At 36.6% G+C, this 57,671-nt stretch carries 63 protein-coding genes and 2 pseudogenes (2 of these 65 only partly in view); 47 read left to right on the plus strand and 18 right to left on the minus strand.

The window, feature by feature from the left end:
* On the plus strand, window positions 1-711 hold the 3' portion of the coding sequence (locus QUF91_RS12380; protein WP_289420066.1) for a helix-turn-helix domain-containing protein. The gene continues 165 nt to the left of window position 1, outside the view; the window shows 711 of its 876 coding nt (coding positions 166-876); its start codon lies beyond the left edge, outside the window; the stop codon is at window positions 709-711.
* A gap of 207 nt (window positions 712-918) precedes the next feature.
* The gene (locus QUF91_RS12385; RefSeq protein ID WP_289417971.1) at window positions 919-1,227 is read left to right on the plus strand and encodes a hypothetical protein; all 309 of its coding nucleotides are present in this window, start codon (window positions 919-921) and stop codon (window positions 1,225-1,227) included.
* Between the two features lie 76 nt (window positions 1,228-1,303).
* On the opposite strand, the gene QUF91_RS12390 is transcribed toward QUF91_RS12385, so the two are convergent.
* Window positions 1,304-2,209, minus strand: a complete 906-nt coding sequence (locus QUF91_RS12390; protein WP_289417972.1) for a LysR family transcriptional regulator — start codon at window positions 2,207-2,209, stop codon at window positions 1,304-1,306.
* A gap of 471 nt (window positions 2,210-2,680) precedes the next feature.
* On the opposite strand from QUF91_RS12390, the gene QUF91_RS12395 reads away from it, so the two are divergent.
* From QUF91_RS12395 to QUF91_RS12415, 5 genes are all read left to right on the plus strand, one after another.
* On the plus strand, window positions 2,681-3,892 hold the full coding sequence (locus QUF91_RS12395) for an ABC transporter substrate-binding protein (RefSeq protein WP_285397972.1): 1,212 nt from the start codon (window positions 2,681-2,683) through the stop codon (window positions 3,890-3,892).
* Window positions 3,893-4,158: 266 nt separating this feature from the next.
* Window positions 4,159-5,040, plus strand: coding sequence for a branched-chain amino acid ABC transporter permease (locus QUF91_RS12400; protein WP_285397971.1), 882 nt, complete (start codon window positions 4,159-4,161; stop codon window positions 5,038-5,040).
* A gap of 68 nt (window positions 5,041-5,108) precedes the next feature.
* Window positions 5,109-6,107, plus strand: a complete 999-nt coding sequence (locus QUF91_RS12405) for a branched-chain amino acid ABC transporter permease (RefSeq protein WP_289420068.1) — start codon at window positions 5,109-5,111, stop codon at window positions 6,105-6,107.
* The gene (locus tag QUF91_RS12410) at window positions 6,100-6,897 is read left to right on the plus strand and encodes an ABC transporter ATP-binding protein (protein WP_289417973.1); all 798 of its coding nucleotides are present in this window, start codon (window positions 6,100-6,102) and stop codon (window positions 6,895-6,897) included. Before QUF91_RS12405 ends, QUF91_RS12410 begins: the two co-directional genes overlap by 8 nt.
* Window positions 6,890-7,636: an ABC transporter ATP-binding protein gene (locus tag QUF91_RS12415; protein ID WP_289417974.1), complete on the plus strand. Its 747-nt coding sequence runs from the start codon at window positions 6,890-6,892 to the stop codon at window positions 7,634-7,636. The genes QUF91_RS12410 and QUF91_RS12415 overlap by 8 nt, the downstream gene beginning before the upstream one ends.
* Window positions 7,637-7,756: 120 nt before the next feature.
* Here QUF91_RS12415 and QUF91_RS12420 read toward each other — a convergent pair whose 3' ends face one another.
* Entirely contained in the window at window positions 7,757-8,191 is a 435-nt protein-coding gene (locus tag QUF91_RS12420; RefSeq protein ID WP_289417975.1) for a PaaI family thioesterase, read from the minus strand.
* 445 nt (window positions 8,192-8,636) lie between these two features.
* Between QUF91_RS12420 and QUF91_RS12425 the strand changes: the two genes are divergently transcribed.
* The 15 genes from QUF91_RS12425 to paaX all read left to right on the plus strand — a co-directional run bounded on the left by QUF91_RS12425 (window position 8,637) and on the right by paaX (window position 21,458).
* Complete coding sequence (locus QUF91_RS12425; RefSeq protein ID WP_289417976.1) at window positions 8,637-9,968, plus strand: phenylacetate--CoA ligase family protein; 1,332 nt, start codon at window positions 8,637-8,639, stop codon at window positions 9,966-9,968.
* The gene (locus tag QUF91_RS12430; RefSeq protein WP_289417977.1) at window positions 9,965-10,981 is read left to right on the plus strand and encodes an NAD(P)/FAD-dependent oxidoreductase; all 1,017 of its coding nucleotides are present in this window, start codon (window positions 9,965-9,967) and stop codon (window positions 10,979-10,981) included. The genes QUF91_RS12425 and QUF91_RS12430 overlap by 4 nt, the downstream gene beginning before the upstream one ends.
* Before the next feature lie 29 nt (window positions 10,982-11,010).
* Entirely contained in the window at window positions 11,011-11,250 is a 240-nt protein-coding gene (locus tag QUF91_RS12435; RefSeq protein WP_285397964.1) for a ferredoxin, read from the plus strand.
* Between the two features lie 71 nt (window positions 11,251-11,321).
* The gene (gene paaA / locus QUF91_RS12440) at window positions 11,322-12,275 is read left to right on the plus strand and encodes a 1,2-phenylacetyl-CoA epoxidase subunit PaaA (protein WP_289417978.1); all 954 of its coding nucleotides are present in this window, start codon (window positions 11,322-11,324) and stop codon (window positions 12,273-12,275) included.
* Between the two features lie 25 nt (window positions 12,276-12,300).
* On the plus strand, window positions 12,301-12,654 hold the full coding sequence (gene paaB, locus QUF91_RS12445) for a 1,2-phenylacetyl-CoA epoxidase subunit PaaB (RefSeq protein ID WP_289417979.1): 354 nt from the start codon (window positions 12,301-12,303) through the stop codon (window positions 12,652-12,654).
* Window positions 12,647-13,447, plus strand: coding sequence for a 1,2-phenylacetyl-CoA epoxidase subunit PaaC (paaC, locus tag QUF91_RS12450; protein WP_289417980.1), 801 nt, complete (start codon window positions 12,647-12,649; stop codon window positions 13,445-13,447). The genes paaB and paaC overlap by 8 nt, the downstream gene beginning before the upstream one ends.
* A gap of 11 nt (window positions 13,448-13,458) precedes the next feature.
* On the plus strand, window positions 13,459-13,956 hold the full coding sequence (paaD, locus tag QUF91_RS12455) for a 1,2-phenylacetyl-CoA epoxidase subunit PaaD (protein ID WP_285397960.1): 498 nt from the start codon (window positions 13,459-13,461) through the stop codon (window positions 13,954-13,956).
* Window positions 13,957-13,976: 20 nt separating this feature from the next.
* Window positions 13,977-14,279 carry an EthD family reductase gene (locus tag QUF91_RS12460; protein ID WP_285397959.1) on the plus strand — a complete coding sequence of 101 codons (303 nt, stop codon included), beginning with the start codon at window positions 13,977-13,979 and terminating at the stop codon, window positions 14,277-14,279.
* The gene (locus QUF91_RS12465; protein WP_289417981.1) at window positions 14,279-15,055 is read left to right on the plus strand and encodes an enoyl-CoA hydratase/isomerase family protein; all 777 of its coding nucleotides are present in this window, start codon (window positions 14,279-14,281) and stop codon (window positions 15,053-15,055) included. Before QUF91_RS12460 ends, QUF91_RS12465 begins: the two co-directional genes overlap by 1 nt.
* Before the next feature lie 2 nt (window positions 15,056-15,057).
* Window positions 15,058-15,831 (plus strand): enoyl-CoA hydratase-related protein, encoded by a 774-nt coding sequence (locus QUF91_RS12470; RefSeq protein ID WP_289417982.1) that lies wholly within the window; start codon window positions 15,058-15,060, stop codon window positions 15,829-15,831.
* Window positions 15,832-15,848: 17 nt separating this feature from the next.
* Window positions 15,849-17,357: an aldehyde dehydrogenase family protein gene (locus tag QUF91_RS12475; RefSeq protein ID WP_289417983.1), complete on the plus strand. Its 1,509-nt coding sequence runs from the start codon at window positions 15,849-15,851 to the stop codon at window positions 17,355-17,357.
* 73 nt (window positions 17,358-17,430) lie between these two features.
* Window positions 17,431-18,303: a 3-hydroxyacyl-CoA dehydrogenase gene (locus QUF91_RS12480; protein WP_289417984.1), complete on the plus strand. Its 873-nt coding sequence runs from the start codon at window positions 17,431-17,433 to the stop codon at window positions 18,301-18,303.
* Window positions 18,296-19,498: a thiolase family protein gene (locus QUF91_RS12485; RefSeq protein ID WP_285397954.1), complete on the plus strand. Its 1,203-nt coding sequence runs from the start codon at window positions 18,296-18,298 to the stop codon at window positions 19,496-19,498. Before QUF91_RS12480 ends, QUF91_RS12485 begins: the two co-directional genes overlap by 8 nt.
* A gap of 337 nt (window positions 19,499-19,835) precedes the next feature.
* Window positions 19,836-20,612, plus strand: a complete 777-nt coding sequence (locus QUF91_RS12490) for an enoyl-CoA hydratase-related protein (protein WP_289417985.1) — start codon at window positions 19,836-19,838, stop codon at window positions 20,610-20,612.
* A gap of 21 nt (window positions 20,613-20,633) precedes the next feature.
* On the plus strand, window positions 20,634-21,458 hold the full coding sequence (gene paaX, locus QUF91_RS12495; protein ID WP_285397951.1) for a phenylacetic acid degradation operon negative regulatory protein PaaX: 825 nt from the start codon (window positions 20,634-20,636) through the stop codon (window positions 21,456-21,458).
* 88 nt (window positions 21,459-21,546) lie between these two features.
* Here the strand turns inward: paaX and QUF91_RS12500 are convergent, their stop codons facing one another.
* The 4 genes from QUF91_RS12500 to QUF91_RS12515 all read right to left on the minus strand — a co-directional run bounded on the left by QUF91_RS12500 (window position 21,547) and on the right by QUF91_RS12515 (window position 23,822).
* Complete coding sequence (locus QUF91_RS12500) at window positions 21,547-21,759, minus strand: hypothetical protein (protein ID WP_289417986.1); 213 nt, start codon at window positions 21,757-21,759, stop codon at window positions 21,547-21,549.
* A 203-nt stretch (window positions 21,760-21,962) separates the two neighbouring features.
* A complete protein-coding gene (locus QUF91_RS12505; protein ID WP_289417987.1) occupies window positions 21,963-22,127 on the minus strand; it encodes a hypothetical protein in 165 nt (54 codons plus the stop codon).
* A gap of 316 nt (window positions 22,128-22,443) precedes the next feature.
* Window positions 22,444-22,848 carry a PaaI family thioesterase gene (locus tag QUF91_RS12510; protein WP_289417988.1) on the minus strand — a complete coding sequence of 135 codons (405 nt, stop codon included), beginning with the start codon at window positions 22,846-22,848 and terminating at the stop codon, window positions 22,444-22,446.
* Window positions 22,845-23,822 carry an NAD(P)H-dependent flavin oxidoreductase gene (locus QUF91_RS12515; protein ID WP_285398592.1) on the minus strand — a complete coding sequence of 326 codons (978 nt, stop codon included), beginning with the start codon at window positions 23,820-23,822 and terminating at the stop codon, window positions 22,845-22,847. Before QUF91_RS12515 ends, QUF91_RS12510 begins: the two co-directional genes overlap by 4 nt.
* 74 nt (window positions 23,823-23,896) lie before the next feature.
* Here QUF91_RS12515 and QUF91_RS12520 point away from each other — a divergent pair, with 74 nt between their 5' ends.
* From QUF91_RS12520 to ltrA, 6 genes are all read left to right on the plus strand, one after another.
* Window positions 23,897-24,418, plus strand: coding sequence for a gamma carbonic anhydrase family protein (locus tag QUF91_RS12520; protein WP_285398594.1), 522 nt, complete (start codon window positions 23,897-23,899; stop codon window positions 24,416-24,418).
* A 218-nt stretch (window positions 24,419-24,636) separates the two neighbouring features.
* Window positions 24,637-25,056, plus strand: a complete 420-nt coding sequence (locus QUF91_RS12525) for a hypothetical protein (protein ID WP_285398595.1) — start codon at window positions 24,637-24,639, stop codon at window positions 25,054-25,056.
* Window positions 25,057-25,309: 253 nt separating this feature from the next.
* Complete coding sequence (locus tag QUF91_RS12530; RefSeq protein ID WP_289417989.1) at window positions 25,310-26,470, plus strand: DnaD domain protein; 1,161 nt, start codon at window positions 25,310-25,312, stop codon at window positions 26,468-26,470.
* Between the two features lie 417 nt (window positions 26,471-26,887).
* Window positions 26,888-27,607, plus strand: coding sequence for an MBL fold metallo-hydrolase (locus tag QUF91_RS12535; RefSeq protein ID WP_289417990.1), 720 nt, complete (start codon window positions 26,888-26,890; stop codon window positions 27,605-27,607).
* Between the two features lie 361 nt (window positions 27,608-27,968).
* Complete coding sequence (locus tag QUF91_RS12540) at window positions 27,969-28,265, plus strand: YfzA family protein (RefSeq protein ID WP_285398599.1); 297 nt, start codon at window positions 27,969-27,971, stop codon at window positions 28,263-28,265.
* Window positions 28,266-28,856: 591 nt separating this feature from the next.
* Window positions 28,857-30,119: a group II intron reverse transcriptase/maturase gene (gene ltrA / locus QUF91_RS12545; RefSeq protein ID WP_289416808.1), complete on the plus strand. Its 1,263-nt coding sequence runs from the start codon at window positions 28,857-28,859 to the stop codon at window positions 30,117-30,119.
* Between the two features lie 77 nt (window positions 30,120-30,196).
* On the opposite strand, the gene QUF91_RS12550 is transcribed toward ltrA, so the two are convergent.
* The 3 genes from QUF91_RS12550 to QUF91_RS12560 form a co-directional block, all read right to left on the minus strand.
* Window positions 30,197-31,354, minus strand: a complete 1,158-nt coding sequence (locus QUF91_RS12550) for a Ger(x)C family spore germination protein (protein WP_285398600.1) — start codon at window positions 31,352-31,354, stop codon at window positions 30,197-30,199.
* A gap of 257 nt (window positions 31,355-31,611) precedes the next feature.
* The gene (locus tag QUF91_RS12555; RefSeq protein WP_289417991.1) at window positions 31,612-32,016 is read right to left on the minus strand and encodes a VOC family protein; all 405 of its coding nucleotides are present in this window, start codon (window positions 32,014-32,016) and stop codon (window positions 31,612-31,614) included.
* A 50-nt stretch (window positions 32,017-32,066) separates the two neighbouring features.
* On the minus strand, window positions 32,067-33,272 hold the full coding sequence (locus tag QUF91_RS12560; RefSeq protein WP_289417992.1) for a serine hydrolase domain-containing protein: 1,206 nt from the start codon (window positions 33,270-33,272) through the stop codon (window positions 32,067-32,069).
* Between the two features lie 130 nt (window positions 33,273-33,402).
* Here QUF91_RS12560 and QUF91_RS12565 point away from each other — a divergent pair, with 130 nt between their 5' ends.
* The 4 genes from QUF91_RS12565 (at window position 33,403) to QUF91_RS12580 (ending at window position 35,569) form a co-directional block, all read left to right on the plus strand.
* Window positions 33,403-34,002 (plus strand): TetR/AcrR family transcriptional regulator, encoded by a 600-nt coding sequence (locus QUF91_RS12565; protein WP_289417993.1) that lies wholly within the window; start codon window positions 33,403-33,405, stop codon window positions 34,000-34,002.
* Window positions 34,003-34,172: 170 nt separating this feature from the next.
* A complete protein-coding gene (locus QUF91_RS12570; protein ID WP_285398606.1) occupies window positions 34,173-34,355 on the plus strand; it encodes a hypothetical protein in 183 nt (60 codons plus the stop codon).
* 172 nt (window positions 34,356-34,527) lie between these two features.
* On the plus strand, window positions 34,528-35,064 hold the full coding sequence (locus QUF91_RS12575; protein ID WP_289417994.1) for a nucleoside/nucleotide kinase family protein: 537 nt from the start codon (window positions 34,528-34,530) through the stop codon (window positions 35,062-35,064).
* 67 nt (window positions 35,065-35,131) lie between these two features.
* Window positions 35,132-35,569: a YhfM domain-containing protein gene (locus tag QUF91_RS12580; protein ID WP_285398627.1), complete on the plus strand. Its 438-nt coding sequence runs from the start codon at window positions 35,132-35,134 to the stop codon at window positions 35,567-35,569.
* Between the two features lie 96 nt (window positions 35,570-35,665).
* On the opposite strand, the gene QUF91_RS12585 is transcribed toward QUF91_RS12580, so the two are convergent.
* Entirely contained in the window at window positions 35,666-35,806 is a 141-nt protein-coding gene (locus QUF91_RS12585) for a hypothetical protein (protein ID WP_285398610.1), read from the minus strand.
* Between the two features lie 140 nt (window positions 35,807-35,946).
* Here QUF91_RS12585 and QUF91_RS12590 point away from each other — a divergent pair, with 140 nt between their 5' ends.
* Window positions 35,947-36,360: a hypothetical protein gene (locus QUF91_RS12590; RefSeq protein WP_285398612.1), complete on the plus strand. Its 414-nt coding sequence runs from the start codon at window positions 35,947-35,949 to the stop codon at window positions 36,358-36,360.
* A 232-nt stretch (window positions 36,361-36,592) separates the two neighbouring features.
* On the opposite strand, the gene QUF91_RS12595 is transcribed toward QUF91_RS12590, so the two are convergent.
* Complete coding sequence (locus QUF91_RS12595) at window positions 36,593-37,807, minus strand: helix-turn-helix domain-containing protein (RefSeq protein WP_289417995.1); 1,215 nt, start codon at window positions 37,805-37,807, stop codon at window positions 36,593-36,595.
* A 159-nt stretch (window positions 37,808-37,966) separates the two neighbouring features.
* On the opposite strand from QUF91_RS12595, the gene QUF91_RS12600 reads away from it, so the two are divergent.
* Window positions 37,967-38,746: an alpha/beta fold hydrolase gene (locus QUF91_RS12600; protein WP_289417996.1), complete on the plus strand. Its 780-nt coding sequence runs from the start codon at window positions 37,967-37,969 to the stop codon at window positions 38,744-38,746.
* A 548-nt stretch (window positions 38,747-39,294) separates the two neighbouring features.
* On the opposite strand, the gene QUF91_RS12605 is transcribed toward QUF91_RS12600, so the two are convergent.
* From QUF91_RS12605 to QUF91_RS12615, 3 genes are all read right to left on the minus strand, one after another.
* Window positions 39,295-39,738 carry a hypothetical protein gene (locus tag QUF91_RS12605; protein ID WP_285398616.1) on the minus strand — a complete coding sequence of 148 codons (444 nt, stop codon included), beginning with the start codon at window positions 39,736-39,738 and terminating at the stop codon, window positions 39,295-39,297.
* Window positions 39,735-40,040: a PadR family transcriptional regulator gene (locus QUF91_RS12610; RefSeq protein WP_285398617.1), complete on the minus strand. Its 306-nt coding sequence runs from the start codon at window positions 40,038-40,040 to the stop codon at window positions 39,735-39,737. Before QUF91_RS12610 ends, QUF91_RS12605 begins: the two co-directional genes overlap by 4 nt.
* A gap of 406 nt (window positions 40,041-40,446) precedes the next feature.
* Window positions 40,447-40,881, minus strand: a complete 435-nt coding sequence (locus tag QUF91_RS12615) for a hypothetical protein (RefSeq protein ID WP_289417997.1) — start codon at window positions 40,879-40,881, stop codon at window positions 40,447-40,449.
* A 585-nt stretch (window positions 40,882-41,466) separates the two neighbouring features.
* Here QUF91_RS12615 and QUF91_RS12620 point away from each other — a divergent pair.
* Together QUF91_RS12620 and QUF91_RS12625 are read left to right on the plus strand one after the other, a co-directional pair.
* The gene (locus tag QUF91_RS12620) at window positions 41,467-42,195 is read left to right on the plus strand and encodes a CPBP family intramembrane glutamic endopeptidase (RefSeq protein WP_289417998.1); all 729 of its coding nucleotides are present in this window, start codon (window positions 41,467-41,469) and stop codon (window positions 42,193-42,195) included.
* Between the two features lie 124 nt (window positions 42,196-42,319).
* Window positions 42,320-42,739 carry an ester cyclase gene (locus QUF91_RS12625; RefSeq protein ID WP_289417999.1) on the plus strand — a complete coding sequence of 140 codons (420 nt, stop codon included), beginning with the start codon at window positions 42,320-42,322 and terminating at the stop codon, window positions 42,737-42,739.
* Window positions 42,740-43,039: 300 nt separating this feature from the next.
* Here the strand turns inward: QUF91_RS12625 and QUF91_RS12630 are convergent, their stop codons facing one another.
* Window positions 43,040-44,272 (minus strand): MerR family transcriptional regulator, encoded by a 1,233-nt coding sequence (locus QUF91_RS12630; protein WP_285398622.1) that lies wholly within the window; start codon window positions 44,270-44,272, stop codon window positions 43,040-43,042.
* A gap of 183 nt (window positions 44,273-44,455) precedes the next feature.
* On the opposite strand from QUF91_RS12630, the gene QUF91_RS12635 reads away from it, so the two are divergent.
* From QUF91_RS12635 to QUF91_RS12685, 11 genes and pseudogenes are all read left to right on the plus strand, one after another.
* Window positions 44,456-45,742, plus strand: a complete 1,287-nt coding sequence (locus QUF91_RS12635) for an NAD(P)/FAD-dependent oxidoreductase (RefSeq protein ID WP_285398623.1) — start codon at window positions 44,456-44,458, stop codon at window positions 45,740-45,742.
* Between the two features lie 13 nt (window positions 45,743-45,755).
* Window positions 45,756-47,228, plus strand: coding sequence for an aldehyde dehydrogenase family protein (locus QUF91_RS12640; RefSeq protein ID WP_289418000.1), 1,473 nt, complete (start codon window positions 45,756-45,758; stop codon window positions 47,226-47,228).
* Window positions 47,229-47,271: 43 nt separating this feature from the next.
* Window positions 47,272-48,726, plus strand: a complete 1,455-nt coding sequence (locus tag QUF91_RS12645) for an MATE family efflux transporter (protein WP_289418001.1) — start codon at window positions 47,272-47,274, stop codon at window positions 48,724-48,726.
* Between the two features lie 39 nt (window positions 48,727-48,765).
* Window positions 48,766-49,047 carry a cupin domain-containing protein gene (locus QUF91_RS12650; RefSeq protein ID WP_285398626.1) on the plus strand — a complete coding sequence of 94 codons (282 nt, stop codon included), beginning with the start codon at window positions 48,766-48,768 and terminating at the stop codon, window positions 49,045-49,047.
* Window positions 49,048-49,078: 31 nt separating this feature from the next.
* Window positions 49,079-50,707 carry an amidohydrolase gene (locus QUF91_RS12655; RefSeq protein WP_289420069.1) on the plus strand — a complete coding sequence of 543 codons (1,629 nt, stop codon included), beginning with the start codon at window positions 49,079-49,081 and terminating at the stop codon, window positions 50,705-50,707.
* Window positions 50,708-51,273: 566 nt separating this feature from the next.
* Window positions 51,274-51,414: pseudogene (locus QUF91_RS12660) on the plus strand (SMI1/KNR4 family protein); the annotation flags it as partial.
* Window positions 51,415-51,599: 185 nt separating this feature from the next.
* On the plus strand, window positions 51,600-52,313 hold the full coding sequence (locus QUF91_RS12665) for an MraY family glycosyltransferase (RefSeq protein ID WP_289418002.1): 714 nt from the start codon (window positions 51,600-51,602) through the stop codon (window positions 52,311-52,313).
* A gap of 656 nt (window positions 52,314-52,969) precedes the next feature.
* The gene (locus QUF91_RS12670) at window positions 52,970-53,689 is read left to right on the plus strand and encodes a metallophosphoesterase family protein (protein ID WP_289418003.1); all 720 of its coding nucleotides are present in this window, start codon (window positions 52,970-52,972) and stop codon (window positions 53,687-53,689) included.
* 207 nt (window positions 53,690-53,896) lie between these two features.
* Window positions 53,897-55,024, plus strand: a complete 1,128-nt coding sequence (locus QUF91_RS12675; RefSeq protein WP_289417678.1) for an IS4 family transposase — start codon at window positions 53,897-53,899, stop codon at window positions 55,022-55,024.
* 56 nt (window positions 55,025-55,080) lie between these two features.
* Window positions 55,081-55,660 (plus strand): annotated as a pseudogene (locus tag QUF91_RS12680) (SMI1/KNR4 family protein).
* A gap of 151 nt (window positions 55,661-55,811) precedes the next feature.
* Window positions 55,812-56,687, plus strand: a complete 876-nt coding sequence (locus QUF91_RS12685) for a phosphotransferase family protein (RefSeq protein WP_289418004.1) — start codon at window positions 55,812-55,814, stop codon at window positions 56,685-56,687.
* A 102-nt stretch (window positions 56,688-56,789) separates the two neighbouring features.
* Here QUF91_RS12685 and QUF91_RS12690 read toward each other — a convergent pair whose 3' ends face one another.
* The 3 genes from QUF91_RS12690 to QUF91_RS12700 all read right to left on the minus strand — a co-directional run.
* Window positions 56,790-57,107: a hypothetical protein gene (locus QUF91_RS12690; RefSeq protein WP_289418005.1), complete on the minus strand. Its 318-nt coding sequence runs from the start codon at window positions 57,105-57,107 to the stop codon at window positions 56,790-56,792.
* 157 nt (window positions 57,108-57,264) lie between these two features.
* Complete coding sequence (locus tag QUF91_RS12695; protein WP_289418006.1) at window positions 57,265-57,519, minus strand: hypothetical protein; 255 nt, start codon at window positions 57,517-57,519, stop codon at window positions 57,265-57,267.
* A gap of 89 nt (window positions 57,520-57,608) precedes the next feature.
* Window positions 57,609-57,671 carry the final stretch of a hypothetical protein gene (locus tag QUF91_RS12700; protein WP_285400046.1) on the minus strand. It continues 555 nt past the right edge of the window, so the window shows 63 of its 618 coding nt (coding positions 556-618); its start codon lies beyond the right edge, outside the window; its stop codon occupies window positions 57,609-57,611.

The following is a 57,671-nucleotide window of genomic DNA, read 5'->3' on the forward strand; positions in this document are numbered from 1 at the left end:
ATGAGGAGACTTGCAAATGCGGCAAGTACACTTCTACATACTGAGGAAAGAATTATTGATATCGCATTCTATTATCAATTTGAGTCACAAGAAACCTTTACACGTGCATTCAAAAAATTGTACTGTTTGCCACCAGGGCAATACAGAAAAGTAATGAAAACTATGAGAAGAAATAAGGAGGAATTAATAATGGAAGAGAAAATTAAAGGCTGGTTTATTAGTGGTAGTCATCCTTATAATTACGAAATAGGAATAGATCAGAAAAATGTACATCAAGGAAAAGCATCGGGATATTTAAAATCAAAAACTGTTCACGCTCCAGATGAATTTGCAACAATGATGCAACAATTCAAGGCTGATGAATTTAGAGGTATGAGAATTAAACTCTCTGGGTTTATAAAAACTAATAATGTAAAACAATTCACAGGACTATGGATGCGAGTTGATAGTGCATCAGAGGATATGCTGCAATTCGATAATATGAGTGATAGGCCAATCTTAGGTACAAATAGTTGGAATCAATATTCTATCGTTCTTGATGTACCAGCAAACAGTGCAATAATATCGTTCGGTATTTTACTAACAGGAAAAGGGGAAGTTTGGCTGGATGGACTTAGTATTGAAGTAGTTGATAACGATACCCCTACAACCCATATTACTTTTGAGAACCATCTTTTAGAAGGTCCGACAAATTTATCTTTTGAAGAATAAAATTTTGAGCATCATTCTTGTTAACCTAAAAACAATCAATGAGTCTTGCTATTGATTGTTTTATGGTTAATCGGAATACGCATGAAAAATACAAAATGAGTCACATCTAACTAGGTGTGGCTTTTTCTTTTGCATTTAATAGCTAAGAGTGGATGCAACGGAGAGATTCAATTGTCATCAACTTTACATAACTAAAGAGGTGGTACTATGCAAATAACAGATGGTTCATGGACATTTGATACAGAAGTGATCGATGAGGTCGCAAAAAAAATAAAAAGAGATGAGCAGGAGCGAGAAATGTTAAATGCTTTTGCTCGCTATGTTTATCGTCGCTACAAACAGATTAGAAATACGGTAAACCCTCGGAAGTGTAAATATATGTTGGTCGATCAAGTACGTGAACAATTAAAATCACCAGCAAAATTACAAAAAGTTAGTAAATTATTCAATATGACAGATGAAGAAGTGCAGTACATTGTAGAGTTTGTGAAAAAGTATTTGAAGTATGTAAAATAAACAAAAAGCTCCCGGTCAAATTCAACCGGGAGTACCATTTTAGATTTTCGAAGCCAATGCATCATCATTCTGGATGTTAAACTTTTTGGCTCTGGCGGATTGTTTTATGAGTTTCTTCCTTAAATAACTTTAAAAAATTCATTGCGTGCTTTGCTAAATAGCGATCCTTTGGCCAAATAATGTTCGCTTTGGATTGGATATTACAATTAGCAAATTTAATGATTTTAATACCTTTAATTGAAAATTTATCGAGACTCGTTTTCGGTAAAATAGTTATACCCAATCCTTCACTTATTAAGGAAATAACCATCGCTATATCAATGCACTCACAAATAATATTAGGCTCAAAACCGTGACTTTTAAATTCATCGATTATAATGCGAAACGTACTACAACTACGATGACGATAAAAAGAAAGAAACGGTAAATCTTTTAAGTCTTCCATTTGAATGGGGTTCGGTAAATTCCATTGTGCGGGTGTGGCAAGTACAAACTCCTTTAATTCTAGCCCGATCGAAGAGAAATTTTCATCTTCAATTGGTTGTTGCAGAATAGCTAAATCAATTTCTTTACTTAAAAGACTTTTCGTTAAGAAAAATGTATCTCCTTCAATAATTTTGAAGTTTAATTTAGGGTATCTCTCGCGCATCAACCTAATTTTTTCAGGTAAGTAAGCTAAGCAAGTTTGATCTGCACCAATCGATAATACCCCCTGTAGTCCTTCTCCAACTTCTTTTATTTCCGATATCGTGTCTTCGAAATTAGCTAATAATGTTTTGCCTTTTTCATATAAAATCTTTCCTGGTTCAGTAAGCTCTAATGTTCTACCATTCCGATCTAATAGTTTGCAGTTTAATTCTTCCTCCATAACTTTCAATTGATTGCTAAGTGGTGGTTGTGCCATATGGAGCTTTTTTGCAGCTTTCGTAATTTGTTTTTCTTCTACAATCGTAATGAAGTAATTTAATTGTCTTAAATCCATCCTTTTTCACCCCTATACTTAAAATCCGCTTGTTTATGCAATTAGTATACTTATTCTGTATAGTAACACTTTTTCGAGTACTTTCGTTAAATTTGTAAGATATTTCTGATTTTTTAAATAAATAATTTTAAGAAACCTAGTAATAGCAAAGGTTTTGTAGATTATTAAATTACATATTTTTCATGTAATATATATAACAATTAAAATACGGATATACCAAAAATGTATATATAACAATTTATAATATATATTTTTAGTATTTATCATTTTTTAATATACATGCTATTCTTTTGATTAACTAAAATCGCGAATATCTACTTTAGGTATCGTTTAGTCTGTAATTATCTGTTTTTATCTTAATTTATTGGTTGTTTTTGAAACGTTTTTAATCCAAGGGGCTATACATACCGTCATTTTAAAAGGGGATGCGGTTTTTATAGGTATAAAATTAATGAAGGGGTGTAGTGTTTAATGAAAAAGACTGTATTATCTCTTTTCCTATTAATGGGTGCGTTATTGATGGTGGCCTGTAGTTCATCATCTGATTCGGGGAAAGGTGATGCATCATCCGCAAGTTCAGGTACAGAAACATCATCTGATTCAATCAAAATGGCTGGAATCTTTTCAGCGTCTGGTGGGGCGGCCGCATTAGGTGAATCTGAGATGCAAACGCTTAAAATGTTAGTCGATCAAAAAAATGCGGATGGAGGCATTAACGGTCGGAAAATCGACTTAGTAACATACGATGATAAATCTGACCAAAATGAAGCAATTCTTGCGATGAAAAAAGCGTTAACACAAGACAAGGTTTCGATCGTTATCGGAGGGACAACAAGTGGAAACTCATTAGCGATGTTACCTTTGGCAGAGCAAAATCAGGTGCCTTACATTTCGGTTGCTGCCAGTAAACAAATTTACATGACTGAAGATGGACAAGCGCGAAAATGGGTATTCAAAATGCCGCAAGACGATCAACAAGCGGTGGAGCGGATTTTACAATATTTAAAAGATAATAACTTAACGAAAGTTGCCTGGTTAAACGTTGCGAATTCTTATGGAACTGGTGGTCATGAAGAATTTGTTAAACATGCGGCAGATTACGGTGTGGAATCAGTTATTGAAGATGAATTCGAAGCGACAGTTAAAGATGCAAAACCACTGTTAACTCGTGTGAAAAAAGAAAATCCAGATGCCATTATTGTTTGGGGAACAGTGCAAGAGTCAGCGGTAGTGATTAAAAATATTCGTGAACTAGCGCTAGATATACCAGTTCTTGCAAGTCACGGAGTTGCAACGGACCAATTTATCGAAGTAGCGGGTGATGCTGCGAACGATGTGGTTTTGCCAACGGGGAAATTATTAGTGGCTGATAAATTAGAAGATTCAAATCCACAAAAAGAATTATTAAAAGCGTATAACGAAGCTTTCACAGCAAAATACAATAAACCAGCGAGTACATTCGGTGCATATGCAGCAGATGCTTTCGCGATTGCGACAAAAGCCATTGAAGCAAAAGGTAGTGATAGCGCTGCACTCCGTGATTACATTGAACAAGAGCTAGGTGAATATGTAGGTCTTACAGGTGTATTTAACATTACTGCAGATAATCATATGGGACTGAGCCCAGATAGTTTTGCGATGGTACGAATTGTTGACGGTAAGTGGACTTTAGAAGACAAGTAAGAATAACAGATCAGGCGTGTTTATTAGGGAAAATAGGTTTATTTTTTAGAGACAAAAGGATTTTTCTTGTTTTTATTTTTCTAATATATCCCTATTTTTACTGATTGTAGAGGAAATCAGAGTCTTCAAATTAATTAGAAGAGATAAAAATGGTTAATCAACACACCTATAAAAAAATACAAATCCAATGAACAGTGGTGTCTTTCCATCACTGTTCATTCATTATCAGCTTAGTAACCTCGAAATGAAATGGAGTGAATGACATTATGGAAACATTTTCTCAAATATTGCAATTATTATTTTCAGGTTTAACAATAGGAGCCATTTACGCATTGATTGCGGTTGGATTCGTCATTATTTATAACGTGACAGGCATACTTAACTTTGCACAAGGTGAATTTGCTATGTTTGGTGCTTTAATTAGTATTTCACTTGTAAAGGCAAATCTTCCATTATGGTTAGCTGTTATATTAAGTATCGTCATTGTGGCGGCAATTGGTGCTGTATTTGAACGAACAGCCATTCATACAGCTCGTAAATCATCCATGACAACACTAATCATCATAACAATTGGCGTATCGATTGCCTTTCGGGGGATTGCCATTTTAATTTGGGGAACACAAGCCCAAACATTACCACCGTTTACGGATAATACACCGATTGAATTTTTAGAAGCCGTATTACTTCCGCAAAATTTATGGGCGATTGGCCTTTCGATCGTTATTTTAATCGTTATGCTGTACTTCTTTAACTATACGTTTACAGGAAAATCATTAACGGCTTGTGTTGTAAATCCATTTGCTGCACGTTTAATGGGAATCAATCCAAATAAAATGTCCTTGCTTGCTGTTGTTGTAAGTGCTGGGTTAGGGGCTCTAGCAGGTACCGTTATCGCACCTATTTCCGGCGCATCCTACGATATGGGGATGATGCTTGGTATAAAAGCGTTTGTAGCAGCAGTTGTTGGTGGTTTAACAAATGCCCCAGCGGCCATTGCCGGTGCTTTTCTAATTGGAATTATCGAAGCATTTACAGAGGGATTATGGTCTTCAGGTTTAAAAGATGTAGTGAGCTTCTCTTTATTGCTATTAATTTTATTTATAAAACCAGAAGGCCTATTTGCTAAAGCTTCTGGGAAACGTGTGTAAGGAGGTTGCAACGATGACTAAAAAAAAGCTTAAAGCTGATCTACAATAACAGCTTAGTTGGACCAGGTATTTTTTTCGCACTACTATTTTGTCTTCCGCTAGTTAGATCTAATTATACACTCGCTATTTTTACGATGATTGGGTTTTATGCATTAGTATGTATAGGTTTAACGATGCTAACAGGCTACGCTGGACAAATTTCATTAGGACATGCAGCTTTTTATGGAATTGGTGCCTACACATCTGCTTATATGACAGCTACATTAGGTGTATCTCCATGGTTAGCGATAGTAGTAGGGGCACTTATTTCTGCACTTGTTGCTTTATTAATCGGCATTCCTACATTTAAGTTAAAAGGTTATTATTTAGCGTTAGCAACATTAGGGTTTGGCATTATTGTGTATACAGCATTTAAAGAATTATCATCGATTACAGGAGGCTCGAATGGCTTCTTCGGTATACCGAGTATCAGTTTATTTGGCTTTGAATTCATGACAGATCAAAGCTACTTCTATCTTATTTGGTTTTTTGTTTTTATGGCTCTTATTTTCTCGCGGAATATTATTCACTCAAGAATTGGGCGTGGCTTACGTTCGATTGAGGGTAGTGAGATTGCAGCGGATGCTGTTGGTGTAAATTTAATGAAATATAAACTACAAATCTTTGTTACAAGTGCTATTTTCACATCCATTTCCGGCTCGCTATTAGCACACTATGTAACATTTATTAATCCGGATTTATTTACAGCGAATACGTCCATTTATTTTTTAATAATGGTTATTATCGGTGGCTCCAATAGTATTTGGGGTGCCATCGTCGGTTCAGCTACGTATGTTCTGCTTGGTGAACTATTAAAACATTATGTGCCAATCATCTTACCTAACGTTGGAGGGGAATTTGAAATTGTCTTCTTCGGTGTATTGCTAGTGCTAACATTAATTTATATGCCGAATGGATTAGTCCCTCAATTTATAAAAATCGCTGGAAAACGTCACAAGAAAGAACGCTCTGCACCAATCGCGTTCTCCATCGATACACGAGCTACTGGAGGTAAAACAAATGACTAACAAAGAGCTGATCTTAAGTGTAGAAAACTTAACGAAAGTGTTCGGCGGGGTAGTTGCTGTAGACAATGTTTCCTTCGCAATTAATAAAGGTGAAATATTCGCTGTGATCGGTCCTAACGGTGCAGGTAAAACAACACTTTTCAATATGATAACGGGGGTATTGCCAAGTTCATCAGGGAATGTCTACTTCCAAGGCAAGCGGCTAACACGAAAAAAGCCTTATCAAATTGCACAGGCAGGTATAACAAGAACATTTCAGAACTTAGAAGTATTCGATAATATGACGGTTGTCGAGAATGTAATGACCGGTGCACATATTACGATGAAAACAAATATTTTAACGGCTGGACTACGTTTACCGACTGTCGTTAAAGAAGAGGTACGGACAATGGAAAGAGCGCTGCAATGTTTAAAGGATGTAGGAATTGCCGATTTTGCCTATGAAATGTCCGATAAATTACCTTATGGCAGTCAGCGACTTCTGGAAATTGCGCGTGCAGCCATTTCCAAACCTCAACTCATTTTACTAGATGAACCAATGGCGGGTTTAAACGCTGAGGAATCAAGACAATTAGTCGAAGTCATTTTAAAAATGCGCGCAGAGGGAATGACTTTTTTATTCGTCGAACATGATATGGAAACGGTTATGTCTATTTCAGATCGTTTAGTTGTTGTTGATAACGGGGTCAAGATTGGAGAAGGTACACCGGAAGAGATTTACAAAAATCCAAAGGTTGTGGCGGCATACTTGGGCGATGATGAAGCGGAGGAAGGTGTGTCATATGCTTAAAATCGAAAATTTACATACCTATCATGGGCATTTACACGTTCTTGAAGGTATTGATTTCGAACTATTAGAAGGGGAGTTACTATCAATTGTCGGATCAAATGGTGCTGGGAAAAGCACGCTCCTCGGTACATTAGCAGGTGTCTATTCAGCGAGTGAAGGAAAAATTGAATACAAAGGATTAGATATTACGAAAGATGGTGTACAAAAGACAGTTGCCAATGGGATTTGTTTAGTGCCGGAGCGAAGACAAATTTTTTCTTCATTATCGGTTAAGGACAATCTGATGCTTGGTGCTTATCATCGCTATAGTAGAGATAAGAAAACGGTGCACCGAGACTATGAGGACATTGTGGAATTATTTCCGCGCTTAAAGCAAATGCTTAGTCGTCCAGGTGGTTTACTTTCAGGGGGCGAACAGCAAATGGTGGCGATAGGACGAGGTTTAATGGCCAATCCGAAAGTTTTGATGCTTGATGAACCATCATTAGGACTTGCTCCTTTAATTGTCAAAGACATTATGACTATTTTACGTAGATTATGCGATGAACGAGGTGCCACGATCATTTTGGTCGAGCAGAACGTCAAAGCTGCATTGAAGGTGGCTGACCGTGCCTTCGTTTTAGCCCATGGTAAGATGGCCATTTCAGGTACTGCACAAGAGTTGTTGAATGATCCGAAAATCCAAGAAGCATACTTCGGTAAAGCGCAGACAAAATCGAAAGATGGAATACAGGTATAAAATAGCTTCGTCAAAGATTCCTCCTAGTTACAAGTGTGTCCTGTAACTAGTGAGGGATTTTCGTATGACAAAAAGATGTGAGAAACCTATTTAAAGCTTAAAAGGCCTCTCACATCTTTGTTATAGGATGAAATTATCATTTTTACGATAAACCATTGCTTCCATTGTTGCACATAATTCATCATTGCTCCAAACATGAATGCGATACCAGGCTAAACGACGAGTTTTTTTAACTTCTTCTGCGACAGCTGTTAGTGGGTGTTCTGCCAAGCCTGCGCTCATGTAATGTATGGTATTCGTTACACCGACAGCGGTTTTACCGTAAGAATTACTAGCTGCTGCAAAAGCGTAGTCAGCTAATGAAAAAATGATCCCTCCATGTACAGTACCGTGTGTGTTTAACATATGGGATGTTGGAGAAAGTATGACTTTTGCAAAGCCTGCTTTTAATTCAACTAATTCCATTCCTAAGTAATTTGCGTATGGCTCCTTTTTTAAAGCTTCAAAAATATCGTCATAATATTTTTCGTGTTGTTGAGCTTCTGTTAACGTCATCGTAAACTCCCCTTTGCTTTTTAAAAAATTTAGTTTTCCATTCGTCTGTTTGTAATTTACGTTATAAAATGTTCATACAAAATAAAAACGAATGAAATAAAAGTGAAATATAAAACAAATTTAACATTGATCATTTGGAAAGTAAATGTAATAACGTAGTTTTGTTGAATTATTTTGAATTTTCGATTGTTTTTTGTGATTATAGTTGATTTAACAGGGTTTTTATAAAATACCATTTGTAATTCGATGTAAATGTTAACTAAGATAAAACATTCGAAAGCGATTTAATTAACAACTATAAATAGAAAAAATAAAATATATTGACAATTCGGATAAATAAGTTTATCGTAAAATTAATTACGGAATACAAACTCTCGTAATTTATTTGTTACATCGTTTGATTTCGTTGTGACGAATTGTAATAGCAAAAGGGGGGGCTAGGAAAATGTATCATCTAGAAATAGAAACAGCTTCAAGGGGAGAAATGGAAAGGATTCAACTAGAGCGTTTAAAAGCAACAGTTGAAAATGTCTATCACAACACACCATTCTATAAGGAGCAATTTGATCAGCTTGGGGTTAAGCCAGCTGATATTCAACGTTTAGAAGATATTCGCAAATTGCCATTTACGAAAAAAATAAATTTACGTGAGCAATATCCATTTAAGCTTTTTGCCGTACCGATGGATGATGTAGTGCGCATTCATGGTTCTTCGGGAACTAGTGGAAAACCAACAATTGTCGGTTATACAAAAAATGATATCGATATGTGGTCGGGACTTTTAGCTCGCGCTATTGTTACCGCAGGGGGACGCAAATCAGATATTTTTCATAATGCATATGGATACGGTCTATTTACTGGAGGGATAGGTTTACACTACGGAGCTGAAACATTAGGAGCGGCCGTTGTGCCAGTCTCGGGAGGAAATACAGAACGTCAAATTACATTAATTGAAGATTTTAAACCGCGAGGCATCGCAGGGACACCTTCTTACATTCTAAACATCGCTGAAAAGATGGAGGAAATGGGCATTGATCCAGCGACGAACGGGATTGAATATGGAATTTTTGGTGCAGAGCCTTGGTCCGAGGAAATGCGTAGTGCCATTGAGGATAAATTGAAAATTCGTGCAATGGATATTTACGGTTTAAGTGAAGTGATGGGTCCTGGTGTTTCGATTGAATGCTATGAGGCACAAGATGGTTTACATATTGCAGAAGACCATTTCTTCGTTGAAATTATCGATCCGGATACGTTAGAACCTGTAGCTGATGGAGAAGATGGTGAATTGGTTATCACAAGTTTAACGAAGGAAGCGCTACCAATTATTCGTTATCGTACGGGTGATATTACATCCGTTACACGTGAAAAATGTAAATGTGGACGCACAACAATGCGAATGGCGCGTGTGAAGGGGCGAACAGATGACATGTTAATTATTCGTGGCGTTAATGTCTTCCCATCTGAAATCGAGCGTGAGTTGTTACAAATTGAAGGTTTGGCACCACATTATCAAATTCATTTGTTGAAAAAGGGCAATATGGATGCGATTGAACTACATGTTGAGTTAACGCCAAGATTATATGAAAAAGTAGGAGGCGACCTAAGTCATCCGCTTATTCAATTACTGACAAAGGAAATCAAGCACGATTTGAAAAATGCCTGCTTAATTTCCGTTAGTCTGGTCATTGAAAATATTGGTGCAATTCCTCGCTCTGAAGGAAAAGCCATTCGTGTCATTGATAGAAGAAAGGAACAAAAGGAGGTTCTGCAATGATTGATGCTGAGCAAATAAAAGATGTGACAATTATTGGCGGGGGGCCAGTTGGTATGTTTGCCGCCTTCTATGGTGGTATGCGAGGCATGAGCGTCAAAATTATCGAAAGCCTTCCTCAATTGGGTGGCCAACTTGCTGCGCTTTATCCGGAAAAATATATTTATGACATTGCAGGTTTTCCGAAAATTCGCGCACAAGATCTCATCTTTAATTTAAAAGAACAAATGAATACGTTTCCACTGGATGTTTGTACGAATGAATCTGTACAAACAATCGAAAAAGATGAAAACGGTATTTTCAAGCTTGAAACGACTACGGGTACTCATTATTCACGTACAATACTGATCACTGCTGGAAACGGTGCGTTTAAAGTTCGTACGCTTGACTTAGATGGAGAAGAAAAGTATGCACAACGTAATTTACATTACTTCATTAATGACCTTAATGCTTTTAAAGATCGGAACGTGATGGTTTTTGGTGGCGGTGATTCAGCAGTCGATTGGGCGATGATGCTAGAACCAATTGCGAAAAAGGTCTCTATTGTCCATAGACGTGATAAATTCCGTGCACATGAACATAGTGTAGAAAACTTAATGCAATCGTCTGTTGAGGTGATTACACCTTATGTTCCTGAAGAACTTATAGGGGAAGAGCGTATTACACATGTTAAATTAAAGCATGCAAAAGACGACACGCAGCAACCAATCTATGGAGTCGATGATATTATTGTAAACTTTGGTTTTGTTTCTTCTTTAGGTGCCATTAAAGATTGGGGCTTAGACATTAACAAAAACTCCATCGTCGTTAATTCACGTATGGAAACGAACATTCCAGGTATTTATGCGGCTGGAGACATTTGCACATATGATGGGAAAGTAAAGTTAATTGTTAGTGGTTTCGGAGAAGCACCTACTGCTATTAGTAACGCGAAAGTATATATTGACCCAACATCTAAAGTGCAACCGTTGCATAGTACGAGTGTAATGGAGGAAAAAAAGAAACAACTTACTTAATGCTATAGGTTTGGGAAAGGAATGAGTATATGGTGAAATTCACTAGAGTAGATCAAGATACATGTATTGCTTGTGGCGCATGTGGCGCATCGGCTCCGGATATTTTTGACTATAATGACGAAGGAATCGCGTATGTTATTTTAGACAATAACCAAGGTTGTAAAGAAGTTCCGATAGATTTATATGATGATTTAGAGGATGCGATGGAGGGCTGTCCAACAGAATCAATTAAAGTAGCAATCAATACTAAGGTCTTGTTGGAAGTGTGATTTTTTTTGCCCTCCAACATAACATAAAAGTAACGATTATCGAAATTTAGTTATATGAGGAGGTTTTTACTATGAGTATCGTATCACAAATATCTGAACAAGAATTACAGGAGCAATTTGAGGCGCGTATTGCTGCTGGAGAGAAGATTGAAGTAGATGATTGGATGCCGGAAGAATACCGCTTGGCACTAATCAAATTAATTTCAATGCATGGTATTAGTGAAATAATGGGGGCTCTTCCTGAGAAAGAATGGGTTCCGAAAGCACCGACTTTATATCGAAAGCTAGGGATTATGGCGAAGGTTCAAGATGAGATGGGACATGGTCAATTGTTATTACGCGTAGCAGAGGATTTGCTTAAACCATATGGGAAAGATCGCGGCGAGATAATGATTGATTTATTCGAAGGACGTCTTAAGTTCCACAACGTATTCCATATGGAAACAAAATCATGGGGGGATGCAGGTTTAATTGGCTGGCTTGTAGATGGTTCAGCCATTATTTCACAAACTAACATGTTAGGTTCCTCATACGGACCTTATGCGCGTGCCCTTCAACGTATTTGTGCAGAAGAAGTATTCCATGCACAACACGGTGAAGCCATTATTATGGCATTGGCAGAAGGTACACCAGCACAGCGTGCACTTGTACAAGATGCGGTAAATCGTTGGTGGGAATCACTATTATTTTTCTTTGGCCCAGCATCAAAAGACACAACAGGTACTAGTAAACAAGATCTCACTATTAAATATAAAATTCGTGTCTTAACGAATGAGGAGCTACGCCAAAGTTTCTTAACAAAATATGTTCCTCGTATTCAATCGATCGGTTTAACTGTGCCAGACCCAACTTTGCACTTTGATGAAGCGCAAAATAAATGGATTTACCAAGAACCTAACTGGGAATATTTCAAAAAAATCCAGCGCAACGAAGGTCCATGTTCACAAGAACGCTTAGCGCTTCGTCGTTCATCTTACGAAAACAACGCTTGGGTACGGGAAGCATTAACGGCTCTAGTAAATTAACTCTTTAGAGAGAGGAGGATCACCCTTGGAAAAGCAATCTTTCTATCAAGAATTTGAAGTATTTAGTAAACGAACAGCAACAGCAAATTTTCAACATCAGTTTAGCCTTTTAGCACCGAATGGAGAAATGGCGATAGTTATGGCACAGGAAAACTTTATGCGTCGGGAGCCTGTAGTAGACATTTGGGTCGTCAATCGCAAACATTTACATGGTCTAACTCAAGACAGTAAACAAGCGCTGCAACGCCTAGACAATAAAGATTACCGTACAACAAAAGGCTATGGCTATTTAAAGAAAAAATGGCGCCACTATGAACAAGTTATGTTGGATGAAAAAGAAATCCTATCTTGGGCAGGAGGAGGGGAGAAAAATGAATAACGAAGGAACACCTGACTATAAAAAAGCGGTCATTACACTTCTTTATCAATTAGCGGATGATGATTACTTATTTTCATATCGTGGCTCCGAGTGGCTTGGGCTGGCGCCACATATTGAGGAAGACGTAGCATTCTCTTCCATTACACAAGATACGATGGGGCATGCGAACTTATATTACACACTTTTAGAGGAGCTAGGCGAAGGCACTTCAGACGCATTATCGCAGCTTCGACCTAAAGAGGAACGTTGTAATAGTCTTCTTGTTGAACGCCCGAATGGGGAAGGTTACTACAAGGAAGCACCGAATTACGACTGGGGCTACGCAATTGCACGCAATTTTGTCTATACAACGGCGAAAAAAGCGAAGATAGATGCACTAAAGGCAAGTAGCTATGCCCCAATCCGAGAAGTGGCTATGAAAATTAGTACGGAGCTTTATTATCATCAAATGCATTGGACAACATGGTTTACGCAATTATGTACAGCAACAGAGGAATCACGTTCACGCATGATAGCAGCATTACAGGAAGTAATGAAAGATGCTGGTGATTTATTATCATTTGGCCAATCAGTTACGGACATAACAGCATGTGAATTAATTGAGTCAGAAGCGGCCATAAAAGAACGTTGGTTGGCTATTGTAACACCAACTTTTGAAGCGGTAGAAATCCCTATTCCTGAACTCCCAGCACCGATTATTAATGGTCGCAACGGTCAACATACAGACGATTTAACATCGGCAATCGAAACGATGTCAGAGGTGTATCGTTCTGATTTGGCGGCAAGCTGGTAAGGAGGGTAACGATGACAACTACTGATCTGCACGAAGCGCACATCTATGAGGTGTTGGGTACAGTGAAAGATCCAGAAATTGATACGGTGAGTATTATTGACCTTGGCATGGTTGAACGTGTGCATGTGGATGATGGACATATCCGTATTGAAGTACTACCAACATTTTCAGGATGTCCTGCACTGACAATTATTCAACAAAATATTAAAAAAGCAGTTGAACAACTAGAAGCCGTTCGTGAGGTAAGTGTCGTGTTTATAAATAATCCTACCTGGACTTCAGATCGTGTAACAGCGAAGGGGCGAGAAGGACTAAAGCAATTTGGTATTGCACCACCACCTCGTTTTTTACAAGAAGATGGCTCTTGGCATGTCGATTGCCCGTATTGTGGCTCTACGTATGTCACGCTTGAAAATATTTTTGGTCCAACAGCGTGCCGCAGTATTTTATATTGCAAAAGCTGTAAAAATCCATTTGAGGCAATGAAACTAATTTCTACTTCGATGTAGACAAAGGAGCGTATTTTACTATGGCAAAATTAATCGCGTTATATAAACACCCTGTTGATAAAGCAGCATTTGATGAGCATTACGAAAAGGTTCATACTCCGATTACTGCGAAAATCCCAGGCTTACGTGAAATGAAAGTGACAAAATTTAATTCAACTCCAATGGGCACAGAAACGCCATACTACTTAATGTGTGAAATGACCTATGATAGCGCAGAAGATTTAAAACATGGGCTACGTTCACCAGAAGGGAAAGCATCTGGTAAAGATTTAATGAGCTTTGCAAGCGATATCGTCACATTAATCATCGGTGAAGATGCGTAATGACAGCATTCACCTTTATTGAAATAACGATGGATAGTGGGATCGGGTATATCTACTTAAACCGCCCTCGCCAATACAACTCATTAAATCGTGCAATGGTACGTGAAATTGTGCAGGCGATGGAAATGTTTGATCGTGACGAACATGTGCAGGTCATCGTTTTAGCTGGAAATGGAAAAGCATTCTCATCCGGTGCAGATATTGATGAAATGGTGGCAGACAATACAATCCGTTTAGAGCTATTAAATCAATTCGCTGATTGGGATCGTATTGGGCAAATTAAAAAGCCGATTATCGGTAGCGTCAAAGGGTTCGTATTCGGAGGTGGCTTTGAATTAACCCTCTGCTGTGATGTATTAATTGCTGCAGAGGGCACAGAATTTAGTTTCCCTGAAATAAACCTTGGTGTAATGCCTGGTGCAGGTGGTACACAGCGCTTAACAAAACTAGTAGGGCGAACAAAAGCATTAGAGTGGATTTGGAGTGCGGCTCGAATTACTGCCGATGAAGCGCTCGCATATGGCATCATCAACAAAATTGTACAGCCAGAAATATTAATAGAAGAAACACATAAAACAGCGATGATGCTCGCGCAAAAACCTGCCCTCGCTTTACGACTCATAAAGGAAGCGGTCAACAAAGCTGTAGACTACTCGCTCTATGAAGGGATGCAATTTGAACGGAAAAATTTCTATGTATTATTCTCTTCGGAAGATCAAAAAGAAGGCATGCAAGCATTCGTTGAAAAACGTCAACCGAACTTTAAGGGGAGATAGTTATGTTTGAAACTATTCAATACGAACTAAAAGAATCCGTAGCTTATATTTCATTAAATCGTCCCGACACATTAAATGCTTTCACGGCACAGATGAATCACGAAATTCGTACGGCCGTCAAACAAGCTTCTATAGATGATGCGGTACGTTGTATTGTACTACGCGGTGAAGGACGTGCATTTTGTTCGGGTCAGGATCTTTCAGTAATTGATGAAGATACTAAACTTGGTGATATTTTAGCAGATTATTATGGTCCGATGGTACAACAACTTCATAGCTGTGAAAAACCGATTATCGCAGCTGTGCATGGTGCAGCGGCAGGGGCTGGCTTTAGTTTAGCCCTTGCTGCCGACTTTCGAGTGATGGCGGAAAAGTCATTCTTTATGAACGCCTTCATCCATGTAGGGTTAATTCCAGATTCTGGGAATTTATACTACTTAAAACGATTAGTTGGCGACGCTAAAGCGCTTGAAATTTCTGTACTCGGTCAACGGATTAAACCAGATGAAGCCAAACAATTAGGGTTAACGACAGCTGTCTATAGCAATGAAACATTTGAAGAGGATGTGCATGCATTCGCACAACAGATTGTCCAGTTACCGACTAAAGCAATAGCTCTTATTAAACGTAATATCAAGGCAGCAGAACACTTAAAGTTCGAGGACTTCCTTGCATACGAAGCGCAAAGTCAAAGTATTGCTGGAGCGACAGACGATCACCAAGAAGGTATGAAAGCATTTGCAGAAAAAAGACAACCACAATTTAGCGGACAATAAAAAAGGAGTGAATAACAATGGCACAACAAGTACAAGAGCAAGTTTCAGTAAAACGTGATTTTTATCATTTAATTATTAATGGTGAAAAAGTGGAGAGCAGTAATGGTGGGACATTCCAAACAATTAATCCTGCGACGGGTGAAGTTGTAGCGACTGTCGCAAAAGCTTCACAGGAAGATGCGGAACGTGCGGTACAAGCAGCTCGAGAAGCATTTGATTTCGGAAAATGGAAGCAATACCCTGTCAATCGTCGTGCACAAGTGCTCCATAAAATTGCTGCTATTATGCGTTCTCGCTTTAATGAAATCGTAGAGCTAGAAATGCTTGATACAGGAAAATCACTTGGCACAGCACAGGGTCAAGTAAATCAAGCGATAGAAGATTTCGAATTTTATGCAGGTGCGATTGTTGGTCATCGCGGAGCAGTAAATAATATGCCAGGTCAATTCCATAATTACACGGAAAAAGAGCCAGTTGGAGTATGTGCACAAATTGTCCCTTGGAATTACCCACTGATGATGGCTGCATGGAAGATTGCTCCAGCTATAGCCGTTGGATGCTCCGTTATTGTGAAACCAGCTTCTTTAACCCCTTTAACAGCGATCGTGTTAGGTGAAATTTGCTTAGAAGCAGGTGTACCGGCAGGGGTTGTCAACATCATTCCAGGTTCAGGGAAGGATGTAGGAAATTACTTAGTTGAACATCAGCAAGTCGATAAAGTAGCTTTCACAGGTTCAACACCAGTCGGCAAAGGAATAATGGAAAAAGCTTCTCAAACATTAAAACGCGTTACATTAGAGCTAGGTGGGAAATCACCAAATCTAGTATTCGAAGATGCAGATATCGATGCGGCAGTAGATGGCTCACTATACGGCATTTTCTATAACTCAGGGCAATCCTGTGAAGCACGTTCACGCTTATACGTACACAAAGACATTTACGATGAGTTTTTAGAGAAATTTGTCGCGAAAGCAAAAGCCATTAAACTAGGTGATCCATTCGATAAAGGGACTCATATGGGGGCAATTATCGACCAAGACCAATTAGATACGATCGATGGCTATGTGAAATCTGCCATTGAAGAGGGTGCAACTATTTTAACAGGTGGCAAAGTGGCAGCTGTAGAGGGCTTTGAAAATGGATTCTGGTATGAGCCAACTATTATTGCTGACGTAAATCAATCCATGAAAGTTGTGCGTGAAGAAATATTTGGTCCAGTAGTGATTGTGATGCCATTTAGCGATGAAAAAGAAGCTATTCGTCTGGCGAATGATTCAGAGTTTGGTTTAGGCTCAGCGGTTTGGTCAAAAGACGGTGCACGTGCTACTCGTGTAGCCAATCAAATTCAAGCAGGAATCGTTATGGTCAATTGTCCATTCTCTGCAATGCCAGGTACTCCATTTGGTGGGTATAAGCAATCTGGTTTCGGACGTGAACTATGCATCGAAACGTTAGATTTATATACAGAAACAAAAAGTATCATTTCATATTATGGTAGCCGCCCACTAAATCCACTAGGCGTCTAACGACAACAAAAACCATATGCGATGAGATCAACGCTCTTCGCATATGGTTTTCACAATAAGGAGGTTGCTTAAATTGAGAAAAGTTATTGTCATCGGATCAGGGGTTATGGGACGTGGAATTGCCTACGTATGTGCAGTCAGTGGCTTTGAAACAGCTATTATAGACATAAACGAACAAGCGTTACAAAATGCACAAAATGAAATTATCTCCATTTTCGAAAAATCTGTTGTACGCGGAAAATTAACGGCGCAACAAGTACAAGAAGCGATGTTACGCCTGACTTATGTGACAGACTTAGCGACTGTCGCCAGTAAAGCAGATTTAATCATTGAAGCGGTACCCGAAAAAAGGGACATAAAACGAGCCGTCTTTGAGCAGATGGAACAGTTTGCATCCCCTCACTGTTTATTTGCAACAAATACTTCAACAATGAGCCCAACAGAAATTGCTTCCTATGCAAAACGACCTGAACAAACAATCGCGATGCACTTCTTTAATCCCGTCCATAAAATGGAGCTTGTTGAGATTATTAGAGGCTTGGAAACAAGTGATGAGACAGTTCAAACCATTTGCGAAATTGCTAAAGAAATGGGCAAACAAACGGTTGTCATTAATGAGTTTCCGGGTTTTATTACAAGTCGTATTAGTGCGCTCGTCGGTAATGAAGCCTTTTACATGTTACAAGAGGGCTTAGGTAGACCAGAAGACATCGATAAAGCTATTAAACTCGGCTTGAATTATCCTATGGGACCATTCGAATTGGTCGATTTAGTCGGTCTTGATGCACGTCTAAATAATTTACGATATTTACATGAAAAACTCGGTGAAAAATACCGCCCAGCACCACTGCTCGAACAATATGTACAAGCTGGACGTTTAGGGCGAAAGAGTGGGAAAGGTGTTTATGACTATAATGAGCAAAAAGAGGTGGTAAAAAATGACTGATGTCGTGATTGTAGATGCTGTACGTACACCGATTGGACGTTATAAAGGTGCATTAAAAACTGTTCGCCCGGATGATTTAGCTGCCGTTGTCATTAAGGCACTTATAGAACGTAACCCAAAAGTGCCAGCTGAACAAATTGAGGATGTTATTTTCGGAAATGCCAACCAAGCAGGAGAAGATAATAGAAATGTCGCCCGGATGGCTGCTTTACTTGCTGAGCTACCAATTGAGGTAGGGGGTACAACCATTAACCGACTTTGTGGTTCAGGAATGGATGCTATACATTTTGCAGCTCGTGCAATTAAGAGTGGTGAAGGGGATATGTTTATCGCAGGTGGTACAGAAAGTATGACACGTGCACCATTTGTCATGGGGAAACCAGAAGTTGATTATCCAAGAGGCGATCAAAAGATGTTTGATACGACGATTGGCTGGCGTTTTACGAACCCTAAATTGCAAAGCATATACGGAGCAGATACAATGCCCCAAACTGCTGAGAACGTAGCAAAGCGTTTTCATATTAGCCGTGAGGAACAAGATGCATTTGCCTTTGAAAGCCAACAACGTGCGAAAAAAGCGATTGCCACAAACCGTTTCGCAGAAGAAATCGTACCTGTTTACGTGAAAGATAAAAAAGGAAATGAAATCATCGTAGATACAGATGAACATCCACGCCCAGATACAACATTAGAAGCACTTGCCAAGCTACGACCTATTTTTGAAAACGGGACTGTGACAGCCGGTAATGCATCTGGCGTGAACGATGGTGCCTCAGCACTATTACTAATGAGTGCAGAAAAAGCAAAAGAGTTAGGTATAACACCATTAGCACGATATGTAACAGGTGCTGTTGCAGGATTGGAGCCTGCTGTTATGGGTTTAGGTCCTATCTATTCTTCAAGAAAAGCATTACAACGAGCTGGTCTAACAACAAATGACATCGGTTTATATGAAATAAATGAAGCATTTGCTTCCCAAGCATTAGAATCTATGAAGCAACTTGAACTAAATCCAGAGAAAGTTAATGTCAATGGAGGCGCTATCGCATTTGGTCATCCACTTGGTGCAAGCGGTGCCCGAATAGTGACAACATTACTTTACGAGATGAAAAAACAAAACGTACAATATGGCCTTGCTTCCATGTGTATTGGCGTTGGGCAAGGGATTGCAACGATTATTGAAAATATCGAATGATAATTAAAAAGAAAATGGTCAAGGGAATTATTGTGGCGCTTTAAATGAAGGTGATTTCCGTGCTAGACTACTCATCTTAATCGAACGTAATAGGCTTATAATAGTGACGCGATTGTATATCTGTTGTTGCTACCACTACGCTGTCGCACAGGCCCAGACGCCCCTAGAAAGGAGCTGGGCCGGAACGGTAATCACCCCTCGTTTTGCCCCAAAGTCATACTTTTTTAATACGACACCTTAATTTCATTGACATAAAAGTTTTTCAAACAATATGAAACGGCGCAATCGATGTGCCGTTTTTTTCTGAAATAGACAAATGAAAAAGGAGAGTTTGCAAATGAAAAGTATTTCATTTAGAATAGAAAATTATATTGCTTATGTAACAATAAATCGTCCAGAGGTGTTAAATTGTTTCAACTATGATACGTTGTCGCAACTGCAACAAGTAGTGGACGAATTACATATAGATGAGAATGTCTGCGTAGTAATTTTTACAGGTGCAGGCGATAAGGCATTTAGTGCAGGTGCAGATTTAAAAGAACGAAAAACATTAACGACACAAGAAGTACGTAGAAACGTGCGAGCAATTCGAGACGTGTTTAACAGTATAGCGAATTTACCACAACCAACTATAGCGGCAGTCAATGGGCATGCACTAGGGGGTGGATTTGAATGGTTACTAGCATGTGATTTTGCGATTGCAGTGAACGAGGCACTACTCGGACTAACAGAAACAAGTTGGGCAATAATTCCAGGTGCAGGTGGTACACAACGATTACCACGGTTGATCGGCGAAATGAAAGCGAAGGAAATGATTTTAACAGCTGCGAAAATTACAGCTTCTGAGGCAGCGTCATTAGGCATCGTGTTAAAAACAGTAACCCGTGAGTCGTTGTTAATAGAATGCGAATCACTCGCGATGCGGATGATGCAAAATGGGCCTGTAGCTGTTCGTCAAGCAAAATATGCCATTACACAAGGGATGAATACCGATATTCAAACGGGTCTTGCCATTGAATCCAAGGCATATGAGCTAGTCATTCCGACAGAAGATCGTCTTGAAGCATTACAGGCATTTAGTGAGAAACGCCAACCTGCATTTCAAGGAAAATGAGTAAGAAAGTAGGGGGAGAGAATGGGCGCTAATACACAGTCGATGATTTTTACGCTCTATGGCGATTATATTATGCATTACGGTTCAAAAATTTGGATTGGTAGTTTGATTCGTCTATTAAAAGAATTTGGTCACACAGAGCAAAATGTACGCGTTTCTGTATCTAGAATGGTCAAACAAGGATGGCTGCAATCAGAAAAACGAGGGAATCGTAGTTATTATTTTTTAACAAAACGCGGTGAAAAGCGGATGCAAGAAGCGGCCAATCGTATTTTCAAATTAAAACCGACGAAGTGGGATGGAAAATGGCGACTTTTAATGTACTCCATTCCAGAGGATAAGCGCCAAATTCGGGATGAATTACGAAAAGAGCTTTTATGGAGTGGTTTTGGCTCCTTTTCGAATGGCTGTTGGATATCTCCCAATAATTTAGAAGAAGAGGTTAAACTACTCATTCAAAAATATGATGTTGCTAATTATGTAGACTTTTTTACAGCTGAATATATAGGCCCTCATGATCATGAAACGCTGATTGAAAAAAGCTGGTCGTTGGCTGAGATTGAAGCACGTTATGAGAAGTTTATGGATCAATATAGTAAGCAATATATTATCCATCAAAGTGCAATCTCAAGAAAAGAAATGTCGGATGCGGAATGTTTTGTAGAGCGTACAAATCTTGTTCATGAATATCGTAAATTCTTATTTATCGATCCAGGACTGCCACAAGAATTATTACCGCCTATGTGGAGTGGAAATCATGCTGCGCTATTATTCCAAGAATATTATAAATTACTTGAAGGTCCATCATACCGTTTCTTTGAAGAAATATTTCATGCAGATAATTAAAAAGCGAAAAAAGAGCTTGTCCATATTTTATTTATGGATAAGCTTTTTGTTGTTGAAAAACTATTGTGTCAGTGAAATTAAGGTCATATTAAAGTATGGCTCTTGGGCAACAAGAGGGGGTGATTTCCTTTATGGTTGGGCGCTTTGTTGCTGACGCTTTGCTTTCGCTACAGAAAACATTTGTCGCTGACGCTTCGCTTTCGCGCAGATAAAACATTTGTAGCTGACGCTTTGCTTTCGCACAAAGCAAAGCTTCCTGGGGGCGTCCGATGAGCCGCTGTGCTTCGCTCCGGGGTCTCATCTGTGAGGCTGATCCCCAAGGAGTCACCCAGCCTCCACTACAATCAACCGCTTCACAAGGCGTGTATCTTTTGGTGCAAGTCGCTCTAATTAAAGTAATAAAAGGAATTTTTAGTAAATATATGCGACAGCAATATTCGAAAACATAGTGGCAATAACAACAGATGTATAATCGCGTCACTATTATAAGTCTATATTGTTCAATTATGGCTCTTCACCATAACGTGTGGTTGATTTCTTTGATAGAAAGAGCTTGTTTTTCGATAAAAGCCCAAATAGTTTCGATAAAATGAGATTTTGTTTCGATAAAAGCTCAAAAAGTTTCGATAAAGAGCGATTTTGTTTCGATAAATCTTCAAAGTATTCCATAAATGTCAACCGCAACTTTTGGTGATGAGCCATTTTTAGTAAATATGTACGAAAGCTTAGCGGTATTAATAACAGATGTTAAGTCACGGTTATAAATTTATAAGAAATATTGTCGCGCTTTAAATGAGGGGAATTTCAGTTCCAACGATAGCGAATTGTTTTTACAAATTTTACAAATTCCGACAGGCGTGTTGATTAGGAAAAAATAGGTTTATGCTCGCCCACAGTGAAATCGTCGCGTTTTAATTAACGAATATGGATAAATGGTTAATCGCCACGTCTGATAGTTCAAAAGTGAACGCCAGGGCTAATCCATTTATAGAATCATGATAGAAGATGTTATTTTGGCGATAACCTGCTCGTTTTGGGAAACCGTGGCCTCTACATAGCATGTTTTTCGCCCTTGTTTGACAATTGTTGATTCAATCATAGTAGTACCTAAATGAAGTGGTCGTAAAAATGTTGTTTGCAGATTAATCGAAGCGAACCCTTGATGTTTTTCTAATATAGAAGCCATCGAATAGGCCATCGCGATATCTGCTGCAGAAGTAATGAATCCACCCATTACGACTTGATGACCATTTAAAAAACGATCATCCACCTCCCAAGAGCAAGTGGCTTTTCCTGCAATAGCCGATATTACTACGATACCTAATGTTTTATCACACGCTGGTGGTTCAACTTCGCCATTAATCACTCGTTTTAAATCGATCATAGTCATAATTGAACACTCCGAACTGAGTCTTTGAAATTATTGTGTAATGAACGATTTAGACGGTTCTGAGCATCTTCCATCATATTCTCGATAAGAGTCGCAACAGTCGGTAAGTCTCGAATGATTCCTGCAATTTGACCGCTATTCATAAAACCACCTTGTTCAAGACCTTCAATAGCCCCTTTAATATGAAAAGTTTCGGAAGTACGTTCTTGATAGTCGGCGAGTGTGATACCTTTTGCCTCGTCAGCAAGCAATGATGAGGCATACGGTGAATGTAACACACGACGAACCTGACCAATCGAGCGTCCTAGAATGACGGTTTCCACATCGGTTGCATCGAGTAGCCTTTGTTTAAAGGTCGGATGTACAGGCATTTCCTCTGTTGCAATAAAGCGAGTTCCCATCTGTACACCTGATGCTCCAAGCGTTAATGCAGCAGCTAATCCACGTCCATCACCAATGCCACCTGCTGCTACAACAGGTACAGAAACAGCATCAACTACTTGAGGAATTAATGTAAAGGTTGTTAATTCTAGATTGGAGTTAATTCCCGCAGCTTCAAAACCTTCTGCAACGATGACATCTGCTCCGCCTTGCTCGGCTTTTATTGCTTGTTTAACAGATGCGACAACAGCAATTACACGAATATGATGAGCATGCAATTTCTCGATATATAATGTCGGATTACCTGCCGATAATGAAACGACCGGTATTTTATGTGTAATAGCTAATTGTAATAATTCTTTAGTATGAGGATTGACATTGATTGGCACATTGAGAGCAAATGGTTTTTGCGTAAGTTGCTTCGTAGCTACAATGCGTTCCTCAACTTCAGCAGGTGTCATTGTTCCACAGCCAATTGTCCCTAAGCCACCTGCATTCGATACTGCTGCCGCAAGTTTAGGACTACTGATATTACCCATTCCCCCTTGAATAATTGGATATTGAATTGCTAATACAGAACATAATTGATTCAAAAATAGCACCTCCGTTTAAAATATGTTATACTAAATTCTAGCAAAATATTCAGATGAATGAAAGGATGAATTTTATGGAGATTACATATGCTTTTAAAGAGCCAAATGTTCATGATTCAGTATTTCAAGCACCAGGCACGTATATTATTGGAGATGTTACGATTGGTGAACAATCATCTATTTGGTTTAACGCCGTACTACGGGGGGATGAAGATAGCATCACGATCGGAAACCGCTGTAGTATTCAAGATAATGCAACTATTCATCTATATGAAGGGGCTCCAGTCGTTGTAGAAGATGAAGTAACAGTAGGCCATCAAGTAGTTTTACATGGTTGCAAAATTGGTCGCCGTTCGATTGTTGGAATGGGCTCTGTTATTTTAGATCATGCTGAAATTGGGGAAGAGTGCATTATTGGTGCAAACACACTTATTACACAAGGCTCGAAAATACCACCACGCTCATTGGTCGTTGGCTCACCAGGAAAAGTCGTACGCCAGCTGCAAGATAAAGACATCGAGTTAATCCAACTATCAATCGACACATACGTTCAAAAAGGAAAAGAATTTAAAGAAATAATAGAGAATAAAAGTTAAACCATTTGTGAGGATTGAGTTCAGTATCGTCTAGAACTTAATCCTTTTTATTTTGCCTTCATTTGTCTTTGATAGTGTCTTTGAAAATGAGCAGGGTGCTTGACTCAAACTTAATGAGCTTGGATTTATAAATGAGGAGTGATAAATGCAAGGTTATCATTTCTCATTTATCCACACTATATAGTATTATAAAGTGTAGAAATAAGGAGTGTGAGAATATGAGATTCATTAAATTCCTTCTGATCATTTTAATTTTCCTCGGTGTTATTGGGTATGGGGTTTATCATTATGGTACAAAATTTGCATCTGATAAGATATCTGAGACGATATCAACAGAATTAAAGAACAGCGGACAAAAAGATGAAATTAAAACTACTATTGAACAAGACCCACAACTAAAAACATATATGGAAGAGGCTAAAACTGCAGACAGCAGCAAATTGCCGTTTACGACTAAAGAAGAAGCTACAAAAGTATTAATTCAAAAAGTTGGTATTTCGGAGCTTAATAATATAAGAGTAAAAGTACAAAATGGTTCAATGACGAAAGAACAGGTCATTCAAGAAATGGAAGGTAAATTAACAGAAGATGAAATTATGGCTTTAAAAGTAATCGTCTATAAAGAATTATATCAATAGAACGTTGAAGGAACGAAAAAAAGAAAAAGCAACGTTGCATTATATTGCAAAAGTTTAGGACATGCCACTGAAGCATGTCCTAATTTTTTTGCTTTCCAGAGAGAAGCAGTCCATCTTTCAAAGAAAATAGTTAAGCATTGTCCCTTATCGTTGTAAAAACCTGTATATAAGTTAATAAAGAGGAATTGCTAAATTATGTGATTGGTTGACACGCAATTGTCAATTTATCTCAAAGGCAAAAAGGAGGGGCATCATGGTAATATTTAGAGTTCAAAAAAAAGATAACTATGTTGTGTTGGATAAAGGATTTTTGAATGACACTCGTTTAAGTTGGAGAGCAAAAGGATTGCTTGCTTATATGTTGTCATTGCCAAATGACTGGTTATTTTCTATTTCTGATTTAGCCATTCGTAGTAAGTGTGGTCGAGATACAACGGCTAACATTATCAGAGAGCTAACGTATGCTGGCTATATTCAAAAGGAGCAGGGCAGAACAAACCTTGGAAAGTTTTGCAAAATGGATCTCTTAGTGTTCGAAGCACCATCAGCTGCACCGCTTACTGAAAATCTGGTAACGGATAAATCGTCGACGGAAAACCCGCAGACGGAAAGTCCACAGACGAAAAGCCCGTTGATGGAAAGTCCGCAGAAGGAAAACCCGTTGGCGGAAAGCCCGCAGAAGGAAAACCCGTTGACGGAAAGTCCGCAGAAGGAAAACCCGTTGATGGAAAGTCCGCAGAAGGAAAACCCGTTGATGGAAAGTCCGCAGAAGGAAAACCCGTTGATGGAAAGTCCGCAGAAGGAAAACCCGTTGATGGAAAGTCCGCAGAAGGAAAACCCGTTGACGGAAAGTCCACTGACGGAAAACCCGCTAACGGAAAATCCGTCACTACTAATTAATAAATCACTAAATAATAATTTACTAAATAATAAGAACAATGATGAAAGGAGACACTGCTCAGCAGAAAATCTTCCGAAAACTCAAACGGCATTCCAGTTTTATGAGCAAAATGGCTTTGGTGCTCTAGCTTCTCATGTAGCATACAAAATCGGTCATTGGATTGATGATCTTTCGGAAGATCTTGTAATTCATGCTATGAAACTAGCTGTAGAAAATAATGTAGTCCGCTGGAATTATGTTAACAAAATTTTACATGATTGGACTAACAAGAAGTATAAAACGATCGAGGAGGTAGAAGCGGGTCGACTTCGATTTGCAACTCAAAAAAAACAACAACAACATCATTCTATTCGATCTGATCAACAAGGGCGTCAGGAAGTTGTTCCTGAATGGTTCCATCAGCGCCATGAAAATAACGATGATACAGAATCGGCGCAAGCTATTGATTTTGAAGCTGAACGTCAAAAAATATTGGAAACATTAAGGGAAGTGACCAGGAGTGCAAAGGTGTAGATAAAAGCCGCCCATTTCAAGATGACAATTTTGTCAGATAACTGACATGTCCCGAAATTTAAGGAAGAGCAAAAATAGATAGTAATAAGAGAAAAGGTTGTACTTTTTTTGGATATAAACCTTTTAAACAAGGAAAAATCGTCCGTGTTTATAGAATTTAGAAGGTTACACGAGTGATTCAAAAATAATGAATGTGGATGAGTTACCAAACAATATTAAGGAGAAATTTAATAAGAATTTGATCCGAGTTTGCAAGTGTTTAATCAAAAAAGGGGCTTACTCATAACGTTTGAGCGAGTTCCTCTATCACATCGATGTAAAATGATATTATAAAGATAAAAAATGTTGTCGGTAATTTTCTAATATTGTAAATTAGGGGAAGAAATAAAATAAATCAAAAGATGGAGAGATAACTTCATGTTGAAATTTATAGGCTCTGGAAGCGCATTTAATACGAAATTAGGTAATAATTCTGCTTATTATAAAGTAGGTAATCAGATGTTACTGATTGATTGTGGCAGCAATATTTTTCACCGAATTAAAGAAAATAATATACTGGAAGGTATCGAACACATCCATGTATTGGTAACGCACACTCATGCAGACCACGTAGGTAGCCTCGCTGATTTTATTTTTTATAGTTATTATTGTCATGGAGAATTGGCAAAATCTAATGTAACTGTTTATTCCGTACATGATGTGAAAATTGATGAGTTGTTGGTCATCAATGGTGTTATTCCAGACCGTCATTGCATAACAAAAAAATTTCATTCAGATACCGTGTACACACTTAATTTCTGTAAAGTACTATTTGAAAAATCTAGTCATGTTGAAGAGATCCCTTCTTATTCAATTGAATTATATATTGATGACAAGCTTATTTATTATACAGGAGATACAAATAGTCTAAAATCATCTTTACTAAATCCACATGAGGCGACGAAGGTATATGATTATGTTTACGTAGATACTTGTAAAGCAGATTATGAAGGCAATGTGCATTTGTCATTACGAAAACTTAGTGAATTAGTTAGTCGTGATATACGTTCCACATTTTGGTGTATGCATTTAGATGAAGGCTTTGACCGACAAGAAGCTGAAACGTTAGGATTTAATGTTGTGAACAATGAATTTTAGTTCCTTGTTCTAACGATGGGGGAAGAGTTTTTTCGATACATTTTTAGTGTAGATGCAGAAAGTGATGAAACTATTTCAGTAGAAGGTATGGTAAATAATTAATTCAATGAAATAAGGAAAAAGCATATATGACCAAGTTTCAATTAATTTTGAACTTGGTTTTTTATTATGTAATGTTAATTCAAAGTATCCATACCATAAATGAAAAAGTAATAATTATAGGGTGTGTTTATATCCAAATTTTATAAATTTAGGTATTGATGAGCAATGAATAATAGTGTATATTGTTTATAAAGTATATATACAATATGCGTTTTAGGGTATTGTAGCACTTGGATAAATAGAAGGGGAGTTAGTCAAAATGGCAGATACAATAAAAAAAGATCGTCCTATTCGAAATCGAGATTGGATGAAGACTTTGGGAGCATTTCTTGTGTTGCTATTATTCTTTTTCCTTTGTGAAACTTATTCATGGCCACTATTCAGAAAATTTAACGAAGGATCATTATTTGGGAGAATTTCTAATTCAGAACTTTTTGTAGAATGGTTTACTCCATATAATACCCCCCAATTTAATCTGTTCACTGCATTCTTTGCTATTACATTACTTCCAAGTACAATAATAGGTGCCGTAAAAGATATCTTTTCTAGAAAATAAAATAAATAAAATCCCTCATACTTGAGGGATTTTATTGTATGTGCGCCCGGCATGCGTATGAACTATAGGGTGCAAGTCCCGAACCCCGAAGACAGAAGTAGAGGTTAGCCAAGAGCAAGGGTGTCCGTGGCGACGCGGAATCTGAAGGAAGCTGGAGGCAAAACACCGGTCCGAGGAACACGAATCTCATATAAGGCTAGGTATGATTGGATGAGTGTGCATAACAACACAAAGTCCTTTCTGTCGAAGGTCATATCGAGTAAATGAGGCGGATAGATGGTGTGAAAGTGCATGCGCTTACCCGGGGAGGTCTGATGGAAACGCAAAGTACACTTTGTAACCTACTTAGCGATAGGTAGCTGAACCATCAGAAGTCAGCAGAGGTCATAGTACCATTCACTTCTAGAATGAATGGGAAGGACCGAACAATTCGGAGAGAATAGCCCTTGGCATGCAGTTTTCTATGGTAAACACAGAAAATCCAGAAGGACCGACTTAATGGAGGTAATGGTGAATCCCATGAGGGACATTGAGCGGGTGCAGTAGAAACTGTTATAAGAAGACAAGCTATTCACGGAGGAGTCGAACGAGATGCTAATGAATCAAATATTATCACGGGAGAATCTGCTTCTCGCACTCAAACGGGTGGAACGAAACAAAGGGAGTCATGGAGTAGACAAAATGCCCGTAAAATTCCTACGACAGCATGTAGTCGAAAACTGGCTAACGATTAAGAAGCAAATTCTTGAGGGAACCTACCAACCACAACCAGTTCGCAGAATCGAAATCCCGAAACCTGACGGCGGTGTGCGACTATTAGGAATCCCAACCGTGACAGACCGACTCATTCAACAGGCGATTGCCCAAGTGCTATCCAACCTATATGACCCGAACTTCTCGAATCATAGTTACGGATTTCGACCAAAACGAAGTGCTCACGATGCAATCCGAGAAGCCAAAGGTCATATAAAAGAAGGATACCGCTGGGTAGTAGATATGGACTTAGAGAAATTCTTCGACAAAGTAAACCATGACCGTCTAATGAGTACATTAGCGAAGAAAATTTCTGATAAACCTCTACTCAAGCTGATTCGTAGATACTTACAATCGGGTGTCATGATAAATGGTGTCGTTTATGATACAGATGAAGGAACACCCCAAGGGGGCCCACTGAGTCCACTTCTCTCAAATATTGTGCTGGATGAATTAGACAAAGAATTAGAGAAACGTGGTCATAAATTTGTCCGTTACGCCGATGACTGCAATATTTATGTGAAAACAAAACGAGCAGGAGAACGAGTGATGGCAAGTATCAAAACCTTTATTGAGAAGACGCTACGATTGAAAATAAATGAGAAGAAATCCGCAGTGGCTCGTCCTTGGCAACGTAAATTCCTAGGATTTAGCTTTACCTCCCGCAAAGAACCACAAGTTCGAATTGCGAAAGAGAGCATAAAGCGAATGAAGAACAAAATTCGGGAATTAACAGCTAGAAAGAAGCCATTTCCAATGGAGTACCGAATTCAACAATTGAATCAATATTTAATTGGGTGGTGTGGCTACTTTGCATTAGCGGATACGAAATCAATATTTGAATCACTGGATGGATGGATTAGAAGAAGACTTCGCATGTGTTTATGGAAGAATTGGAAAAAGCCTCGTACGAAAGTGTGCAACCTCATTCGTTTAGGAGTTCCAGACTGGAAGGCTTACGAATGGGGCAATACTCGCAAGAGTTACTGGCGTATCTCGAAAAGTCCAATATTACACAGAACCCTTGATAACTCTTATTGGAGTAACCAAGGGCTCAAAAGTCTGCAAGCTCGTTATGAAATCTTGCGTTATTCATCTTAATTGAACCGCCGTATACGGATCCGTACGTACGGTGGTTGGAGAGGTCGGGAGTTAATCACTCCCTCCTACTCGATTAGTTATTCTTTAATTGTTTCGGCAAATGATTTACGACCAGAATTCACTTTATTTACGGTAACGTTTATTTTACTAAGTGAATCTGCAGACAATGGTATCTTGCCATCTTTCTCTATTTTTTTCCAAGCCTTGACGTTTTTTCGATATAGATGCTCAGATAAGCGGTAAATATCAACATCTAATTTTAAACCCTCTTCATATGATGTTTTTATATCTTTTTTAATTGCTTTAATTATGCCTTTTTTTATTTCGTCGGTCGATACTTTTCCTTTGAAACCATTGATAATCGCATTAAATTTTATATCAGCTTCAAATGTCACTTCATTGTTTTTTACAATTGGTTTAATATCTGTACTTAATTTTTCTAAATCGACTGTTAAGTATTCTTTTTCTTTATTTTCTAATTTAAAAGTTACGTCTCCTCGAGTTTTTTTATGATACATCCATTGGATACCTTTTGCAGCCTCATCCTTAACAATGCCTTTAAAACCATCCTTTGAAAGTAAGCCAACGCCTGTTAAAGCGGTTGCCTTTGTTGGTTTGTTGGCAGTTTCCCAGTTTTTATTAATTGTGACGAATGGAATATTAACTTCATGACTCGGTTCATTTAAGTTGAGAACGAGGTTTCGTAAATCAACGGGCTCTACAAAAGTTTCTAGCTCTTTTGTATACAATGGATTACTTAGTTTTGAAGCTGTTATCGATTTATTTAACATGGGAGTAATTAGAAGAATATCTTTAATAGGGTCCTGTGTACAATATGTCAATATTTGATATCTTGTTTCCCGATGACGTATAAAACTATCAACAGTAGAAATTGCATTTTCATTTTTCAAGGCATCCTCAGAGAAAATAAGGTAGTTCATATGTCCCCAAAAAATTTTTTGGTCGATGGAGCGATATAATTTGAAAAATGCTTCTTCCATCGTTTTTCCTTTAGCAAATCCAATCTCTGCCTGGGCAGTCTGAGGACTAGGCGCTTCAGATTTAGCAACATTAGCAAAGTTAATGATCTGCATATATATTTCATATTGACCATCTTTAAAATCGACACCAATACCGTCAACATAGTACATTCTTTGTGGTTCAGTAACATCCCAACATCCAGATAGTAATAGTACAGCTGTTAAACTTACTATTAATACAATTTTTTTCTTCATTTTTGATCCCTACTTTTAGAAATTCTTGTGTAATTTTGAGGGCAAAGGGGTTTGTTTGATACACTTTTAGCTTGGACAAAAAATGAGAGGATTATAAGCAGTGAAAAACTTAGGGAAACTACAATAATACAGACAAGGACTCACTACCTAGTGTTGAAAAAATGGTCAAGGAAATGAGAGTGATTTCCTTGACCATTTATTCGTTCTCTTGCGGGGAATAACTCGCGATGGAAAAAAGTAGGGATTTCGTGAAGTGATTAAATTCCTTTATTATCGCGAATTTCTATAATCGTTCCTTCTGGTGCTTTTAACTTACATAGCTGGCCATTTTCAACCTTATAAATAATGTCATCTTTTTTGTATATAAAAGTAACATTCATACCCTTTAGTCGATCTACCTCTTCACTAAGATCGTCAACCCATAAACAGAAATGTACAATGCCTTGACCATTTGAATTACATGCCTCAAGTTTTTCATTATATTTACCTGTTTGGAGTTCAATATAAAAGGTACCGAGTTTTAACCAAGTGTTAAAATGTCTATCGTGGAAATTTGGTGACTCTTGGACTAGCTCAAACCCTAATACTTCCGTATAAAAATTTAAAGACTCAGCATATGTATTGGTTTGTATACATATGTGATGCACATATTTTCTAACCATAAATTTAAATCTCCTTTTATTTGCTAGGATAGTATAATATTTAACTAACATTAAAGACAACTATATAACGCATTCCTTAGAGCAAGTTCTCTTGGTTCATTAGCCATGCCAAATCCATGTTTATTCATTGCGTAAGCATAACCTAATCTCTCGTCTGGATCAGCAAAGCAGAACGAGCCTCCAGCTCCAGGATGTCCAAAAGAGCTCTCACTTTGACCAAATTGCATAGCCGAAAAGTGTTTCCAAAACCCTAAAGAGTAAGCGATATTTATACAATTTACATGGTCATAAAAACCTTCTATTGGGGGAGTAGCGCTCTTTCTTAATTCATTCAAAGTGAAAGAATCTAATCCTAGTATTTTTGCCCCACTCGCAAATGCACCATAGATTTTAGCCATTCCTCTTACTTGGCCAACGCCATTACCTGAAGGAAATTCAATAGATAGTATAGGACGATGATTAAAATTATCATTAGCAACAAACTTTTTAGGATCCACTAAACTTCGCGCTACTAGTGACTTAGAATTTAAAAATCCAAGTAACATTTTTGGTGGCAATTTAGTAATCCCTTTAAGTAATTGTATAGGATGATTTATGCCTTCAATAGTTGTTATTCTATCTTTGGAGATGTCAGCAGGCAAACCAATATAAAATTCTGCATTTAGTGGTTTAGCTATTTCTTCGTTAAAAAAATCTATTAAGGTACGGTGTTTTGGATCCGTCCTTTTAATGAGTTCTGCAATCAATGTCCCTATTGTCCATGCATGATAACCATGAAATTTTCCAACCTCCCAATCTGGTTTACGTGCAGCAAGGGAATGTGCAAGACATGAAGTATCTAGGTCTTCTATATGTTCAATTTTAAGCTCATCGAGAGTGGATAAACCAGCTTGATGTGCAAGAAGTTGTCTAACTGTAATTTTCTCTTTTCCATTCTGAGCAAATTCTGGCCAATATGTACAAACTGTTTCATCGTAATCAATGTAACCTTTTGAATGTGCTAGACTTAAAGCTAATGCAGCAAATCCTTTAGTAGCTGAAAAGACTTGAACTAATGTGTCTGTCTCCCATTCGGTACAAGATTTCCGATCTCGATATCCTCCCCATAAGTCAACGACAGGTTCGTTATTTATATAAACAGAAAAGGCTGCTCCAACTTCTCCTCGGTCAGTAAAATTTTTAACAAATTCTTCCCTCACTTTTTCAAAACCTGGTGCAACAAAACCGTGAATTGGGATATTTTTTCTTATTCTCATATTGTTTTCTCCTTCTGAATATACCATCTCAAGTCAATACCTTTACAAAAAAGGATAAATTTAATAAAATTAACTTAACAGATATATGACTAAAAATCAACAAATAGTCAAATAAAAAGGTGGCGTTATGATGGCAAGAATTTCAGCTGAACAGAGGATGAAAATACATGAAACACTACTCAATAAGAGTAAAGAATTATTTATTCAGTATGGTTTTTCTAAAACAAGTATTGATGACATTGTAAATGCGTGTGGGATTGCAAAAGGTTCTTTTTATTCATACTATCCTTCAAAAGAAGAATTATTTTATGCCGTGTTGCGAAGAGAAGAAGAAATAAAAAATAAAATCATTTCTGAGGTTATGAGTGAATCTTTACCACCAAAAGAACTGTTAATGAGATTTTTTGAAATTTCTTTTAAAGCTATCGAGGAAAATGAATTTTTACAAAATCTTTATCAAAGAGGGGAATACGAGAAAATAGTGAAGAGACTCCCGAAGGAACTTATCGACGAACATGCTAAGGAAGATTTAGAGAGTTCATTAGAGTTTGTTAAATTTCTACAGGAAAAAGGGGTTACTGAAGAGGATCCTGAAATTGTAATTGGTCTTTTTAGAATGATTATGCTGTTACCTTTACATCGACAAGAAATTGGTGAACAAACTTTTTTAAAGACCATGAAAAAAATGATTGAAAGTTTATCCAACGATTTAACAAGAAAAAATAGTTGAATGGAAAGAACAACTGATAGACACAAACGACCAGTGCTCAATTCACTTAAAATGAAGCGTATCTGCTCAAATGATAGCAGAATAGCTTATTACCGAGGAAATAACGTAACAGTTTGCTTATTTTCTTACAAGTATAAATTACACCAAAATGGATAATTTATAAATCGGAGGTGATAATTTTGACAAAAGAAAAGCGTAATAACAGTGAACTAGATCAAGTAGAACTTGGGTCAGATTTAAGCCCTGATGATTTAGATGTACGTGAAGAAAATGATCTAACAAAAGAACAAAAGAACAATTCAAGTAAAGAAAAACAATGCAACGATAACACTTCTTCGAAACGTAATAAATAATAAGATAGAACGCATAAAATTTACTACCACAATCTTTGGGTTGTGGTTATTTAAATTGGAAGTTGGCTTCAAGTACATGGAGGATTTTCTTCTTTATCTCAAGATATTCATCGTAATTGCAGTAAATCTTTAAATATGTAAAAATATAGTAATGAGTTGAGGAGGGGGGAAAATGGTGATAAAGCAAAAAATTATATCAATTGCTGCAATATCTGGTGGAGGAAAGACAACTATTGCTAAAGAACTTACGAAACTACTGAAGAATGCAGAGTCACTTCATTTTGATGATTATGATTTTGAAGGACCCGATGATATTTGTAAATGGGTTGAAAAAGGGGCGGACTATGATGAATGGGATATAAGTCCTTTGGTTAAGGATCTAAAAGAATTACAAAAGGACGCTAATGTAGAATATATCATTTTGGACTATCCATTTTCATATCTCAATCATCAATTAAAAGGATTCATAGATACATCTTTTTATGTCGATACACCGCTAGATATCGCTCTGGCGAGAAGAATAATTAGGGATTCAAATTCAATAACCGATGCTATAGATGAATGTGAGCACTATATAGATAGTGGTAGAAATGCTTATTTAGAAGCTGAAAAATCTTTAAAACCTAATTGTGATTACATAATAGATGGTAGATTATCGCAAGAAGCTATTATTCAGAAAATAATTAGTCTGATAGCAAATGAATTTTAACTAAAAAGGCCGTGGTGTTAAAAGCTTGTTGTTGGAATTAAGGTTACATAAAACAATAAAGGGGGAGATGCCTTTGAAAAATTTCAAATATTTAATTACTTTTATTGGGATAATGTTGATTCTTATAACAGGTTGTTCAGACATTAGAAATGAAGAGCAAAAGATAGAAGTTCAAAAGCGTATTGGGGATGAAAGTAATTATGAAGACTTCAAAGAAATCACTGATAATGAGCAAGTTCAAAAGGTGCAAGAGATAGTAGATGATATTGATTGGGAAAATGCAAAAGTAGATAGGGCGCGTCCAGCTGATTACAGATTTGTTTTCCAATTTAAAAATCCAGAAATAGAAGCAAAGGCGGTATTATATGAACTTTGGATAAGTCCAAATAAAGATAAAGTGGAGCTCGCAATAGATGCTGAAAATAAACATAGTCAATTAGACGAGAAGAAGTCAGAAGAACTCTTTGCAATACTTACTGGTGAAAAATTAGCTGACCTCAAATAATTATTGGAGCTCGAAGATGTCTTTTATTTTGCATTTCGCAATAGCATTGGCGGTAATATGTCCATCGTATTACCGCATTATGTATTTTTAATAGGATTACTTACTTCTTTCAAGTTCTTCGATTCTTTTTTCTAGTTCCTTTTTTTTAGTTCCTTTGCTGGCCACAAATACCCATGCAACAATAAAGGCTAACGCAATCACTGTAAAAGAAATAATGATAAGTGCAGTAATGATCAAAGCAAAGCCTCCTACTCTTGATTACTAGGAATTACAACATATGGGATCTATTAGAACAATTTTACAAACAGCTGCATCGTTAGGGCTTAAAGTGAATTTTTATCCAAATAATACACAGAAGATGAAGCGGGGAGAAAAGAATGATTGTTAAAAAAACATTTTCTGATAGAAATGTACAAAATTTCGTGAATTTGTTTTCTTCAAAAATTAATAATGGTCTTGAAATCACGTACAGAAAAGAAACATTAGAAAATGTTAGAAACGATAACAACTTTACAGATCAGTTAAAAAAAGAATGTGGAATATACTACTTTATACAAAAAGATATCGTTAAGTACGTAGGCAGAGCGCTTCCTGCAGTTGGATTAAGGTCCAGAATTTTAAACCAAATTAACGCTTTTGGTGATGAAGAATGGGATAAAGTGATTAAGGATAATAGCACGGAAATTGCTGTATATATATTCAATGATATAGAACAATGGTATTTCATATCTGCATTGGAACATTATCTTATAGAGAAACTTGAACGACCTATCTTTAATAAACGCTACTAAAAGGGATGAGCTATTTCGGTGTGTCCAATATGAACTGTGAGAGTAATTGAGAAGGGCAAATTATGGATATTTATTTGAGCAAAGGATTGCTGATGGTATGGATGTATCGAAAGCAGGGGCAATAAAGCTAGACTTGTAAAAATCATTAAATAAAGACCAGGTTTCACAAGTATTTGTGATTGACCTGGTCTCTAAGAGAAGAATTTTTGTTCTGGAATAAAACGACAAGTCGTTATTTTACCGTTTTATTTACTAACTCAATGGTGTTTTTAATAAAATCTTGGTAATGCGTTTGGGGTAGTGTATCTATTTTGCTAGCTGCTCTTTGCGCATAAATAAGAGCTTCCTCTACTTTTCCAAGTTGCATAAGACAAATGGCTCTATAAGAATACGCAGTGTAAAGAATACATAATTCAAGCGGGTAACTATTTGAGCTCGGCATCTTAAATTGCTCAAACGCTTCTAAGGCTTCATTTAGCTGTCCTTTTCCTAATAAAGCTTTCCCTTGTTCAAGATAATAAAAATCACTTCCAATGTTTCCGTTTAACATTGTAGCAAATTTATCTAAGTAACAAAGAGCTTGTTCATAATCTTTTGGTATTTGATTGTGATAGTGAGCTTGCAGTAACAAAGTATAAGCTAAGGACTGATCATTTTCACTAAAAACAGCAAACTGTTCTGACTTCTTAATAAAATAGACATAATCCTTTTCGTTGTTATGAAGAAGGGCTTGGAATGCTGCAATTCGGAAAATATTATCCATCTTATAATAGACCATTTTTTTCTTAGACATTTCAATTAATTGATGAAGCTTCTCCTTCCCAGATATATATTCACCTATCCCGAAAAGTAAGACCATTTCAACGTAATTCGCTTCTAAATCAACGAGCATATCAATCACGGTTGCTCTTTCATCATACTCTTTTCTTACATTTCGTAACATTTCCAGGGCATTATGATACTCGCCATTTTTCGCATGGTATTCTACTACGTATACTTGCGCTGCCAAACTGTGACTATAAAGAGATAACCGATCATAGATTGTTACTGCCCGATCTATCAATATTTCTCCATTGTTTTGATCTGACTTCAAAACTGTCCTTCCGGAAATTTCTAATATCCTAGCAGATTCCAATGAAATGGGAAACTGTCGGTCAAAAATGTCTTGAGTCAAACTAATTATCTGTTCATCATTATTTTTTTCAAACGCTTCCTCTATTTTAGTAAACAAATTTTTAAGCTCATCAGTTGTAGGATTTCCTAATAAATATTGAGGGTCACAGCCTAACTGGCACGCTATAAATTTTAAACTGTCCATCGAAGGGTTCGCGTGCCCGTTTTCAATCATACTCAGCATTCCCTTTGACATTTTGTCACCTGTTAGTTCTACAAGTGTCATACCTTTTTCTATTCTTAATTTTTTGATTCGTTGTCCTAACTCATTCATATTCTAACATCCCTTGAAATTCAATTTGCAAGTTCAATTATATTAAACTTCAGCTTGAAAAGACAATTATTACATGTTACGATTAAGTTCAATTTAATTGAACTTCCTTAGATTGGATTTTACAAAAGGAAGATAGAAACGGAAATAGAGGGATTACATATGAGTGAATTTATTGAAAATGAAGCAGGAAAAAAATTAGCTATAGGTGGCATTGAATTATACTATGAATTGATAGGGGAGCATCACGAAGGTCCACCTTTAGTTTTTGATTCAGGGTATGGTGTTACTTTAGAAAACTGGAATTCAATTAAAGATGAAGTGTCTAAATTCTCAAGGATGTTTATTTATGACAGAGCAGGAATCGGAAAAAGTGAAATGGATGACAGACCTCGACATAGTAGACAAAGTGTAGAGAACTTACGTATATTACTTAAAAAAGCAGATGTAAAGCCTCCGTATGTATTAGTGGGCCACTCATTAGGGGGATTAAATATAAGATTATTTGCAAGTACATATCCAGAGGAAGTCGCAGGAGTAGTCCTCTTAGATTCATCTCATGAGGATCAAAATAAAATATTGCCTTCTTTATTCGCAAAAGAAGTTCAAGAAGCGTATTATAATCAATTTACTTTGGAAGGATCTCTTCATGAAGTTGAAGAGAGCTTAGAACAAGTTCGAAATAAATCGTTTGGAAATATTCCATTGATTGTCGTTACAGGCGGTCTCCAGCCTTTTCATACAAAGGAATCAATGGCTATGTGGCTGAAATTTCAAGAAGAGCTTGCAAATCTGTCAACAAATAAGCAACACATTATTGTTGAAGATGCTGGGCATGCGATACATTTTGATAAACCAGACGTTGTTATTAGTATATTAAGAGATATTTTAAGTAGGGTAAAGAATGACAAGGAGCACTTCGAGGATAGTGATTGTCGTTAATTGAGATTCGATTATCAAATAAAAGTGTTGCCTTATGCTGATCACGCACTTATGACACAGGTTGAAGGATTAACTAATAAATCGATAAACATGTAACGAGTTTGGAATGTGACCCCGAACAAAGCATAATAAAAAGAAGAGACTGGGACAAAACTAGCTGAGAAATCGATGCTGTTTGATTTCTCTTTTACTATGTTAATAGCAGTATATTTCCGGAGATTTACTGTCTCGAGTACTTTTGATTGTTTATCAACTAACTTTATCGAGTTATCGACCGACTTTATCGATTTATCAACCAACTTTTTTAATTTATCAACCAACTTTCGAAAAATATCGACATCTCCTTCATGAAACACTATCTGATTGCACTGATAATTTGCATCGTTTATGACATAAGTATATTTTTAAGGCAGAATTAAAAAATTTAACATCAAAAAAAGCGAGAAATCAACGTTTCTAAATTGATTTCTCGCGCTTTTTAGGTTTTGGCCAGTTTTGTCCCAGCCACTTCTCAAATTTAAAATTTATTTAATGTTAGAATAGGTTAGTTAATTTGCTAATACCAAAAATACGGTAAAAGTCACTCCATACAAGCCCATAAATCCGACAGACATTTTTGATAATTTAGTTTTGATGGAAAAAGCATTCTGAAAACCAGCTTTAAAAAGATTCACAACGAAAATAGATACTGCTAAGAAAAACGATATCATAGCAATAATTAACGCAACTTGCTCCATTAAAATAACCTCCTGTAATGATCTGTATTGTAGAATAATAAGTATATTTATCAAACCGACAAGCCATAGTACATTACTCATGCGAATGCCAAAAACTTCTCGTTCATTGATTTCTATTTTCCAAGCATCGATTATACCTCTCAGTAAATCGATCAACAGAAAGAATGTCCAATCTTTCTGTTCTAAGAGATCATTCATTTCATCGCCATATCGTTTTCTCCAATTTCTTGGATACAAATACATTAACCACTTCATATAAGCCCAAGCCTTTTTGCGCCGAGTGTAGTTATTGCTTGGATTTCTTGAATTTGGTTGCTTAAATATTCACGTCCCGCATCTGTTAGCCTGTAAGGTTTTTTACGATCATCTGATTCAAGCACTTGAATGTAGCCGGCTTTTTCTAAACGGGTAATGGCTCCATATAAAGTTCCAGCACCTAACTTAATACTATAATTTTTTTCAATATCCTCCATAATTGCATAGCCATGACAATCTTTTTCAGCCAGACTAATCAAAATAAACAACGAAGGCTCTGAAAACCTATCTTTTTTCTTCACACAATACCTCCTCTTGAAAAAGTTTATTACGTTTGGCGATATAACGTATAACGTAATAATAACTGTAATATGGAAATAATGCAATAATGAGCCCATTAAATTCAGAAAATATCTGTAAGCCTAGCATATTAAAATGCGAAGAAAGCGAATGTTTCGTTTTCGTATTTTTGAGTAGGGGAGACAAATATGATTGGTGCAGGAATGTGACTGTAGAAAAAGAAAGACTAGGTACTCAATTTTGAGCCTAGTCTTTTCATCTGCTTTAGTTGGTAGGTAGTCCAAGAAAATAAGCCAGTATTAATAAATCTCTTCATTATCATAAAAATCGACGCTTTATTTATTGTAATTAAATATGAATAAAGCCTTGTCAGATCTAAACAAGGCTTTATTCAATCGGATAATTTAATTAATTGTTATCTCTTGCCTCTTCGAAGTTTTTCTTATCAATTTTATAGTCATCTTCTTTTACAAGACCAGCTTTATAGGAAGCCTCTAGTAACTGCAGCTCTCCGCTCCAGAATTTATCATTTGCTTGAGACAGTTTGTTACGTTGCTCTGCTGTTAAATCTTCCGGATTTTTTGGTTCTTTGTTTGGATTTTTTTTATTATCAACAAGGATTCCGTACTCTAGTTCTAATTTCTCTGATTGTTCATGAATTTCATCTACTTGTTTTCTTAGTTTCATCAGTGACTCTACTTGTGAGCTTGTAATTTCTGGATTAATTGTTCTAAAATACGCTAGCTCATCTTTATAGTCTTCAGTTTTTGTACTTGCCCATGCAGTTGATAAACCTCCTATTGATATAAGGATAGCTAATGATGTGATAATTGTTTTTTTCATAATATTTTTTGTTCCTTTCAATGTGTATTATTTAGTTGATTCGTTAAATCCGTATTGTAATGTGTAAACGTATGTTTTAGTTACATCTCTAAAATGATTTCACAATGTTAAAAGTGGTTTAACTGCTCTGAGCCAGTTTTTCGTGTGAAAATTTATTTTATTACTGATGTACTTTCAATTCATTTTATCTATATTACCTCCTTGATAGTGTAATATTACACTTTAAAAGAGTTTATGTCAATAAAAGTGTATAAATAATTTATTAAGGTAATTTATTTTCAAAGGACTTGCTAAAAACCAGCTAGAAGTCTAAATCTTACAAAAGAATAATGTAAAAGTGTCAGTGGCTATACGCTTCATAACTTTGATGTGTAAGTGGCTAAAATCAAGCAGCATGATTTTAAAAACAAATTTGATTTTTGAAATTGATTTCTTTAAAAAATTTTTAAAAAAATGAATCGGAAATGAAGTGGTGTCCGTCAGTAGTTTAGAAGGAAGGGGAGTTAGATAAAAGGTTATAGGTTGTGCTTATGCTTATGTCATGGACTTTTGAATTTGAAAATATGGTTATTAGGAGTTGATTTTTTGGAGGTAGGATTTTGGGTAGTTATAGTTTTTCTATTGTTTTACGAGCCGATTATAGGTTATTTTGGGTTTCAAAAATTTAAAAAAAATGTAGAAATATATGATGGCGCTAGAATCAAATATTATATAAATACGATGATTGGTATTTGGATTCCAACTGTATTTATTTTATTGTTAGTAGCATTTACTGACCTCACTTTACAACAAATTGGGTTGAAAATGCCAAGAATAAATACAGAGGTTCTTGGAACTTGGATTACCTATATAGGACTTGGAATAGGCATTTTTTATTTATCCTTTGTGCTGTACTATATTTTGGGTTATTTTTTAAGTGATAAGATAAAAAGACAATTAACAGAAAAGAAAGCAGAGGAATGGGAAAAGTCAGAAGTTTCGCCGATTTTTCCTGTGAGTAAAAAAGAAAAACAATTATGGGGTTATGTTTCTATAACAGCTGGAGTTACAGAGGAAATTATTTATAGAGGATTTTTAATTTTTGCTTTTACATACTTATTTCCAGAATTATCTGTGTGGATAGTTATTCTTCTTGCTTCTATACTTTTTGGACTTGCACATACATATCAAGGATTTGTAATGGGGGTTCTAAGAACAACAATTTTTGGAGTACTTTTTTCAATCCTTTATATTGGATTAGATTCGATTATTCCGCTTATTTTATTCCACTTCTTATTGGATTATATTGTGAGATTAGGGGATGAAAAATCATAATTGTCAAACGAATGAAGATACTGTATTCTAACTAGGACAGACTTCAAACAGAAGCTGTTAATCTAGCAATTTATGATTAAGTTATCCTTGGTTAGTATACATATTGAAAAGGTGGAGGGTTCAAATGACACCAGAACAAATTGTTAAGAAATTTTTTGAAGAAGTACGTTCAGGGCATAATCCAGATTACGCAACTGAATTAATGGCAGAGCAAGTACTGGCACACCAAGTTATTTCTGAAGAGGAATTAACGGTTTTAAGAACTCCAAAAGACTATGCTGAACATGTAAAAGAAATGATAGAAGCATATGGCAATTTTTCATTAGAAATCCAAGAGTTCATCGTACAAGGAAATAAAGTATATGTACGATGGAAGCAAGTTGGTACACATGTAGGAGAAGTCGATGGATATCAGCCGACAAGTCTTCCGGTTATTGAAATTGCAAGCGCGGTATATAGAGTTGAAGATGAAAAAATAGCAGAATATTGGATTCAAATTGATCGGGCGGGTATCGAAAAACAACTCGATCGTAATAAAAATTAATATCAGTTTAAAAACATCCTTCGGGGTGTTTTTATTTTGCCCTTTAAAATACACTCGCAAATTAGATAAACATGAGTAGGCCATGCCGAATATTGAAATGATTAATTATTAAAATTCACAGCTATTTTTTGAGTTTGTAATATTTAAAAGGAAGCGCTAAATACAACACACCTTCTACTAAAAGTCTTGGCATGAGATAAACTAGTCATTTTAGGACTTTTTTTAGTAGATAAGAAAGGAAGAAAGGAAGAAAGGACATCATTTCGCTCTAAAATGGGCGAGATGTGTCCTTTTAATCTTCTACATTACCGAACGGGCTAAATACATTAACATGTGGAACTTTTCATCCTTAACATGATAATCAAAAAAAGGTCCAGGATCTGTACAATAACCGATATTATCGCTTTGTGTTATTTGAAAGCCATTGACTAATAAATTCTCCTCGATGTAATTTGGATATAAAATGTGTTGGTGAGAATCTGGATATATGGATGAAATATTTTTCAATGATTTGGACGAACTTTCGTAATAAGAGTAACCCCCAACGATGATTGAATCGCTGTGGAAACGGTCTTTTAGAATAGGTATAGGAAACTGTGGATTGAGTAATGAAAAATCATTTGTTGTAAAACTGTCCACAAAAACATCGATACTAAGTGGTTTTAATGGCAGGTTTAAATCGGAATTCAAAATATAAAGTACGTTAAGTAAAGGATTGATACCTTCAATCCTTTTTCTAACCTTCTTGAGCATCTCAAGTGAGTAGCCACTGAATACATAGGATGCACTCAAGTCAAAATTATCACTATATTTGGGTAGTGTCACAAAAGCATCGATGTTGGTTTCCACAATTAATTTGTTTTTCAAATCTATATTTTGCAGTGTTTTTTGAAACCAAAAGTTACTTTTTTCAAACAAATTTATCATCCCGTGATTCATCTCTTTAATTGTTTGTATGTCGTAAAAATAGGACGGGTATGGAGAAATCTCATACAAGTTAGCGGTGATGATAATACCTTCTTCAATAACTGCTTCGTAATCACAAGTACAAGTTAAATAACCATTTTGAATGGAATTATTAATAATCGACACAGCTTTCATTTCAAGTGGGATGTGGCACTTTGGACAATAGAGAATATTTACAAAGGATAGCGGGACACCTTTTAAATATTCCTTTTCGGACGCAGAATTTTTGGTGTGAATCGATTTATCAATTAATTGGATTGCCTTTGATAACTCTTCTTTTTTCTGGATTAACTGGTCCTTTTTATCGATTAGCAAGGTATTGTAGTAGACGAGATCTTCATGGTCCATGAAATTTGTAACACGCTGATACGATAGAATTTGTTGTATTTCTAGCAGTGAAAAATGGAGCTTTTTTAGCTTAGCAATAAAAGTCATATCATCGTGGCTCGATTGATTCATTTGATACTGAGTGTTTTTTTTGTCTGGAAGTAACAAACCAAGTTCTATGTAATAACGAACAGTATCGATTGAAACATCGAAAATCTTTGCAAATGTACCGATTTTCATAGATTTCCCCCCAGTAAAAAAGTGGAGTTACTCCACTTTTTTTTTGAAATTTGTCTAAAAAGTGAACAAAAGACTATTGACCTTGAGTCAGCTCCAAATATTATGATAGCTCTAATAAGTTTAAATAATCAGAATATTGTTAGGGTAATTTTAACATATCAGTCAACAAAGGAGAATTAATATATGGATAAAATGGATAAAATGGATACGCTTTCATTGTGGAAAGCGACTGAAAACAGCTATAAAAAAGAGAATGCTCTTGAAGGAAATCAAGAGGCAGATGTCGTTATTATTGGCGCAGGATTTACAGGTCTTTCTTCTGCGTATCATTTACAAAAATTAGGGCGAAGCGTTATTGTGCTTGAACAAGAATCGATTGGATATGGTGCTAGCGGTCGTAACGGTGGAATGGTCTTACCAGGCTATAAACCAACAATGCAGGAGCTTTCTAAAAAATATGGGTCTGTCGAGGCGGAACAACTAAATAATCTTTCATTGCTTAGTGTTGAGCTAGTAAAAGAAATTATAGAAGAGCATCAAATTAACTGTGATTTTAGAAGGACAGGTCATATTGTAACAGCTTTCAAGGCGAAACATTTTGAAGGATTGAAAGCTGAAAGCGAATACTTAAATAAAAATTTCGGATATGAATCAAGTGTACTTGATAAAAGTCAGTTACATGAAGAGATTGATTCTCCAATTTATCATGGTTGCTTAGTTGACAATTCAAGCTACTCATTCCATCCGTTGAACTATGCAATTGGTTTGGCAGAAGCCGCTAAATCAGTTGGTGCGAAAATCTTTGAGTTTTCGAAAGCGCTATCAATTGAATATGGCCAATCAAGTGTGAAAGTTGTAACAGCAAATGGGGTTGTTACTGCAAGGGATATTATTGTGGCTACAGATGGCTACTCCGGGAAAATCATAAATGAGTTAAACAAAGGTGTACTCCCTATCTCAGCACGTATTATTGCTACAGAACAGCTTCCGGAAGCACTGTTAAATGCCGTTATTCCTAAAGATCGTATGGTTTTCGATACAAGCAATTTTTTATACTATTTCCGTCGTACACCTGATAATCGAATGATTTTTGGAGGGGGGGATATCCGACCAAACTTAGGGGATAGCGTCTACCAGAGTGTTTATAATGCTATGGTTACAACTATGCCAAAATTGGCTGGAAGCAAGATCGATTACAAATGGGGTGGATTTATTGGAGTAACTATGGACACTTTTCCAGTTGTAGGTAGATCTAAAGAAGGTGCCTATTTTGCAACAGGTTATTCTGGACATGGAGCATCGCTTAGCACTTTGTTCGGTAAGTTATTGGCTCAATGGATTGTTACGGGAGATGCAGGAGGATATCGTTTTGAAAAGGAACGTTTAAAAACAATCCCATTTTATAATCAAAAAACGATGTTGGTAAACCTCGCACATATCGGATTCAAAGTGCTAGATAAAATTAGATAAGGGAGAGATACAATTGAAAATTGATATGTTTATTGATGGGAAATGGAGAGAATCGTTATCAAGTGGAAGAAAAGACATTTTAAATCCAGCAACTGGAGAGGTAATGGCTTCGGCTGCTAGTGGAACAGTAGAAGATACAAAATTGGCAATCAAGGCAGCTCGTGTAGCGTTTGATAGTGGCATCTGGTCAAATTTATCAACAGATGAAAGAGCGAATTATCTTTATAAGATAGCAGATCGTCTTAAAGAAAAGGCGGCAGAAATAGCACTTTTGGAAACAGAAAATAACGGTAAGGTTATCCGTGCAACGACAAATGTGGATATTCCCGCTACTATTCAAATCTTCCGCTATTATGGAGACCAGATCAAACTTATTAAAGAGAAATCCTATAACCGCGAGGATTCTTCGGAAACGATTATTACTCAGGAACCGATAGGTGTTTGTGGTTTAATTGTCCCATGGAATTTTCCACTTATGATAGCTGCTCAGTCTATTGCTCCGGCCCTTGCCGCAGGAAATACAGTTGTACTTAAGCCTGCTGAAGTCACTCCTGTAAGCGCATACAAATTATTTGAAATTTTCGAAGAGGTCGGTCTTCCAGCAGGTGTGGCCAATTTGATTTTAGGACCTGGATCCAAAATGGGGAACGAGCTTGCTGAGAGTTTTGAAGTTGACCAGGTAACCCTTACCGGCGGAACAACAGCGGGACAAAGCATATTGCGAGCTGCTGCTGGCAATATGAAAAATGTCACGCTTGAGCTGGGGGGGAAATCACCACTGATAGTATTTGATGATGTGGATTTTGAAACGGCAGTCGAAAATGCAATGTTCGGCATTTTCCATAATGCGGGTCAAGTTTGTACAGCCGCTTCACGTTTACTAGTACATGAGACTATTTATGATAGGTTTGTAGAGAGATTGGCAGAACGTGCAAACAAAATTGTAGTTGGCAATGGGGAAAGTGAGGTTATTGAAATGGGGGCACTTACAAGTGAGTCCCATATGAATGAGGTTTTACAATACATTAAAGTTGGAATTGAAGAAGGCGCAAGATTAGTATGCGGTGGTAATCGCATAACGGAAAATGGGCTTGATAAAGGATTTTTTGTCGCTCCAACGATCTTTGCAGATGTAAATTCGAACATGCGTATTGTTAAGGAGGAAATTTTTGGTCCAGTTCTTGTTGTAGAGAAATTTAAAGATGAGGAAGAGGCAGTCCAAAAAGCGAATGACTCCATTTATGGATTAGCGGCTGCTGTATTTACGGAAGATATGGATCGCGCAAGACGTGTGGTTAGTAAATTGCGGGCAGGAATTACTTGGATAAATAGTTATCACTTAGCTTATATTGATAGCCCTTGGGGAGGGTATAAGCAAAGTGGAATTGGCAGATCATTGGGTGTTGCTGGACTAGAACACTTTATGGAAATGAAGCAGATTAATATTCATCAGAAAGCTAAGCCTGTAGGTTGGTATGAAAATTAAAGTTAACTTGCTACTAAAATTGAATATATAGGGGGATATGCCTATGGGGGATAAAGAAAATCGCCCTTCTCTAAAGAAAGATCAAGGAGAAGTATTAAATAACTTGGAGAAGGATTCAATACTAGGAACAAAAAGTATTCCTTCACTGTATTTTCGGTTTGCTTTAGCGGGAATCATGGCTAACTTGATTCTGGGGGTTTTTGCCCTTATTGATGGTCATTTCGTCGGCTATTTTTCGGTTTTAGAAATTGAAGGGATCGGAATTGGTTTCACAGTAACGGTTATTACTCGTATGGTAGGGATTCTTTTTGGAGTAGGAGCAGGAGCAGTTATTGCTCTCCGGCTAGGTAAAGGGAAGGTAGAAGAAGGTAGATCAATATTGGGTCAAACCCTATGGTTCACACTATTCGTCTCTACTTTGATAGCTGTATTAGGATTGATCTTTGAAAAAGAATTGATGCTATTATTTGGTGCGAGCAGTGAGTCTCTTCCTTATGCGATAGAATACAGCCGCCTATTATGGATTTCACTGCCATTAACGATATTAGCTGTTGTACTTAGTATTTTAACTACTATCGATGAAAAACCTATATTATCCATGTACAGTTGGTTAGTGGCTGCTGTTGTTGCCGTAGTTGTAGAATGGGTAATGGTTACGAAACTTGACATGGGAATGATGGGGTCATCATGGGGCAACACAATTGCTCAATCAATTCCCACCCTACTAATATTATATTTTTGGTTTGGTAAAACAAAACTGAAGCCAAAAATGAAAGATATTAAGATTCAACTCAAAAAAATCGGTGAAGTGGCTTGGACGGGATTTGCCTCTTTCTCGGGTCTAGTTATGATGTTTTTTGCCATAATATTCACGAATAATTTACTTCAAGAATACGGTGGTGGGTTGCACGTAGCCGCTTTCACTATTCAAAACGGCTATATTACAAACCTGCTTTCCTTAGCAGCGCTCGGTGGAATGACAGGACTTCAACCAATCATTAGTTATAATTACGGTGCTGGTAATTTTGATCGTGTTAAAGAGGCCATCAAGTTCGGACTCATTTTTACGACAATATTCTTTGTAATTTCTACTACTATGCTTATCATTTTTGCGGATCCAATAGTGGCGTTTTTCGCCGGCGGAGATCCAGAATTACATCAACTAGGTGTTTGGACAACTATCGTCTTTAATTTATTGTTTACATTAAATGCGATTAATACGCTTATTTCTGGCTATTACGAAGCACAGGAGCGAAACTGGACGGCAACATTTATTGTAGCAAGTAAAATGCTAGTGTTTATGGTCCCGTTAATGTTTATACTTCCGAAATTCTGGGGTGTTGAAGGTGTTTGGTACTCAGCCCCTGTTGCAGAAATACCTGGTGTACTCATCGCCCTTTATTTTATAAGAAAAGAATTTAAATATTTAAATGGAATGAGTGCGAATAAAGAATTCAAATATTTAAATGAAATGAATACGAATAAGCTAAGTTTATAGAACTCTGCTAATCTATCAAACGAAAGAGGGATGTTAAAAATGTTTTTTGCGAAAGAAGTAACAGAGGAAGAAGCTAAACAACTAAGTGTTGATACGTGGGAACCATGGGTAGGTGAAACGGATAAAGGAATGTGGCACCTAGAAGAACAAGAGGTTTTCTATGTAACAGATGGAGAAGTGTTCATTACCGTTGACGAAAAAAAATATCATCTTACGAAGGGATGGGTAGCTTCTTTAGCTAAAGATCTAGTCTGTGAATGGGATTGTCCTGTCCTTGTAAAAAAGAATTTTATATTAAACCAAGAAATTGATTTGAAATAAATATTGGAGGTGTACTATGGGAGTAACAAAAGTGGAAGCTGAAGTTGTATTTATTAATGGAGAAGTAATCACAGTAGATCAAAAGAATACAGTAGCAGAGGCTTTAGCTGTTAAAGATAATCGCATTATCTTTGTAGGTTTAAATAGTAAGGTTAATAGTTTTATAGGAGAAAAAACGACTGTCATCGATTTGCAAGGAAAAACACTTCTTCCTGGATTTATAGATTCTCATATTCACTTAACGTATTATGGATTGAATCAGTTGGCGATAAATTGTAAAGCTGAGCATATCGATTCCATTGAGGTTTTATTAGATGATTTGAAAAAGAAATCCTTAGAGACGCCTAAGGGTGAATGGATACGGGCTTTTGGATTCAATGAAACCGCTGTAAAGGAAATGAGGTATCCAACAATCGATGAACTGAATGCAATTTCAGTAGAACATCCAATTATGATATCGCGTACTTGTAATCATATCAGTGTTTTAAATAGTAAAGCACTTGAACTAGCGCAAATAAACGAAAATACACCAGATCCTGACGGGGGAGTTATTGAAAGAGATCTTGAAGGGAAATTGACAGGAAAATTAATTGAAGCAGCAAATATGGAAATGAGCGATGTTGCAAGACATACAGAAGATGAACAAAGACAGGCTGTAAAAATTGCATCAGATCATTTCATTGCTTCGGGCTTAACAAGTGTCCATGATGCTGGAGGACAAGGACCTGATAGTTTCCGCATACTGCAACAGGCTGTGAAAAGCAGGGATATTCGCGTCAGAGTATACGCAATGATATGTCAGATAAATAACTCCCAAGAATTTGTCCATAAAATGATGGAATCTGGTGTAGTAACTGGTACAGGAGATGAAAGATTTAAAGTAGGACCGGCAAAAATGTTTACAGATGGAAGTAGCACTGGGCCTACCATTGCGACCCGTAAGCCATACGACAGTGACCCAAACAATTATGGCATTCTATATCAAAGTGAGGAAGAAATTTACGAAGTTTTAGGAGAAGCACATAAAAAAGGATATCAACTCACTGTACATGCACAAGGTGATAAAGCCATTGAAATGTATTTAAATTGTGTGGAAAAGGCGATTGAGGAATCACCAAGAACAAACCATCGCCATCGAATTGAGCATGCGGGAATCTCATCGCCAGATTTACAAGAAAGAATGAAAAAACTTGGAATTATACCGATTCCAAATCCTCCATTTCCGTATGAATTCGGAGAGATTTATGTAAGGCATTACGGTGATCGCGTTCAACATATGTACGCTGCCCGTGATTATATTGATCAGGGGATCATAGCAGCAGGTGGATCAGATGCGCCAGTTACTGATATTAACCCTTTATTAGGAATTCATGTTGCTGTTAATAGAAAAAGCCAGTCGGGTATGGATATTGGTTCCAGTCAATGCATAAGTGTTATGGAGGCTATAAAACTATATACATGGAATGGTGCTTATGCGAGTTTTGAAGAAGATATAAAAGGGAGCATCGAGGTTGGTAAGTTAGCCGATTTAGTAGTCCTTAATGACAGCATTTTAAATGTCAGCCCAGACCAAATTAAAGATTTAAAAGTAGAAAAAACTATGATCGATGGTGAAATGATCTATTCTAAAGAAAATTTTGTGGAACTAAATCGAGTATAGATTATTAAATGATAGTATGCTGAATACTCCTATACGCCAGTTTGTATGTATAAAAATCACGTGATTTGTACCTATTGGTGAACCTTACTATGAACGGAACCCCGAATAGTGGACCTATTCGGGGATTTTTGTGTTATTAAAGGGCAAAATCCTATTATACTTTCATCTGAGAATTTGTGGTTTGCGTCCTGATTTAGACCTTGTTTTTTTGATCTCCATTAGTTTTCAGTGACATTTTATTAAGGAGTGAAGATATATTTGATTCAGAAGGGCAAATGAAAAGTGGCATGACGTGAATCTTGTCATGCCACTTTTTTTAATTGGGTGGAATTGTATTTTACAAAGGTTTGCATTTTAGGAATATATTAAGTTAAGATGGGCAGGTTCAATGCCCTTCTTAACCAATTATTCAAATTTACGAGCGAATACAAGTATTGCTATGACGATTTGGTACTTTGCGTAATCCAACTTACTCAGTTAGACTTATGGGAAAACGCCATTGTGGAAGTTCTTTCCATAATGGCGTTTATCAAAATAACTCTCATTTTCTAAATATCAGATTTACATCTGAAGAAGGTGTATGCGGTCTAATCATTCGCTTTTTGCACGCCCTTAATCAATATGAAGTGATTGCCAACAGCTTTGATGAGTATTTACAGGATCTTATTGACGATGGTTTCATTTTTCTGGAATCCGAAGAAGAGTAACCTTTTGTAATCTAGTATTGACTGAAATAAAGTCACGCTTTTTATAAAAAAGATGCGAAGGATTGTGGATAAAATACCCTTAAACAAACGAGGGCAAGAGTTGTTTAGGCATTACTATGGTATTTGTGTTATTTTTTACACATACTGTATAATTCTAAGTGAGATTTATTTTGGGAGGTGAAAATTTGTTATATTTAGCTTTATTTATTGGTGTCGTTACAATTGTAATTTCGGTTAAGCTTACTCAAGCTTTTAAATTATCAAGCATTTGGGGGGTACTTGGTCAAATTTGTGCTTCACTTGTAATAATAATGGTCGGCAAACTCGAGGTTAGTTATATTAGTTTAGGTGATTACTTCGAATTAGGATATTTGACGGTTCCATTTACTTTATTACTTCTTGTAGGTTTTACAAATGTAATGAATATAGAAAAAGTGCAAAATCCTTCAATATTGCTGCTGCCATTCGTTTCTTTAGTTTTTTTCTCAATAGCAGCTTTCTTCATAGGTCATCCATTTGTTTTAATAACGGGGATTTGTTCCAGTTTAACGCTTATGTTTATTCTGCTATACGGCTATTATACTGGTAAAGTATTTGTGGGGAGAACGCTTAATACGTCAATAGGTTTCATAATAGCTGTGCTTTCAATATCCCTCATTGAAACATCTATTGTAACAATTTATATTCCGGTATTTACTTTAGTACTACCATTCACTTTATATTATTTAATTCAAGATAAAATTACGAATGTACAATCAATTACAGTTAGCTTTTTAACAGCTAATTTATTTGGTGTATTAATGTACATAGTTCCTTTTAATACAATATGGTATTTCATTGTTGGGTTAACTAGTATTTTGGTTATCACTCAATTTTCACGTAAATATCGCTTTATTTAGAAACTCAAACTTTTTTATAAAAACTTTATACTTAGTTTGAAAGATTAACTCCATTTTGATCAACCTTTTTTCAAAATGAAGTTTTTACATTTGCTGTTAAATAAAGGTTGAAGGGGATTTTTCCCTATATAATAAAGTCGTACCGTTTAAAACAAAGTTGCATCGTTTTGCCCCTTTTATGTTTTGACTAAAGGGGTTTTTGTGATCTTTCTTTATGTTAAAGACAGAAATATGTACTTCTTTTTTTGTGTTCTATCAAGCGTGTTGATTAGGAAAAAAATAGGTTTATTATTGAGTGGTAAAAGGATTTTTTTGTTATCACTTTGCCAATATATTTCCATTTTAACTGATTGTAGCGTAGGGCTACTCGACTCCCGCGGGAAAGCGAGACAGACGAGACCCTGCACGGAGCAGAGCGGAGGAAGCGGCTCGACGCTCGCCCGCAGGAAGCCTTGCTCTGCGCGAAAGCGAAGCGTCAGCGGCAAAGCGAGTAGCCCGTAGCGGAAATCAGCCTCTTTGAATGTATAAAAATGGTTAATCAACACGCCTGGTGTTCTATTTAGTTTTTTGGGATTAAAGGGATTAAAAAGTATTTTGTTGAATAACATGGAGAAGCAAATATAGAGAATAGATGGAATTTATGAGGGGGAAGCTTTGTGACGAAAATTGCAATTATTTCAGATATCCACGGGAATAAAACAGCATTAGAAGCAGTTTTAAAAGACATTCGACTAAGGAAGATAGAAAGAATTTTTTGTTTAGGTGATTTAATCGGCAAAGGTCCCCAAGGTTCTGAATGTATAGAACTCATCCAAAAGAACTGCGAACGAGTAGTTCGAGGCAACTGGGATGTATTTATTCAATCACCCACTGATAATGATTTTATACAGTGGTTCAAAGATAGATTAACAGAAAAAGATTATCAGTACCTAAGTTCGTTACCATTTAATATTGATATTGAATTAAATGGACAATTAATAAGGTTTTTCCATGCTTCTCCAAGAAGTGAATTTGAACGTATCTCGGTAAGTCATCCAATTGAAAAGCGTTTATCTATGTTTGAGAATAGTGAAGCAACAAATTCAATCAATTACAATAAAATCCCTGACATTGTATTCTACGGAGATATACATACAACCTTTTTACATACATATAAAAAGGGTATTCTGTGTAACGTTGGCAGTGTTGGGAATTCACTTGACTTAACTTCAGCTTCATATGCGATCCTAGATGCAACACATTCAAACAATGCCATTCAATTTATTAGAGTAGATTATGACAGGCAGGCTGAACTTATAATTGCAGAAGAGTTGGGTTTGCCCGATTTAGATAAATATTATGATGAAATTATGTTTGCAAATTATCGAAATGCTTAGTGATGTTTTTATTCAATAATCGGCGCGACACAAGAGATGCAATAAGGCTTTCGAGAAAGTCTGTACTGATTGGTATATAGCTTAACAAATCAATTTTATCACGCGTGTTGATTATCTAATTTCTTCCAATAAAAATTATACAAAAAGAGAGATTCTCATGTAAAATGTTAGTTACTACACAAACAATTACGAAATGAGGAATCTCTCTTGAACAAGAATAACACGATTTTTACACTCATTCAAACCTTTCTTTCAGAGGAAGAATGGCAATCAATCTTAAGCGAATTCGGTTATGTAGAAACAGCACGAAAATGTACAGTTCCCACGCTCATTTCGTATTTAATTGGTGCTGCCACGAACGAGTGGAAAAGTTTACGCCACGCAGCGGATGTGGGTCCAAGTAACGGTCTTGTTTCGGTGAATCATTCATCGCTTTCTAAACATTTAAAGGCACTTGATTATGGCATCATCAAACGAATTTTTGAAGTGATTGTCGGGAAGCTCAACCGTGCAGCTCGTCGTAAATTGAAATTGCCGAAAAGATTATTAGCCGTTGATTCAACTACCATTACAGTAGGCAAAACAAGATTACCTTGGGCTGTCTATCACGGCGAACGTTCAGGAATCAAATTACATGTTAGTTTTACTAATGAAACTGCGATGCCCTTAAAAGTCGTAGAAACAACCGGTTTAAAACATGATGGTCCCATTGGCGAATTCCTTGAAGATAAAAGGTTTATCCTCGTTTGTGACCGTGCCTACTTTTCTATTGATAAAGTCGATCGCTACCTGAAAGAATATCAACATTTTGTGTTACGTTTAAAAGACAATGTGCAATTAAATCGCAAAAAATCGCTCCAAGGTAGTCGTACCAACGATTCCAATGTGACAGCTGATTTTACTTGTACGCTTGGGACGCCACAAAAACAAACGAAAAAACGCCATCGTGTCGTTCAATTCATAGATCATGAAGATAAAGAAATACGTGTCGTGACAAGTTTAATGGATATCACCGCTGAAGAAATTGCCAACATGTATAAGTCACGTTGGGCGATTGAAAATTTTTTCCGTTGGATTAAACAAAACTTGAACGTACCTGTTCTATTCGGAACAACAAAAAATGCTGTATTCAATCAGCTATTCGTAGCCCTTATTGCCTATGTTTGTTTGAAATTTCTTCATACACAAGGGAATAAGAAAAATAATATCAAACCCTTATCATTCGTAGGTTTTACACGGATGTTTCTTTGTGCTGCCCTGCCAATAGAATGGCGAATCAGGGTGAAAGAAATCCTGGTGTTTCATTGGAACATAAATCATTCAACTACTGTATAATTTTGGTTAATCAACACGTGTGCAATTTTATATTTTATTATTTGGAGGACGAAAGAATGGATTTGGTAAATAATTTTCTAAACGGCTTAAAAGCAGCATTATCAACAGATGAGTTAGAGGCACTAAATACAGCGTGCGGTGCTACAAAAGAGGATATTGATACACTAAGGTCAGAATATCCAAATTGTCCAGAATCACTAATCTGTCTACTTGAAAATATTGATGGTACATATTGGCGGAAACAAAATTGCAATTTGTATTTTAGGATCAGATGTTGAAGAAGGTAAATATCCATATTATTTACTGTCTACACAGCAAATGCTCGAAAGTTCAAAAGAAGAAGAAGACATCTCCTATCTTTTAGAATACCAAGATGACGAGGAGGCTGTTGACCCTAAGATAAATCCGGAGGGACTTCTCCCAGGGACGTATATTCATTTTTCTGACTGTATGAACAATGGTGGTTCATCGAGACTCTTTATTGATTTTAACCCTTCCGAAGAAGGTATATGCGGTCAAATCATTCGCTTTTTGCACGACCCAGATCAATATGAAGTGATTGCCAACAGCTTTGATGAGTATTTACAGGATCTTATTGACGATGGTTTCGTTTTTCTGAAATCCGAAGAAGAGTAACCTTTTGCAATCTAGGTATTGACTGAAAAAAAGTCACGTTTATTAGGGATGCTGTAATTGTGACGGATTTTGGATAAATACACTTAAACACACGAGGGAAAGAGTTTGGGAATCAAAATAATAGAAAGAGACCAAAAGGGGGGATTTCTAAATGAATAATAACTATATTGAAAACATTCAATCGTTATATTCTGACCTTTCCATTGAAGACTTTTATCCTAATGAAATTGGTCAGAATAATGATGTGTTAATTGTAAACAAATCTTTGGTTTTTAGATTTCCAAAATATAAAAATGGAATAATTCAATTAAGAAGAGAGACGGAAATTTTGAAATACATTAAAGGTATCGTCTCCATTCCCATTCCGAATCCGATTTATCAGTCTTTTGAAATGCTAGAACCGGGTAAGGTCTTCACTGGCTATAACCTAATAAATGGTGTTCCTTTGTGGAAGGAAAGTTTAACAGGTATTAAGAGTGTTGAATTGGTTAAAAGGTTGGCAAAACAACTTGTTTCTTTTCTTGTAGAACTTCATTCTATTTCAGGAGAAAAAGCAAGTCGAGATTTGAAACTGAAGGTTCGTAATCCTAATGAAGAGATGTATAACCTGAATGATAAGATTCAAAATAAATTATTTCCTTTTATCAGAAAAGACGCTCAAAAGGAAATATCAGAATCCTTTGAAATGTTCCTGAAAGGGGAAGCATTCTCAAATTTAGAAATAACACTTATACACGGAGATTTCGGAGCATCTAACATCTTGTGGAATCCAGAAACAAGTATGATTTCAGGGATAATAGATTTTGGTGGTTCCGGTTTAGGAGATCCAGCGTATGACTTTGCTGGAATACTCTCCAGCTATGGTGAAGATTTTTTTGATATGTGTATAAACCTATATCCTAACGGTAATGCAATATCTGAACGAGTTAAATTTTATAAAAGTACATTTGCTTTACAAGAAGCATTGCACGGGATGGAGAATGACGATAGACAGGCTTTTGAAAGTGGAATTAAAGATTATAGATAGATTGCTTGCTTGTTCAATTAAGTGAGCCTAAAGCCCCCCCCTTTAGTTAAAGAAGAAACACGACAAACAATCTATTTATTAAACTTCAAGCCTTACAATCCGTTATTTACCCCACGGTTGTTCACCATATCTTTTTAGCATCACGACTTCACCATCAGTTTTTTTCAATCGATTGTAAACATACTTAATTTTGTATTCGTTGTATTTTTCTAATTCGATTTTATCGTAAAAATTCTTCGATAAATACAACTCACGTTCATCAATTAAAAGATAGTATTCACCATTTTTTTCCACGATATTTTGTTCATCAATTTTAACTGTTTTTTCAATTAGAACATCACTAAGAGTATAAAAAACCGCTGCAAATATTCCTACAAAAATGAAGATTAAAAAGATTACGAATAACTTACTTTTACTCAAGTGACTCACCTCATTAACTTTGGTATTTAATGCTAATTATAATCAATTCATACCAGAATTTCAAAATTAATCAGATTATTCGCAAAAATAAACTGACCAGTTAGTTTAAATGAAATTTTTCACAAGATAAACTTCAAGTATTCATTAAAAAACCACCTTAAAAAATAACTAGAGAGGTGATTTTTATCAAACTTATTGGCTCATCACCATAACATGTGATTGATTTCCGTTCCGACTGGGCGCTTGGTAGCTGCCGCTTTGCTTTCGCTACAGAAAACATTTGTAGCTGCCGCTTTGCTGTCGCTTCAGAAAACATTTGTCGCTTTCGCGCAGATAAAACATTTGTTGTTGTTGTTGTTGTTGTTGTTGTTGTTGCTGTTGCTGCCGCTTCGCTTTCGCACAGATAAAACAATTGCTGTCACTACGCTGTCGCACAAAGCAAAGCTTCCTGGGGGGGCGTCTGTTGAGCCGCTTCACTCGTGGTGCACGATTTAGACTTGATTAAATTCTATTCCAGATGACCATAAATTGTGCTGCTTCAGATTCTAGAGCAATTAGGTGGTC

This window comes from Lysinibacillus sp. G4S2 (assembly GCF_030348505.1).
Taxonomy (GTDB): domain Bacteria; phylum Bacillota; class Bacilli; order Bacillales_A; family Planococcaceae; genus Lysinibacillus.

Bases quoted from the DNA above. Each gene is read 5' to 3' on its own strand.
- QUF91_RS12385 (WP_289417971.1), top strand. From the start codon at position 919: ATGCAAATAACAGATGGTTCATGGACATTTGATACAGAAGTGATCGAT.
- QUF91_RS12390 (WP_289417972.1), bottom strand. From the start codon at position 2,209: ATGGATTTAAGACAATTAAATTACTTCATTACGATTGTAGAAGAAAAA.
- QUF91_RS12395 (WP_285397972.1), top strand. From the start codon at position 2,681: ATGAAAAAGACTGTATTATCTCTTTTCCTATTAATGGGTGCGTTATTG.
- QUF91_RS12400 (WP_285397971.1), top strand. From the start codon at position 4,159: ATGGAAACATTTTCTCAAATATTGCAATTATTATTTTCAGGTTTAACA.
- QUF91_RS12410 (WP_289417973.1), top strand. From the start codon at position 6,100: ATGACTAACAAAGAGCTGATCTTAAGTGTAGAAAACTTAACGAAAGTG.
- QUF91_RS12415 (WP_289417974.1), top strand. From the start codon at position 6,890: ATGCTTAAAATCGAAAATTTACATACCTATCATGGGCATTTACACGTT.
- QUF91_RS12420 (WP_289417975.1), bottom strand. From the start codon at position 8,191: ATGACGTTAACAGAAGCTCAACAACACGAAAAATATTATGACGATATT.
- QUF91_RS12425 (WP_289417976.1), top strand. From the start codon at position 8,637: ATGTATCATCTAGAAATAGAAACAGCTTCAAGGGGAGAAATGGAAAGG.
- QUF91_RS12430 (WP_289417977.1), top strand. From the start codon at position 9,965: ATGATTGATGCTGAGCAAATAAAAGATGTGACAATTATTGGCGGGGGG.
- QUF91_RS12435 (WP_285397964.1), top strand. From the start codon at position 11,011: ATGGTGAAATTCACTAGAGTAGATCAAGATACATGTATTGCTTGTGGC.
- paaA (WP_289417978.1), top strand. From the start codon at position 11,322: ATGAGTATCGTATCACAAATATCTGAACAAGAATTACAGGAGCAATTT.
- paaC (WP_289417980.1), top strand. From the start codon at position 12,647: ATGAATAACGAAGGAACACCTGACTATAAAAAAGCGGTCATTACACTT.
- paaD (WP_285397960.1), top strand. From the start codon at position 13,459: ATGACAACTACTGATCTGCACGAAGCGCACATCTATGAGGTGTTGGGT.
- QUF91_RS12460 (WP_285397959.1), top strand. From the start codon at position 13,977: ATGGCAAAATTAATCGCGTTATATAAACACCCTGTTGATAAAGCAGCA.
- QUF91_RS12465 (WP_289417981.1), top strand. From the start codon at position 14,279: ATGACAGCATTCACCTTTATTGAAATAACGATGGATAGTGGGATCGGG.
- QUF91_RS12470 (WP_289417982.1), top strand. From the start codon at position 15,058: ATGTTTGAAACTATTCAATACGAACTAAAAGAATCCGTAGCTTATATT.
- QUF91_RS12475 (WP_289417983.1), top strand. From the start codon at position 15,849: ATGGCACAACAAGTACAAGAGCAAGTTTCAGTAAAACGTGATTTTTAT.
- QUF91_RS12485 (WP_285397954.1), top strand. From the start codon at position 18,296: ATGACTGATGTCGTGATTGTAGATGCTGTACGTACACCGATTGGACGT.
- QUF91_RS12490 (WP_289417985.1), top strand. From the start codon at position 19,836: ATGAAAAGTATTTCATTTAGAATAGAAAATTATATTGCTTATGTAACA.
- paaX (WP_285397951.1), top strand. From the start codon at position 20,634: ATGGGCGCTAATACACAGTCGATGATTTTTACGCTCTATGGCGATTAT.
- QUF91_RS12500 (WP_289417986.1), bottom strand. From the start codon at position 21,759: ATGAGACCCCGGAGCGAAGCACAGCGGCTCATCGGACGCCCCCAGGAA.
- QUF91_RS12505 (WP_289417987.1), bottom strand. From the start codon at position 22,127: ATGGAATACTTTGAAGATTTATCGAAACAAAATCGCTCTTTATCGAAA.
- QUF91_RS12510 (WP_289417988.1), bottom strand. From the start codon at position 22,848: ATGACTATGATCGATTTAAAACGAGTGATTAATGGCGAAGTTGAACCA.
- QUF91_RS12520 (WP_285398594.1), top strand. From the start codon at position 23,897: ATGGAGATTACATATGCTTTTAAAGAGCCAAATGTTCATGATTCAGTA.
- QUF91_RS12525 (WP_285398595.1), top strand. From the start codon at position 24,637: ATGAGATTCATTAAATTCCTTCTGATCATTTTAATTTTCCTCGGTGTT.
- QUF91_RS12530 (WP_289417989.1), top strand. From the start codon at position 25,310: ATGGTAATATTTAGAGTTCAAAAAAAAGATAACTATGTTGTGTTGGAT.
- QUF91_RS12535 (WP_289417990.1), top strand. From the start codon at position 26,888: ATGTTGAAATTTATAGGCTCTGGAAGCGCATTTAATACGAAATTAGGT.
- QUF91_RS12540 (WP_285398599.1), top strand. From the start codon at position 27,969: ATGGCAGATACAATAAAAAAAGATCGTCCTATTCGAAATCGAGATTGG.
- ltrA (WP_289416808.1), top strand. From the start codon at position 28,857: ATGCTAATGAATCAAATATTATCACGGGAGAATCTGCTTCTCGCACTC.
- QUF91_RS12550 (WP_285398600.1), bottom strand. From the start codon at position 31,354: ATGAAGAAAAAAATTGTATTAATAGTAAGTTTAACAGCTGTACTATTA.
- QUF91_RS12555 (WP_289417991.1), bottom strand. From the start codon at position 32,016: ATGGTTAGAAAATATGTGCATCACATATGTATACAAACCAATACATAT.
- QUF91_RS12560 (WP_289417992.1), bottom strand. From the start codon at position 33,272: ATGAGAATAAGAAAAAATATCCCAATTCACGGTTTTGTTGCACCAGGT.
- QUF91_RS12565 (WP_289417993.1), top strand. From the start codon at position 33,403: ATGGCAAGAATTTCAGCTGAACAGAGGATGAAAATACATGAAACACTA.
- QUF91_RS12575 (WP_289417994.1), top strand. From the start codon at position 34,528: ATGGTGATAAAGCAAAAAATTATATCAATTGCTGCAATATCTGGTGGA.
- QUF91_RS12580 (WP_285398627.1), top strand. From the start codon at position 35,132: ATGCCTTTGAAAAATTTCAAATATTTAATTACTTTTATTGGGATAATG.
- QUF91_RS12590 (WP_285398612.1), top strand. From the start codon at position 35,947: ATGATTGTTAAAAAAACATTTTCTGATAGAAATGTACAAAATTTCGTG.
- QUF91_RS12595 (WP_289417995.1), bottom strand. From the start codon at position 37,807: ATGAATGAGTTAGGACAACGAATCAAAAAATTAAGAATAGAAAAAGGT.
- QUF91_RS12600 (WP_289417996.1), top strand. From the start codon at position 37,967: ATGAGTGAATTTATTGAAAATGAAGCAGGAAAAAAATTAGCTATAGGT.
- QUF91_RS12605 (WP_285398616.1), bottom strand. From the start codon at position 39,738: ATGAAGTGGTTAATGTATTTGTATCCAAGAAATTGGAGAAAACGATAT.
- QUF91_RS12615 (WP_289417997.1), bottom strand. From the start codon at position 40,881: ATGAAAAAAACAATTATCACATCATTAGCTATCCTTATATCAATAGGA.
- QUF91_RS12625 (WP_289417999.1), top strand. From the start codon at position 42,320: ATGACACCAGAACAAATTGTTAAGAAATTTTTTGAAGAAGTACGTTCA.
- QUF91_RS12630 (WP_285398622.1), bottom strand. From the start codon at position 44,272: ATGAAAATCGGTACATTTGCAAAGATTTTCGATGTTTCAATCGATACT.
- QUF91_RS12635 (WP_285398623.1), top strand. From the start codon at position 44,456: ATGGATAAAATGGATAAAATGGATACGCTTTCATTGTGGAAAGCGACT.
- QUF91_RS12645 (WP_289418001.1), top strand. From the start codon at position 47,272: ATGGGGGATAAAGAAAATCGCCCTTCTCTAAAGAAAGATCAAGGAGAA.
- QUF91_RS12650 (WP_285398626.1), top strand. From the start codon at position 48,766: ATGTTTTTTGCGAAAGAAGTAACAGAGGAAGAAGCTAAACAACTAAGT.
- QUF91_RS12685 (WP_289418004.1), top strand. From the start codon at position 55,812: ATGAATAATAACTATATTGAAAACATTCAATCGTTATATTCTGACCTT.